General features: G+C 61.5%; 51 protein-coding genes (2 of these 51 running past the window's edge). 37 read left to right on the top strand and 14 right to left on the bottom strand.

The window, feature by feature from the left end:
- The 5 genes from fis to K0P33_RS04230 all read left to right on the top strand — a co-directional run.
- Positions 1-168 carry the 3' portion of a DNA-binding transcriptional regulator Fis gene (gene fis / locus K0P33_RS04250; RefSeq protein ID WP_002555375.1) on the top strand. The gene continues 153 nt to the left of window position 1, outside the view, so 168 of the gene's 321 nt are visible here — the last part of the coding sequence; its start codon lies off the left edge, out of view; it ends in the stop codon at positions 166-168.
- An 82-nt stretch (positions 169-250) separates the two neighbouring features.
- On the top strand, positions 251-1,858 hold the full coding sequence (gene purH / locus K0P33_RS04245; RefSeq protein WP_094949792.1) for a bifunctional phosphoribosylaminoimidazolecarboxamide formyltransferase/IMP cyclohydrolase: 1,608 nt from the start codon (positions 251-253) through the stop codon (positions 1,856-1,858).
- Between the two features lie 139 nt (positions 1,859-1,997).
- Positions 1,998-3,290 (top strand): phosphoribosylamine--glycine ligase, encoded by a 1,293-nt coding sequence (purD, locus tag K0P33_RS04240; protein ID WP_094949791.1) that lies wholly within the window; start codon positions 1,998-2,000, stop codon positions 3,288-3,290.
- 115 nt (positions 3,291-3,405) lie between these two features.
- The gene (locus K0P33_RS04235) at positions 3,406-6,177 is read left to right on the top strand and encodes a hybrid sensor histidine kinase/response regulator (protein ID WP_242154182.1); all 2,772 of its coding nucleotides are present in this window, start codon (positions 3,406-3,408) and stop codon (positions 6,175-6,177) included.
- Positions 6,178-6,308: 131 nt separating this feature from the next.
- Positions 6,309-6,905 (top strand): MarC family protein, encoded by a 597-nt coding sequence (locus K0P33_RS04230; protein WP_017253590.1) that lies wholly within the window; start codon positions 6,309-6,311, stop codon positions 6,903-6,905.
- On the opposite strand, the gene K0P33_RS04225 is transcribed toward K0P33_RS04230, so the two are convergent.
- From K0P33_RS04225 to cobG, 5 genes are all read right to left on the bottom strand, one after another.
- Positions 6,902-7,684: a hypothetical protein gene (locus tag K0P33_RS04225; protein ID WP_242154180.1), complete on the bottom strand. Its 783-nt coding sequence runs from the start codon at positions 7,682-7,684 to the stop codon at positions 6,902-6,904. The two genes, K0P33_RS04230 and K0P33_RS04225, sit on opposite strands and share 4 nt — an antisense overlap.
- A 237-nt stretch (positions 7,685-7,921) precedes the next feature.
- Entirely contained in the window at positions 7,922-9,559 is a 1,638-nt protein-coding gene (cobJ, locus tag K0P33_RS04220) for a precorrin-3B C(17)-methyltransferase (protein ID WP_242154178.1), read from the bottom strand.
- Positions 9,559-10,290 carry a precorrin-2 C(20)-methyltransferase gene (locus K0P33_RS04215; RefSeq protein ID WP_094949787.1) on the bottom strand — a complete coding sequence of 244 codons (732 nt, stop codon included), beginning with the start codon at positions 10,288-10,290 and terminating at the stop codon, positions 9,559-9,561. Before K0P33_RS04215 ends, cobJ begins: the two co-directional genes overlap by 1 nt.
- Positions 10,290-10,916, bottom strand: a complete 627-nt coding sequence (locus K0P33_RS04210) for a precorrin-8X methylmutase (protein WP_094949786.1) — start codon at positions 10,914-10,916, stop codon at positions 10,290-10,292. Before K0P33_RS04210 ends, K0P33_RS04215 begins: the two co-directional genes overlap by 1 nt.
- A complete protein-coding gene (cobG, locus tag K0P33_RS04205) occupies positions 10,909-12,255 on the bottom strand; it encodes a precorrin-3B synthase (RefSeq protein WP_242154176.1) in 1,347 nt (448 codons plus the stop codon). The genes K0P33_RS04210 and cobG overlap by 8 nt, the downstream gene beginning before the upstream one ends.
- A 38-nt stretch (positions 12,256-12,293) precedes the next feature.
- On the opposite strand from cobG, the gene cbiE reads away from it, so the two are divergent.
- The 11 genes from cbiE (at position 12,294) to K0P33_RS04150 (ending at position 24,699) form a co-directional block, all read left to right on the top strand.
- Positions 12,294-13,499: a precorrin-6y C5,15-methyltransferase (decarboxylating) subunit CbiE gene (gene cbiE, locus K0P33_RS04200; RefSeq protein WP_242154174.1), complete on the top strand. Its 1,206-nt coding sequence runs from the start codon at positions 12,294-12,296 to the stop codon at positions 13,497-13,499.
- A complete protein-coding gene (locus K0P33_RS04195; RefSeq protein WP_094949783.1) occupies positions 13,496-14,215 on the top strand; it encodes a cobalt-precorrin-6A reductase in 720 nt (239 codons plus the stop codon). Before cbiE ends, K0P33_RS04195 begins: the two co-directional genes overlap by 4 nt.
- Positions 14,216-14,489: 274 nt before the next feature.
- Entirely contained in the window at positions 14,490-14,885 is a 396-nt protein-coding gene (locus K0P33_RS04190) for a DUF2946 domain-containing protein (protein ID WP_094949782.1), read from the top strand.
- A 46-nt stretch (positions 14,886-14,931) separates the two neighbouring features.
- Positions 14,932-15,414: a copper chaperone PCu(A)C gene (locus K0P33_RS04185; protein ID WP_094949781.1), complete on the top strand. Its 483-nt coding sequence runs from the start codon at positions 14,932-14,934 to the stop codon at positions 15,412-15,414.
- Positions 15,415-15,478: 64 nt separating this feature from the next.
- On the top strand, positions 15,479-15,841 hold the full coding sequence (locus K0P33_RS04180) for a DUF2946 domain-containing protein (RefSeq protein ID WP_094949819.1): 363 nt from the start codon (positions 15,479-15,481) through the stop codon (positions 15,839-15,841).
- 93 nt (positions 15,842-15,934) lie between these two features.
- Positions 15,935-17,995 (top strand): TonB-dependent copper receptor, encoded by a 2,061-nt coding sequence (locus tag K0P33_RS04175; RefSeq protein ID WP_094949780.1) that lies wholly within the window; start codon positions 15,935-15,937, stop codon positions 17,993-17,995.
- Positions 17,996-18,132: 137 nt separating this feature from the next.
- Complete coding sequence (locus K0P33_RS04170) at positions 18,133-19,515, top strand: PepSY domain-containing protein (protein WP_242154172.1); 1,383 nt, start codon at positions 18,133-18,135, stop codon at positions 19,513-19,515.
- Between the two features lie 152 nt (positions 19,516-19,667).
- Positions 19,668-21,776: a TonB-dependent receptor gene (locus K0P33_RS04165; protein ID WP_242154170.1), complete on the top strand. Its 2,109-nt coding sequence runs from the start codon at positions 19,668-19,670 to the stop codon at positions 21,774-21,776.
- Between the two features lie 183 nt (positions 21,777-21,959).
- On the top strand, positions 21,960-22,748 hold the full coding sequence (locus K0P33_RS04160) for an ABC transporter ATP-binding protein (protein ID WP_242154168.1): 789 nt from the start codon (positions 21,960-21,962) through the stop codon (positions 22,746-22,748).
- Positions 22,745-23,692 (top strand): ABC transporter substrate-binding protein, encoded by a 948-nt coding sequence (locus tag K0P33_RS04155; RefSeq protein WP_242154165.1) that lies wholly within the window; start codon positions 22,745-22,747, stop codon positions 23,690-23,692. The genes K0P33_RS04160 and K0P33_RS04155 overlap by 4 nt, the downstream gene beginning before the upstream one ends.
- Positions 23,689-24,699 carry an iron ABC transporter permease gene (locus K0P33_RS04150; RefSeq protein WP_094949775.1) on the top strand — a complete coding sequence of 337 codons (1,011 nt, stop codon included), beginning with the start codon at positions 23,689-23,691 and terminating at the stop codon, positions 24,697-24,699. The genes K0P33_RS04155 and K0P33_RS04150 overlap by 4 nt, the downstream gene beginning before the upstream one ends.
- Before the next feature lie 2 nt (positions 24,700-24,701).
- Here K0P33_RS04150 and K0P33_RS04145 read toward each other — a convergent pair whose 3' ends face one another.
- The gene (locus K0P33_RS04145; protein ID WP_242154163.1) at positions 24,702-30,602 is read right to left on the bottom strand and encodes a DUF4329 domain-containing protein; all 5,901 of its coding nucleotides are present in this window, start codon (positions 30,600-30,602) and stop codon (positions 24,702-24,704) included.
- A 374-nt stretch (positions 30,603-30,976) separates the two neighbouring features.
- On the opposite strand from K0P33_RS04145, the gene urtA reads away from it, so the two are divergent.
- The 11 genes from urtA to ureC all read left to right on the top strand — a co-directional run bounded on the left by urtA (position 30,977) and on the right by ureC (position 41,175).
- Positions 30,977-32,242, top strand: coding sequence for an urea ABC transporter substrate-binding protein (gene urtA / locus K0P33_RS04140; protein ID WP_242154154.1), 1,266 nt, complete (start codon positions 30,977-30,979; stop codon positions 32,240-32,242).
- A 158-nt stretch (positions 32,243-32,400) separates the two neighbouring features.
- Positions 32,401-33,903 (top strand): urea ABC transporter permease subunit UrtB, encoded by a 1,503-nt coding sequence (urtB, locus tag K0P33_RS04135; RefSeq protein WP_242154152.1) that lies wholly within the window; start codon positions 32,401-32,403, stop codon positions 33,901-33,903.
- Positions 33,903-34,970: an urea ABC transporter permease subunit UrtC gene (gene urtC / locus K0P33_RS04130; protein WP_242154149.1), complete on the top strand. Its 1,068-nt coding sequence runs from the start codon at positions 33,903-33,905 to the stop codon at positions 34,968-34,970. Before urtB ends, urtC begins: the two co-directional genes overlap by 1 nt.
- The gene (urtD, locus tag K0P33_RS04125) at positions 34,967-35,800 is read left to right on the top strand and encodes an urea ABC transporter ATP-binding protein UrtD (protein ID WP_162530288.1); all 834 of its coding nucleotides are present in this window, start codon (positions 34,967-34,969) and stop codon (positions 35,798-35,800) included. The genes urtC and urtD overlap by 4 nt, the downstream gene beginning before the upstream one ends.
- Positions 35,801-35,965: 165 nt before the next feature.
- A complete protein-coding gene (urtE, locus tag K0P33_RS04120; protein ID WP_094949769.1) occupies positions 35,966-36,664 on the top strand; it encodes an urea ABC transporter ATP-binding subunit UrtE in 699 nt (232 codons plus the stop codon).
- 31 nt (positions 36,665-36,695) lie between these two features.
- Positions 36,696-37,535 carry an urease accessory protein UreD gene (locus tag K0P33_RS04115; RefSeq protein WP_242154147.1) on the top strand — a complete coding sequence of 280 codons (840 nt, stop codon included), beginning with the start codon at positions 36,696-36,698 and terminating at the stop codon, positions 37,533-37,535.
- A 147-nt stretch (positions 37,536-37,682) separates the two neighbouring features.
- Complete coding sequence (gene ureA / locus K0P33_RS04110; RefSeq protein WP_003171437.1) at positions 37,683-37,985, top strand: urease subunit gamma; 303 nt, start codon at positions 37,683-37,685, stop codon at positions 37,983-37,985.
- A gap of 9 nt (positions 37,986-37,994) precedes the next feature.
- A complete protein-coding gene (locus K0P33_RS04105) occupies positions 37,995-38,507 on the top strand; it encodes a GNAT family N-acetyltransferase (RefSeq protein WP_094949767.1) in 513 nt (170 codons plus the stop codon).
- 5 nt (positions 38,508-38,512) lie between these two features.
- Positions 38,513-39,046: a GNAT family N-acetyltransferase gene (locus K0P33_RS04100; RefSeq protein WP_094949766.1), complete on the top strand. Its 534-nt coding sequence runs from the start codon at positions 38,513-38,515 to the stop codon at positions 39,044-39,046.
- Positions 39,043-39,351 (top strand): urease subunit beta, encoded by a 309-nt coding sequence (locus tag K0P33_RS04095; protein WP_094949765.1) that lies wholly within the window; start codon positions 39,043-39,045, stop codon positions 39,349-39,351. The genes K0P33_RS04100 and K0P33_RS04095 overlap by 4 nt, the downstream gene beginning before the upstream one ends.
- Before the next feature lie 123 nt (positions 39,352-39,474).
- Positions 39,475-41,175, top strand: a complete 1,701-nt coding sequence (gene ureC / locus K0P33_RS04090; protein WP_242154144.1) for an urease subunit alpha — start codon at positions 39,475-39,477, stop codon at positions 41,173-41,175.
- 45 nt (positions 41,176-41,220) lie between these two features.
- Here the strand turns inward: ureC and K0P33_RS04085 are convergent, their stop codons facing one another.
- Complete coding sequence (locus K0P33_RS04085; protein WP_094949763.1) at positions 41,221-42,162, bottom strand: DnaJ C-terminal domain-containing protein; 942 nt, start codon at positions 42,160-42,162, stop codon at positions 41,221-41,223.
- Positions 42,163-42,400: 238 nt separating this feature from the next.
- Between K0P33_RS04085 and K0P33_RS04080 the strand changes: the two genes are divergently transcribed.
- Positions 42,401-43,669 (top strand): Hsp70 family protein, encoded by a 1,269-nt coding sequence (locus K0P33_RS04080; RefSeq protein ID WP_094949762.1) that lies wholly within the window; start codon positions 42,401-42,403, stop codon positions 43,667-43,669.
- 360 nt (positions 43,670-44,029) lie between these two features.
- Here K0P33_RS04080 and K0P33_RS04075 read toward each other — a convergent pair whose 3' ends face one another.
- The 3 genes from K0P33_RS04075 to K0P33_RS04065 form a co-directional block, all read right to left on the bottom strand.
- Positions 44,030-45,043, bottom strand: coding sequence for an AI-2E family transporter (locus tag K0P33_RS04075; protein ID WP_094949761.1), 1,014 nt, complete (start codon positions 45,041-45,043; stop codon positions 44,030-44,032).
- Positions 45,044-45,248: 205 nt separating this feature from the next.
- Entirely contained in the window at positions 45,249-45,548 is a 300-nt protein-coding gene (locus K0P33_RS04070) for a PsiF family protein (RefSeq protein ID WP_094949760.1), read from the bottom strand.
- 71 nt (positions 45,549-45,619) lie between these two features.
- Positions 45,620-46,408 (bottom strand): helix-turn-helix transcriptional regulator, encoded by a 789-nt coding sequence (locus tag K0P33_RS04065; protein ID WP_094949759.1) that lies wholly within the window; start codon positions 46,406-46,408, stop codon positions 45,620-45,622.
- 97 nt (positions 46,409-46,505) lie between these two features.
- Here K0P33_RS04065 and K0P33_RS04060 point away from each other — a divergent pair, with 97 nt between their 5' ends.
- Entirely contained in the window at positions 46,506-47,393 is an 888-nt protein-coding gene (locus tag K0P33_RS04060; protein WP_094949758.1) for a DMT family transporter, read from the top strand.
- A 113-nt stretch (positions 47,394-47,506) separates the two neighbouring features.
- Here K0P33_RS04060 and K0P33_RS04055 read toward each other — a convergent pair whose 3' ends face one another.
- Positions 47,507-48,397, bottom strand: a complete 891-nt coding sequence (locus K0P33_RS04055) for a triacylglycerol lipase (protein WP_242154143.1) — start codon at positions 48,395-48,397, stop codon at positions 47,507-47,509.
- A 77-nt stretch (positions 48,398-48,474) separates the two neighbouring features.
- Positions 48,475-49,116 (bottom strand): NAD(P)H-dependent oxidoreductase, encoded by a 642-nt coding sequence (locus K0P33_RS04050; protein ID WP_094949756.1) that lies wholly within the window; start codon positions 49,114-49,116, stop codon positions 48,475-48,477.
- 137 nt (positions 49,117-49,253) lie between these two features.
- Between K0P33_RS04050 and K0P33_RS04045 the strand changes: the two genes are divergently transcribed.
- The gene (locus K0P33_RS04045; protein WP_242154141.1) at positions 49,254-50,153 is read left to right on the top strand and encodes a LysR substrate-binding domain-containing protein; all 900 of its coding nucleotides are present in this window, start codon (positions 49,254-49,256) and stop codon (positions 50,151-50,153) included.
- Positions 50,154-50,251: 98 nt separating this feature from the next.
- Positions 50,252-50,782 carry a ferritin-like domain-containing protein gene (locus K0P33_RS04040; protein ID WP_094949754.1) on the top strand — a complete coding sequence of 177 codons (531 nt, stop codon included), beginning with the start codon at positions 50,252-50,254 and terminating at the stop codon, positions 50,780-50,782.
- A 127-nt stretch (positions 50,783-50,909) separates the two neighbouring features.
- Here the strand turns inward: K0P33_RS04040 and K0P33_RS04035 are convergent, their stop codons facing one another.
- The gene (locus tag K0P33_RS04035) at positions 50,910-52,982 is read right to left on the bottom strand and encodes an AsmA family protein (RefSeq protein WP_094949753.1); all 2,073 of its coding nucleotides are present in this window, start codon (positions 52,980-52,982) and stop codon (positions 50,910-50,912) included.
- A 368-nt stretch (positions 52,983-53,350) separates the two neighbouring features.
- Between K0P33_RS04035 and K0P33_RS04030 the strand changes: the two genes are divergently transcribed.
- On the top strand, positions 53,351-53,722 hold the full coding sequence (locus K0P33_RS04030) for a hypothetical protein (protein ID WP_094949752.1): 372 nt from the start codon (positions 53,351-53,353) through the stop codon (positions 53,720-53,722).
- A 152-nt stretch (positions 53,723-53,874) separates the two neighbouring features.
- Complete coding sequence (locus K0P33_RS04025; RefSeq protein ID WP_053254084.1) at positions 53,875-54,507, top strand: TetR family transcriptional regulator; 633 nt, start codon at positions 53,875-53,877, stop codon at positions 54,505-54,507.
- Between the two features lie 11 nt (positions 54,508-54,518).
- Here K0P33_RS04025 and K0P33_RS04020 read toward each other — a convergent pair whose 3' ends face one another.
- A complete protein-coding gene (locus K0P33_RS04020) occupies positions 54,519-55,001 on the bottom strand; it encodes a C40 family peptidase (protein ID WP_094949751.1) in 483 nt (160 codons plus the stop codon).
- A 340-nt stretch (positions 55,002-55,341) separates the two neighbouring features.
- Between K0P33_RS04020 and ureE the strand changes: the two genes are divergently transcribed.
- The 4 genes in view from ureE to K0P33_RS04000 are tightly spaced (at most 26 nt apart) and all read left to right on the top strand, a layout consistent with a single transcriptional unit that may run on beyond the window.
- Entirely contained in the window at positions 55,342-55,842 is a 501-nt protein-coding gene (gene ureE, locus K0P33_RS04015; RefSeq protein WP_242154139.1) for an urease accessory protein UreE, read from the top strand.
- Complete coding sequence (locus K0P33_RS04010; protein ID WP_094949749.1) at positions 55,839-56,513, top strand: urease accessory protein UreF; 675 nt, start codon at positions 55,839-55,841, stop codon at positions 56,511-56,513. The genes ureE and K0P33_RS04010 overlap by 4 nt, the downstream gene beginning before the upstream one ends.
- A gap of 23 nt (positions 56,514-56,536) precedes the next feature.
- Positions 56,537-57,151 (top strand): urease accessory protein UreG, encoded by a 615-nt coding sequence (ureG, locus tag K0P33_RS04005; protein WP_017849719.1) that lies wholly within the window; start codon positions 56,537-56,539, stop codon positions 57,149-57,151.
- Between the two features lie 26 nt (positions 57,152-57,177).
- Positions 57,178-57,671, top strand: partial view of a HupE/UreJ family protein gene (locus K0P33_RS04000; protein WP_094949748.1) — the 5' portion only. The gene runs 79 nt beyond the window's last position; 494 of the gene's 573 nt are visible here — the first part of the coding sequence; it begins with the start codon at positions 57,178-57,180; its stop codon lies off the right edge, out of view.

The raw sequence follows: 57,671 nt of genomic DNA, 5'->3' as shown, positions 1-57,671 counted from the left end.
GGCGCTTCCGTCACGGACGTGTACAACCTGGTGCTCTCCGAGGTCGAGGCCCCCTTGCTCGAAAGCGTGATGAACTACGTCAAGGGCAACCAGACCAAAGCCAGTGAGCTGCTGGGCCTCAACCGTGGCACCTTGCGCAAAAAGCTCAAGCAGTACGATTTGCTGTAAGCATTCAATCAAACCAGAAAGGCGCCCGCGTAAAAAACGGACGCCTTTTTTGCTGACTCCTTTGCTTTTGATGGAAATTGAAATGACCGACCAGACTACCCGCCTGCCGATCCGCCGCGCCTTGATCAGTGTTTCCGACAAGACCGGGATCCTCGAATTTGCCCGGGAGCTGGAAGCCCTGGGTGTGGAAATCCTCTCCACGGGCGGGACCTTCAAACTGCTGCAGGACAACGGCGTGGCCGCAGTAGAAGTCGCGGACTACACCGGTTTCGCAGAAATGATGGACGGTCGGGTCAAGACCCTGCACCCGAAAATCCACGGTGGCATCCTCGGTCGTCGCGGTATCGACGACGCCATCATGACCGAGCACGGCATCAAGCCGATCGACCTGGTGGCCGTTAACCTCTACCCGTTCGAAGCCACCATCAACAAGCCTGGCTGCGACCTGCCGACCGCCATCGAAAACATCGATATCGGCGGCCCGACCATGGTCCGCTCTGCCGCCAAGAACCACAAAGACGTGGCCATCGTGGTTAACGCCAGCGACTACGCCCAAGTGCTCGAAAGCCTCAAAGCCGGTGGCCTGACCTACGCCCAGCGTTTCGACCTGATGCTCAAGGCGTTCGAACACACCGCCGCCTACGACGGCATGATCGCCAACTACATGGGCACCGTGAACCAGGCGGCTGAAACCCTCAGCACAGAAGGTCGCAGCCAGTTCCCGCGCACCTTCAACAGCCAGTTCATCAAGGCCCAAGAAATGCGCTACGGCGAGAACCCGCACCAGAGCGCGGCGTTCTACGTTGAGGCCAAGCCGGCTGAAGTCGGCATCGCCACCGCAACCCAGTTGCAAGGCAAAGAGCTGTCCTACAACAACGTGGCCGACACCGACGCCGCGCTGGAATGCGTGAAGAGCTTCGTCAAGCCGGCCTGCGTGATCGTCAAGCACGCCAACCCGTGCGGCGTGGCTGTGAGCCCGGACGCTGAAGGCGGTATCCGCCAGGCGTACGAACTGGCCTATGCCACCGACACCGAATCCGCGTTCGGCGGCATCATCGCCTTCAACCGCGAGCTGGATGCCGAAACCGCCAAAGCCATCGTCGAGCGTCAGTTCGTCGAAGTGATCATCGCCCCTTCCGTCAGCATCGAGGCCCGCGCCATTGTTGCCGCCAAAGCCAACGTGCGCCTGCTGGCCTGCGGCGAGTGGTCGGCTGACCGTGCCGCTGCCTGGGACTACAAGCGCGTCAACGGCGGCTTGCTGGTACAGAGCCGCGACATCGGCATGATCGGCAGCGAAGACCTGAAGGTCGTGACCAAACGCGCGCCAACCGAGCAGGAAATCAACGACCTGATCTTCGCCTGGAAAGTCGCCAAATACGTTAAGTCCAACGCCATCGTCTACGCCAAAAACCGCCAGACCATCGGTGTCGGCGCCGGCCAGATGAGCCGCGTGAACTCGGCGCGTATCGCCGCGATCAAGGCTGAGCATGCAGGCTTGCAGGTAGTCGGTTCGGTAATGGCTTCCGATGCGTTCTTCCCGTTCCGTGATGGCCTGGACAATGCCGCGAAGGCCGGTGTTACCGCCGTGATCCAACCGGGCGGTTCAATGCGTGATGCAGAAGTCATCGCCGCTGCGGACGAAGCCGGCATTGCCATGGTCTTCACCGGCATGCGCCACTTCCGCCACTGACAGATCGACAGATCGTTCCCACGCTCTGCGTGGGAATGCCTCTACGGACGCTCTGCGTCCGAGGGACGCGGAACGTACCGGGCTGCGTTCCCACGCGGAGCGTGGGAACGATCAACTGACAGAATTTGAGGTTTATGAAATGAATGTTTTGATCATTGGCAGCGGTGGCCGTGAACACGCCCTGGCCTGGAAAGTTGCCCAGGACCCGCGTGTTCAGAAAGTTTTTGTCGCCCCCGGCAACGCCGGCACCGCCATTGAAGCCAAGTGCGAAAACGTCGCTATCGACGTATTGGCCCTGGAGCAACTGGCTGACTTTGCCGAAAAAAATGTGTCCCTGACCATCGTCGGCCCGGAAGTGCCGCTGGTTGCCGGCGTTGTGGACCTGTTCCGCAGCCGTGGCCTGGACTGCTTCGGCCCGACCGCTGGCGCTGCCCAGCTGGAAGGTTCCAAGGCGTTCACCAAAGACTTCCTGGCGCGCCACAAGATCCCGACCGCCGACTACCAGAACTTCACCGAGATCGAGCCAGCACTGGCCTACCTGCGTGAAAAAGGCGCGCCAATCGTGATCAAGGCCGATGGCCTGGCCGCCGGTAAAGGCGTAATCGTAGCGATGACCCTGCAGGAAGCCGAAGACGCCGTGCGCGACATGCTCGCCGGCAACGCTTTCGGTGACGCCGGTTCGCGCGTGGTCATCGAGGAGTTCCTTGACGGCGAAGAGGCCAGCTTTATCGTGATGGTCGACGGCAAAAACGTCTTGCCAATGGCCACCAGCCAAGACCACAAACGCGTCGGCGATGCTGACACTGGCCCGAACACCGGCGGCATGGGTGCTTACTCCCCGGCCCCAGTGGTCACCAGCGACGTACACAAGCGCGTGATGGACCTGGTGATCTGGCCGACCGTGCGTGGCATGGCCGACGAAGGCAATGTGTACACCGGTTTCCTGTATGCCGGCCTGATGATCGACAAAGCCGGTAACCCGAAAGTCATCGAGTTCAACTGCCGCTTTGGTGACCCGGAAACTCAACCAGTGATGCTGCGCCTGCAATCGAGCTTGGTGCTGCTGGTGGAAGCCGCGCTGGCCCAGGCGCTGGACAAGGTTGAAGCGCAGTGGGACCCACGTCCGAGCGTTGGCATCGTGCTGGCGGCCGGTGGTTACCCTGCCGACTACGCCAAAGGCGATGTGATTGAAGGCCTCGACGCAGCTGCTACGCTAGAAGGTAAGGTGTTCCATGCGGGCACCGCGCTCAAGGATGGCAAAGTTGTAACCGCAGGTGGCCGCGTATTGTGCGCCACCGCGATGGGTGCCAGTGTCGACGCCGCGCAACAACAGGCGTACAAGCTGGCCGCGAAAATCGACTGGAAAGGTTGCTTCTACCGCACGGACATCGGCTACCGCGCCATTGCCCGTGAACGTGGCGAGAACAACTGAGGCGCTACATTCAAGTAGCTATCCGTTCGGTTAGGCAAGGGCCTCTGGCCCTTGCCGTACCCATGTCGCCCCGCGCATAGTTAACCCGTGCATCAACCTACGAAGGGATTTCGCCGTGCGCTGGCTCAGGATCGCCATAGGTTTCACAGTCAGTCTGCTGACTCTGCTCTGCTTGTTCCCGGCCCAGGCCGCCGCGCAAGGCATTGGCTGGGCAGTATTGCTTGATGAACAGGCCGACCTGCAACTGAGCGACATCCGCTCGGCTCGCTACACCAATCAATTCAGCCCCATCGAACTGGACCGGATTACCGCCGCCGAGCCGGACGGTGCGTTGTGGGTACGCTTCAAGCTGCAACCCGGCAAGCACGAGCAAGTGCTGCGGGTGTTTGCCCCGGATCTCTCCCACCTGAGCCTCTATGTACTGGACGGCGACACCCTGGTGGAACAACAAAGCACCGGCACCCGCCAGCCCCAGGCGGAACGCCCGCTGCCCAGCAGCAATTTCATGCTGCCGATGCCACAGAGCCAGAAGCCGCTTGAGGTGTACCTGCGCCTGGTCTCGGAGCACGAACTGCGTCCCTATATCACCCTGGAACCGGCCGTGCTCGCCGCCGCCGACCAGAACCAGACGTTGATCTACGGCCTGCTGTTCGGCTGCCTGCTGATGCTGATCCTGCACAACCTCACGCGCTTCGCCTACCACCGCTCACGCAGCAGCCTGTGGCTGGCGGCCTGCGAAGTGTTGTTGATGCTGAGCCTGGCGCTGTTACTGAACCTCGTGGGGCCGTGGCTGCCAAACTGGCACGCGGTGCAGACACCAGGCGCCTACCTCGCCCTGCTGCTGACCGCGCCGTGCGGGCTGATGTTTGCCTACCGTTTTTTCATGCCGTTGGGCCCGCACCCGCTGAACAAGCTGTTGATGGCCGACATCCTGCTGATCGTGCTGTGCGGCCTGCTGCTGTTGTTCGTCAATACCTTGCCGTTGAACATCATCACCTATGCACTGGTCGCCCTGGCCGGCTTGAGCATGTTGTTTGTCTCGGCGTATCACTGGCAAAAAGGCTACCGGCCGGCGCGTCTGTTCATGGCGGCGATGGTGGTGTTCAACATCGGCACGCTGATCATTCTGCCAGCCCTGCTCGGCCTGACGTTGGTGGCCCCGCAAGGCTTGATCGTCACGCTGCTCGGCTTTATCTGCCTGAGCGGCTTGCTGATGAGCCTGGCCCTCGGCGAGCGCCAGCGCGCGATTGTCGAGGCGCGCTTCAGCCTCAGCCGCGACCTGGCGGCGAGCAATGCCGAGATCGCCGCCAAGGCCGAGTTCCTGGCAAAGATCAGCCACGAAATACGTACACCCATGAACGGCGTGCTGGGTATGACCGAGTTGTTGCTGGGCACGCCGCTGTCGGTGAAGCAGCGCGACTACGTACAGACCATCCACAGCGCCGGTAACGAACTGCTGACGCTGATCAACGAGATCCTCGACATCTCCAAGCTGGAGTCCGGGCAGATCGAGCTGGACGACGTGCAATTCGACCTCAATGCGCTGATCGAAGACTGCCTGAGTATCTTCCGCGCCAAGGCCGAGCAGCAGAACGTCGAACTGATTAGTTTTATTCAACCCCAGGTGCCCCGCGTCATCAGTGGCGACCCGACGCGCCTGCGCCAGGCACTGTTGAGCCTGCTGGAAAATGCCCTGCAAAAAACCGATGAAGGTGAAGTGTTGATCGTCGTCGCCCTCGACGAGCGCAGCACCAAACCGCGCCTGCGCATTGCCGTGCAAGACAGCGGCCTGCCGATGGAAGCCGCCGAGCGCGACGCGTTGCTGCACAGCGAACTGCACAGCAAGAACTTCCTCTCGGCCACACGCTTGAGCGGCCACCTGGGCCTGGTGATCGCCCGCCAACTGATCCTGTTGATGAACGGCGAGTTCGGCATTAAGAGCGGCAGCCACCAAGGCAGCACCCTGTGGCTGACCCTGCCGCTGGACCCGGAACGCCTGGAGCACCCGACCTCTGACCTCGACGGCCCGCTCAAAGGCGCACGGGTGCTGGTGGTGGACGACAACGACACGTGCCGCAAAGTGCTGGTGCAACAATGCACAGCCTGGGGCCTGAACGTCAGTGCCGTGCCGTCCGGCAAAGAGGCCCTGGCGTTGCTGCGCACCAAGGCGCACTTGCGCGACTACTTCGACGTGGTGCTGCTGGACCAGAACATGCCCGGCATGACTGGCATGCAACTGGCGGCGAAGATCAAGGAAGACCCAAGCCTGAACCACGACATCCTGCTAATCATGCTCACCGGCATCAGCAACGCGCCAAGCAAGATCATCGCGCGCAACTGCGGGATCAAGCGCATCCTCGCCAAGCCGGTGGCCGGCTATACGCTCAAGACCACCCTGGCCGACGAACTGACCCAGCGCAGCAAAGGCGTGGTGGTGCCACGCGTGGCCCTCAGCGCACCGGCAGCCGTGACCGTGCCTGCCGATTTCCGCATCCTGGTGGCCGAAGACAACAGCATCTCCACCAAAGTGATTCGCGGCATGCTCGGCAAGCTCAACCTCAACCCGGACACCGCCAGTAACGGCGAAGAAGCGCTCGAGGCGATGAAGGCCCAGCGTTACGACTTGGTGTTGATGGACTGTGAAATGCCGATCCTCGATGGCTTCTCTGCTACCCAGCAACTGCGGGCGTGGGAGGTTAGCCACCAACGCATTCGTACCCCGGTGGTTGCGCTTACAGCGCACATTCTCTCGGAGCATAAAGAGCGTGCGCGCCAGGCGGGGATGGATGGGCATATGGCCAAGCCGGTGGAGTTATCGCAGTTGCGCGAGTTGGTGGAATTCTGGGTGGCACAGCGTCAGCTGCGGCCGGAACACGCCCCGTCCTGACATAAAATGCGATCTCAATGTGGGAACAGGCTTTTGTGGCGAGCGGACTTGCCACAACAAGCCAGCTCCCACATTTGATCAGTGTCGCCTGTTAGACTCTCCCCACTTCCCCCGCCCGCGAGCCGCCCCCCATGCTCCACGTGTTATTCAGCGTTTACCTGAAGATGCTGGTGCTCTACAGCCCATTCTTTGTGCTGTCCTGCTTTATCAGCCTGACCCGGGGTTACTCCAGCAAGGAACGCCGGCGGCTGGCCTGGAAAGTGGCCCTGGCAACACTGGTCTCGAGCGTATTGCTCTACCTGTTCGGCCGAGTCATTTTCAGTGTGTTCGGCATCACCGTGGACGCCTTCCGCATCGGCGCCGGCAGCGTGCTGTTTATCTCCGCCCTGGGCATGGCCCAGGGCAAGTCAGCGGTGCAGACCGACAATGTGCAGCAGGACGTGACCATCGTGCCGCTGACCATCCCGCTCACCGTCGGCCCCGGCACCATCGGTGCGCTGCTGGTAATGGGCGTCAGCCAACCGCATTGGGATGACAAGATCATGGCCATCCTCAGTATCGCCCTGGCCAGCCTCACGGTGGGCGTGGTGCTGTACCTGTCCAACCGGATCGAACGCATCCTGGGTGACCAGGGCTTGCAGATAGTGAGCCGGTTGATGGGGTTGTTCGTGTGCGCCCTCGCCGCGCAGATCATCTTTACCGGGGTGCGCGGTTACCTGGTGCCCTAGATCCGGTACTTGGCGATTGCCAATTGCACCTTGTCACCTGCGCTTTCGCGCATCAGCTGCACAGTTTTTTCGTTGACCACCGAGGTATTCAGCACCAGGCAGGTCTGCCCGCTGAAGGCCTCGAACGAGGCACTGTCCCATTCCAGAAACGGCAGCCCCAGCTGTTTGCTCACGCCGTGGGAGCTGTAAGTCACCAGCACCATCGTCACTTCGCCATCGGTTTCGGCACAAGACGCCAGGCCAAAATCACCGCCTTGGTGCACCGTGCTGTTGCGTTTGAAAAGCTCGAACGAGACGGGTTGACGCTTGAGCGCCTCCAGCGCGTCGGCCGCTAATTTCGGCAGTGCGGCGAGCAATGGCCCGGCCAGCGAAGTCGATGCCAGCATTGTCGCAATGATATTCAGCGCCGCCAGTTGTACAGTCAGGCCCTTGCCGGAACTCGACACCCGCTTGAAGCGGCTGCGCACCGGCAGCCAGCCCAGGCTGACCATCACCTTAATAAATTCGTCGTACCAAACCTCGGTACCGCGCTGCACCCTCAACACATCGCTGACATAGCTGCTCGCCAGCAGGTAGCTCTTGCGCACGTACTCGCGGTTCAAGGCGGACATGCCCTCGATAAACGAGATCACCCCGTTGTTCACCACGGCCGCGTTGCAATCATCCTCCACGGTGCCCACCGGTACAGAGGGCGTCTTTCCCGGTGCGCCTGGCAGCTTGTAGGCGGCAATCAACTTGCGCCTTTTCGCACTGATGATCCTTTTGTGATGTCGCTCCATTTTCAGTTCTCCACAAGCACCCCACATGGGGTTTTCCTCCACACTAGTCCAGTGGCGGGCGGGCTTTCCAGGCGACAAACATCGCTTGGCCCACCCGTGGAAAAAGCGCCACCCAGCAATAACGAGGCGTACACGCAGGCCGTCCGGATTTCATCGATAAAAAAAGAAAAAGCTCCGAGTAGCAGCAGGTTTTCACCCAGCGTTACTCGGAGCCTTCTTGCGTGCGCCAGGCCGTTTTCAGCCGGCGGGCTTCTCGCCATACCAGCGCGGCGTATACACCCAGTCACCGCCACCAGCACGTGGGAACACGCACGTGGTGGACGAGCCGATCAGCACCATGGTGCGCATATCGACCTGTTCCGGCGTCAATTGCCCAAGCGTGGTGACACGCAGGGTCTGGCCTGGGCGACCGATGTCGCGCCCCAGCACCACCGGGGTCTGCGGCGTGCGGTGCAACGCGACGATCTCCAGCGCGCGGCCCAGCTGCCAAGGCCGCGAACGCGAGATCGGGTTGTAGAACGCCAGGGCCAGGTCGGCCTGGGACGCGAGGTCCAGGCGCTTTTCGATGATCGACCAGGGCTTGAGGTTGTCCGACAGCGACATCACGCAGAAGTCATGGCCCAGCGGTGCACCCGCCTGGGCGGCGGTGGCCAGGGAGGCCGAGACACCCGGCAGGATCTCCAGGTCGACCTGATGCCAGGCCGGATCGCTGGACTCGTGCAAGGCCTCGATCACCGCAGCGGCCATGGCGAACACGCCGGGGTCGCCGGACGACACCACGACCACGGAACGGCCCTGCGCGGCCAGCTCAAACGCGTGACGCGCGCGCTGCATTTCCTCGCGGTTGTCCGTGCAGTGCTGCACTTGATCGTCGCGAAACGGCCCGGCCATGCGCACATAGGTTTCATAACCCAGCACATCGGTGCAGCGCGCCAGTTCAGCCTTGACCGCCGGCACCATCAACTCGGCGGCGCCCGGGCCCAAGCCGATCACCGCCAAACGACCACGCCGGCGCCCGACATGCGCCAGGTCCAGCGGTTGCTCGGCAACGCTGATGACGATGTCGGCCTCTTGAGTCACGCCAGCAAAACGCAGCGGCACACCCAGTTCCAATGCAGCCTCATGCAGTGAAGCGTCGGCCATCTGCAGCTCGCTGGCCAACAGGCAGGCCAGGGCTTGCAGCGCAATGCCTGCGTCATGTAATGCCGCACGCACTCGCTCAGCCAACTGCACGCCGGGCTTGCAGGTGACGCATACGTTCTTTGGATAAATCAGCAACTCGTTAGCCGAAGGCACACGTTCGGTGCTGCCCACATGAATCGCCAGGCGCGCGTGCTGATCCTGCGGCAAATTGGCCTGGTCCAGCCAAGGCGCCGCGCCTTCGATGCGCACGCTTTCGCCGGCGAGCAGGTCCGAGACGAAACGCTTGCCCAACTCCAGGTCCGCCAGCTGATAACCGGCCGGCGGGTTCAGCAGGCAGGTGCCGAAACGCAACTCGCCACTGGTGGTGATCGCGGCAGACACGCCCAACGCGGCGGCAATGTCGCGCGCCATCAGGTTCACACCGCCGAGGCCGCCGAGCAAGGGCACCACGGCGCTGCCGTCTTCGGCCACAGCCAGCACGGCGGGTTCCTCACCCTTTTCCAGCAGCAGCGGCGCCAGGGTGCGGATCACGATGCCGGCGGCGCACAGGGCAATCAGCGGTGTGCCTTGTTGATACAGCTGGCGCAGGGTCGCGCCGAACTCACTGTAGGTCTGGTCGGCACCTTCAACCCGCCCGGCCAAACCATGAATCAGCGCGCCGGGGTAAACCTGCGCAATCTTGCGCGCCGTGGCCAGGCTGCCCTGACCCAGAATGACGATCGCCGGGCGCATCAACCTTGCCACCTTTCACCCGGCACGATGATCAGCGAGAAATACGGCGAAGACGCCGGGTCGACCTGACCCAGCGGCACGATTTTCTGGTTGGCCATGGTCGCGCGCTCCACATACAGCGCACGCTCGGCCAAACCGAGTTCTTCCAGCACCTGGCGCACCTTGGGGAAGTTGCGGCCCAGTTTCATGATCACCGCCGCATCGGCATCCGCCAGGCGACGCTTGAGGTCGTCATGGGGCAGCACACCCGACAGCACCGACAGGCTCTGATTGCGATACACCAACGGCGCGCCGAGTACCGAGGCGCCGCCGAGCATTGAGCAAACGCCGGGGATGACTTGGGCTTCATAGCGCTCGGCGAGGCGGTCGTGCAGGTACATGTAGGAGCCGTAGAAGAACGGGTCGCCTTCGCAGATCACCGCCACATCGCGGCCGGCGTCCAGGTGCGCGGCGACGTCGAGGCTGGCCGTGTCGTAGAAGTCGCTAATGACTTGCTCGTAAGACAGCGGCGCCGGCAGCACTTCGGTGGTCACCGGGTACACCAGCGGCATCAAGGTCTGCTGCGCGACCAAGTGGTCTTCGATGATGCCGAAAGCGTTGCCCTTCTTGCCCTTGGCCACGAAGTACGCCACCACCGGCGACTCGCGCAGCAGGCGCAGGGCCTTGAGCGTGATCAGTTCCGGGTCGCCGGGGCCCACGCCCAAGCCGATCAAACGTCCGCGTGCCGGCATTATTCGACCTCCGTGGCCAAGGCGTTAACCGCTGCGGCGGCCATCGCACTGCCGCCCAGGCGGCCCTGCATGATCACGAACGGCACGCCACGGCTGTCTGCCGCCAGCATCGCCTTGGATTCGGCGGCGCCGACGAAGCCGACCGGGAAGCCGAGAATTAACGCCGGTTTCGGCGCGCCGGCATCGAGCATTTCCAGCAGGTAGAACAACGCGGTCGGCGCGTTGCCGATGACCACCACGCTGCCTTCCAGGTGCGGGCGCCACAGTTCCAGCGCGGCAGCGGAGCGGGTGTTGCCCAGCTCCCGCGCCAGCTCCGGCACGCTGTCGTCACGCAGGGTGCAGATCACTTCGTTGTTGGCCGGCAGGCGCGTGCGGGTCACGCCTTCGGAGACCATTCGCGCATCACACAAAATCGGTGCGCCAGCGGCCAGCGCATCGCGCCCGGCCTTGCCTGCACCTTCGGAGAACTGCAGGCCGTCGATGGCCTCGACCATGCCGCAGGCATGAATCACCCGCACCGCGAGTTTTTCCAGGTCGGCCGGGATGCGGTCCAACTTGGCTTCCGCGCGAATAATGGCGAAGGAGTTGCGATAGATCTCCTGACCGTCGCGGATGTAATCAATCATCGGTGTTGCTCCGTGAGCGTGCGCGTAACAGGGCGCCCGCCGCTTCAATGGAAAGAGTGCGCGCGTGCAGCCGGCCGAAACCGGGTTGGGCTGCGTCGCGAAAATAGACGTCGTAGTGGCCGGGGCTCACCGCCAGCAAGGTGACCGGCGCGGTGTGTGCGGCGGCGCAGGAGCGTGGGCAGCCGGACAGGTGCACCTCAACGCCGGGTTGCAGCGCGGCCAATTGCAGGGCGTCGGCCTTGGTGTCGGCCAGGCCTTTGCCGCAGCCACTTGAGCCCGTGCAGGCGATCATGCGCGCCAGGGGTTGGTCGACTGAGCAGAGAAAGCCCAACCGCTCCAACCGCGCAGTAACGGCGTCATGATTTTGAACATTGGGCAGCAGCACGCCCTGCCAAGGCGTAAAGCGCAACGTGCCGTCGCCACACTCACTGGCCAGCTGCGCGACGCCTTTAAGCATGGTTGAATCCAAACGACCCAATGGCGCAACGGCGGCGACGTAGAACTGATTTTTTTGACCCTGTGGATAAGTCCCTAAATGCAATAAAGCCTCACTGGCCGGGCGTTTGAAGCCATCCACCGGCAGCAGCGGCAGGTTTAGACGGGCCAGTAAGTTATCCACAGCCAGATGACGCATGCGAGTTTGCGTCGGGGTCGCCAAGTCGAGAAACAGCTCCAGCACGGCAACGACCAAAGCATGACCTTGCTCTAGGGGCACAGCCGCCAATGGCGCATCCAACCCCGGGCAACCGGCTAAGCCAAAGGCCAACAATGTTTCACCATCACGCTCAAACGCCGACAGCCACAGGTCGTGGTGATGCTCGAGCATCGCCAGGGCCTCAAAGCCATCCAGCTGCACGGCGAACTTAGCCGACAACTCATGGAACCGTGGATGGTTTTGCAAGGTGGCGAGGATCTGGTCGGCCAGCGGGCGGGTGTCGAACAGCATCTGCGGGTCGATACCGGCGCTGGGGCTGAGCATCAGGTTGCGCACATCGTCGCCAGCGGCGTTGTTCGGGCCAAGGCCTGCGGCCAGCAGCGCGGCAATCAAGGCGCCCTGCTCGGCGCCAATCCCGCGAATCTGCAGATTGGCGCGGTTGGTGGCCTCGATCACCCCGCCCGCATAGGCTTGGGCTGCATCCGCCACGGCAATCGCCTGGGCGGCAGTGATCGACCCACCGGCCAATTTGATTCGACAAATGCCACCATCCAACGCCTGGACGATACGCAGCAACCCCGGACAAGCCGAGGGGCGCAAGGTGTTCAGAGCAGGCGTTGGGTTCACGGGGCTACCGGTTGACGGGTAAAGGCGCGGTATTATGCCTGCTTTGTCCGGTGGCATGAAAAGCCTGCCCGTCGGATGTCGTTCAAGGAATTGATATGTCGCCCTGGCTGACGGTAGTAGGCATCGGTGAAGACGGCTTCAAGGGGCTGGGCAGAAACGCCCGGCACGCCTTGTTGCGCGCCTCCCGGATTATAGGCGGCCAGCGTCAGTTGGACCTGTTGCCGGTGTGTATTCGTGGCGAGCGTCAGTTGTGGCCTAGCCCGTTTTCCCTGGCGCCGGTGTTGGCGCGGCGCGGCGAGCCTGTGTGCGTGCTGGCCAGCGGCGACCCAATGTTCTATGGCGTGGGCGCCAGTTTGGCGCGGCAGGTGGCGGCTGAAGAGTTGCTGATTTTGCCGGCGCCGTCGTCGGTGTCGTTGGCAGCGGCGCGGTTGGGCTGGCCGTTGCAGGAAGTGGTGACATTGTCAGTGGTCGCGCGGCCGCTGGCGGCGCTGAATGCACATTTGGCCAGTGGCGTGCGGTTGCTGGTGTTGAGCAATGACGGGCGCAGCCCTGCGGCGATTGCCTCGCTTTTGGTTGAGTCCGGGTTTGGGTCCAGCCGGTTGACCGTATTTGAACACTTAGGCGGCGTGGATGAGCAGCGTATCGACGGACTGGCCCAGTCATGGGAGCACACCCAGGTCGCCGATTTGAACGTGGTCGCCATCGACTGCCTCGCCGACGCCAATACGCCGCGCCTGTCGCGCCTCGCCGGTCTACCGGATTCGGCGTTCAAACACGACGGCCAACTAACCAAGCGCGATGTGCGCGCCATGACCCTCGCCCGCCTCGCGCCGATGCCCGGCGAGTTACTCTGGGATGTGGGCGCGGGCAGCGGCTCTATCGGCATCGAATGGATGCGTGCCCACCCGAGCTGTCGTGCACTGGCGATTGAAGCCGATGCCGGCCGCCAAGGCCTGATCGAACATAACCGCGACGCCCTCGGCGTGCCCGGCCTGCACCTGATTCGCGGCAAGGCCCCGGACGTATTACACGGACTGGAAGCACCGGATGCGATCTTCATCGGCGGCGGCGTCACCCGCGAAGGCGTACTCGACACCTGCTGGCAGCACCTGCGCCCCGGTGGCCGCTTGGTGGCGAATGCCGTGACTCTGCAAAGCGAAATGACCCTGATGGCCTGGCGCGCGGAGCACGGCGGCGAGCTGACTCGCATTCATGTGGCGCAGGCCCAGCCGTTGGGTGAGTTCGACACCTGGCGCCAGGCGCTGCCGATCACCTTGCTGGAAGTGGTCAAACCACTATGAAACGCATCCTGCTGTTGGGCGGCGTGACTGAAGCCCTGGCCATTGCCCGAACTCTGGGCCCGGAGCACATCTACAGCCTGGCGGGCGTGGGCCGCGTACCGACGGACCTCACATGCCACGTGCGTGTCGGCGGTTATGGTGGCGTTGAGGGCCTCGTGCAGTTTGTTCGTGAGGAACACATCAGCCTGATTCTCGACGCCACCCATCCCTATGCAGCTCAGATCAGCCGGAATGCTGCCGAGGCTGCAACGCTGTCCGGCATCCCTTGCTGGGCGTTACGCCGCCCGGCGTGGCAACCGCAGGCGGGCGATGACTGGCGTGAGGTCAGTGATTGGGCCGAGCTGATTGAAGCGTTGAAACCCTTCAAGCGGCCGTTGTTCACTCTTGGGCGCGAGCCGTTGCAGCATCTCGAGGAAATTCCGCCGGAGCAGTTCTGGACGCTGCGCGCGCTGGATGTGTATCCGGGGAATGCGCGCTGTGAAGTCATCGGTGCGCGTGGGCCGTTTCTGATCGAGGATGAGCGCGCGTTGTTTGAGCGGCGTGGGATTGATGTGCTGATCAGCAAGAACAGCGGCAGCACGGCCACTGAACCGAAGCTGGAAGTGGCTCGCGAGCTGGGAATGCCGGTGCTTGTATTGAAGCGTCCAGTGTTGGCTGCGGTAGATCGAGAGTTCACCGACGTGGCTGCGGTGCTACAGGCAGTCAACACTCTCTAAAAACCACCTTTCCAATGTGGGAGCGGGCTTGCCTGCGATGCAGACGGCTCGGCCTTCCAGTTAGGCCAAGGTGATGCCATCGCAGGCAAGCCAGCTCCCACAGGGTTCAACGTCACGCCGGATGTCGCGACCCGTCTGAAAAATTGGCAATCCGTGGTTCCCGACTATCATGAAGGCAACCACTGCGACACCAAACCACACCTGCGCTTTTTACTTATCCCCACCGATCAGGCTAAATACCCACCTGATCGTTTAACCCTACGGATTGTCCGCCATGGCCCGTCAACGCTTTGCAATTGTGTGGATCGCCTGCTTTGCAGTGCTGTTCAACGCCTTTGCCATGCCGATGGCCAGTGCGATGCAGCAGTCCAGTGACCCCGTGCAGCAATTGCTGTGGGGCAGTTTCTGTTCGTCTAATGGCGCCAGCCTGAAGACCATTGCCCTGGGCAAGCTGGACATTCCGGCGCCGCAGCAGGACGACCACTCCACCATGCAGCATTGCTGGTGTTGCTCGGGCTCGCCGCCGCTGGTGGCGTTGCCGGGGCATGTGCCGCAGTTGTACGTCACACGGTTTGCGGCGGTGCAGAGCCTGCCGCCACCTTCACTGCAAGCGCCTACACCGCGCCAGCAATGGCCGAGCCTCAACCCGCGCGCCTCTCCAACGGCCTGATTTCTTCGCAAGTGAACTGCGTTTAGAACCGTTCTGGAGAACTGCCATGCTCAAATCTTCCCTGCTTCTGGCTGCGTTGTTGCTGCCGGTGTGCGTTGCTGCCAATGCCGATGACTACAAGGCCGGCGACTTGCTGGTCAGCGGTCCCTGGTCTCAGGAATTGCCGCCCAATGCGCCGACCGTCGCGGCGTATTTTGTGATTCATAACACCGGGGAAACGCCGGACCGCTTACTTAGCGTCGAGACGCCTGTGGCGGACAAAGCCGAACTGCATGAGCATGTGATGCAAGGCGACTTGATGAAGATGCAACAAGTGCCCAGCGTTGCCGTGCCGGCCAAGGGTGATTTGACCTTCGCGCCGATGGCCTATCACGTGATGCTGCTGGGTCTCAAAGACCGTAGCCTGTTGGCCGATGGCAAGCAATTCCCACTGACCCTGACGTTCGAAAAAGCCGGCAAGGTTGAAGTGGAAGTCTCGGTTCAGAAAACGCCACCGATGGCGGGCCACGAGCATATGCACGCTCAATAGGCCAACCTCGATGGGCGCCCCTCGCGCCAGGTTATCCGCGCAGCGCCGCAAGCCCATGGGCTTGATGCGCGGCAGTTGGATCAGCCTGTTCGCCATGCTGATGATCTTTATCGGTCCGCTGATTTCCCAAGCGATGCCGATGGATCATCACGCCGGTATGTCGATGGAAATGTCCATGGACATGCCCAACTGCCATGGCGCCCCACCGCAACACAGTAAAACGCCTGACGAACACCACGTGCTCTGGGAAAAGTGCGGCTATTGCAGCCTGCTCTTCAGCTGCCCGGCCCTGCCCGGCAGCGTGTCCTACGTCACCCTTGGCACCCCGCCGCCGGCCAACGCCCTCACCCCCGCCCCACGCCTGGGCCATGCCCGGCAGAGCATCTTCCCCGGCGCCCGCAGCCGCGCGCCACCCATCACCGCGTAAGCACTTCACCGCGTTACTTCACCCCGGCCGACTTTAGACAGACAGCCGCAGGCTGCTGGCCGTGTTGTTTACGAATGATTGATGGAATTTTTCATGTCCAGGTTTTCTGCTGACACCCGTTTGGGACGTACCCCTGTTTTCGCTGTTCTGTGTGGCGCACTGTTGGTGCCACAGGTTCACGCGGAAGATCATGATCTGAGCCCCACGGTGATCACTGCGATTGCCCCCAGCTCGCCGCTGACCGTGATCACCAACCCGAAAGACCCGCGCCAACCGGTGCCCGCCAGCGATGGCGGCGACTACCTCAAGACCATCCCCGGCTTCGCCCTGGTGCGCAACGGCGGCACCAATGGCGACCCGGTGCTGCGCGGCATGTTCGGCTCGCGCCTGAATATCCTCACCAACGGCGGCATGATGCTCGGCGCCTGCCCCGGCCGGATGGATGCGCCCACCTCGTATATCTCGCCGGAGACCTACGACAAGCTGACCGTGATCAAAGGCCCGCAAACCGTGCTCTGGGGCCCGGGCGCCTCGGCCGGTACCATCCTGTTCGAGCGTGAGCCGGAGCAGTTCGGCGAACTGGGCACACGGGTCAACGCCAGCGTGCTGGCCGGTTCCAACGGGCGCTTCGACAAAGTCATCGATGCCGCCGCCGGCGGGCCGCTGGGCTATGTGCGGGTGATCGGCAACCAAGCGCATGCCGATGACTACAAGGATGGCAACAACGATACGGTTGCCTCGCGCTACGACAAATGGAACGGCGACGTCGCGGTCGGCTTCACCCCCGACGCTGACACCCTGCTGGAACTCACCGCCGGCCGTGGCGATGGTGAAGCCCGCTACGCCGGGCGCGGCATGGACGGTTCGCAGTTCTTGCGCGAAAGCCTGGGCCTGCGTTTCGAGAAGTCCAATATCGGCGAGGTGCTGGATAAGGTCGAGGCCCAGGTCTACTACAACTACGCCGACCATGTGATGGACAACTACAGCCTGCGCACGCCGTCGGGCACCGGGATGATGGCCGGGCCCATGGCCTCCAACGTCGACCGCCGCACCCTCGGCGCGCGGATCAAGGCCACTTGGCGCTGGGCCGATGTGCAGTTGATCAGCGGCCTGGATGCGCAGACCAACGAGCACCGCCAACGCAGCAGCATGGGCATCGACACCTACAAGAATCTGCCGCGCAACAAAGACGCCAACTTCCACAACTACGGGGTGTTCGGCGAACTGACCTGGTACGCCGCCGACCGCGATCGTCTGATCACCGGTGCGCGCCTGGACCGGGCCTCGGCCAAGGATTTCCGCCAGCGCACGGGCTCAGGAATGATGTCGCGCCCCAACCCGACCGCCGACAACACCCGCGCCGATACCCTGCCGTCAGGCTTTATGCGTTATGAGCATGACTTGGCCGACAGCCCGACCACCGTCTACGCCGGGCTGGGCCACGCCGAACGCTTCCCGGATTACTGGGAGCTGTTTTCGCCCAAAACCGGCGCGGCCGGTTCGGTGAATGCCTTCGATGGCGTGAAGCCGGAAAAGACCACCCAACTCGACTTCGGCGCGCAATACAAAACCGCGGATGTGGAAGCCTGGGCCTCGGCTTATATCGGCCAGGTACGCGACTTTATCCTGTTCGATTACAAGCCCGGCATGATGGGCACCACCTCCCAGGCGCGTAACGTCGATGCACGGATCATGGGCGGCGAACTGGGTGCAGCCTACAAGCTGACGCGCAACTGGAAGGCCGACGCCAGCCTCGCCTACGCCTGGGGCAAGAACAGCAGCGACGGCAAAGCGCTGCCGCAAATGCCACCGCTGGACGCCCGTTTCGGCCTGACCTACAGCGAAGACGACTGGAGCGCCGGTGCCTTGTGGCGCGTAGTCGCGGCGCAAAACCGCATCGACCAAAACAAGGGCAACGTGGTCGGTAAAGACTTCGACAAGAGCGGCGGCTTTGGCGTGTTCTCGCTGAACGCGGCGTACCGCATCAACAAAAACTTCAAGGTCAGCACCGGCGTCGACAACCTCTTCGGCAAGGCCTACGCCGAGCACCTGAACCTGGCCGGTAACGCAGGCTTCGGCTACCCGGCCAACGACCCGCAAGCCATCAAGGAACCGGGGCGCACGCTCTGGACCAAGGTGGACATGAGCTTCTAACAGCATCGCGGGCAAGTCGAATCGTCGCACCGCCGCTCCCACAGTTGAAATACATTCCCCTGTGGGAGCGGCGGTGCGACTTGCCCGCGATGGCTGCATAACTGACAAAAATTTTTAAAGCCTTTGCGGAGCACCTGATGACCACTCAAAAGATTTCCTTCTACAACCTGGCCTGGCGTTGGCACTTCTACGCCGGGCTATTCGTCGCCCCTTTCATGGTGCTGCTGGCCCTCACCGGCATCATCTACCTGTTCAAACCCCAGCTCGACCCGCTGATGTATGGCGACCTGCTCAAGGTGCAAAGCGCCGAACACGCATTGAGCGCCGACGAACAATTGCAACGCGCCCAGGCGGCCTTTCCCCAAGGCAAGATCAGCAAATATTTGCCGCCTGCCGACGCCACCAGCAGCGCGCAATTCGTGATGCGTCACGATGGGCGCGAAGTGACCGTGTTCGTCGACCCGTATCGCGGCACCGTGCTTGGCGAACAGGATGCCAAATACAACCTGCAAGCCATCGCCCGCGCGTTGCACGGTGAGCTGATGATCGGCACCGTCGGCGATCGCCTGGTGGAACTCGCCGCCGGTTGGGGCGTGATGCTCGTGGTGTCCGGCGTGTACCTGTGGTGGCCGCGCGGCAAGTCGTCGGCCGGGGTCTTGTGGCCGCGATTTAACACACGTGGCCGGGTGTTCTGGCGCGATATGCACGCGGTCGCCGGCTTCTGGGGCGCGGCCTTTTTACTGGTGATGCTGCTCAGCGGCATGACCTGGACCGGCTTCTGGGGCAAGCAATACGCCGAGCTGTGGAACACCTTCCCGGCGGCGATGTGGAACAACATGCCGCAGTCCGATCAGCAGGCCCGCGTGCTCAATACCGCCAGCCAGCAAACCGTGCCCTGGGCCATGGAAAACACGCCGATGCCCATGTCCGGCGACCACGCCGAACACATGAACCACGGCGCCATGCACTCTGGCCCGGCCGCCCCCACCGTGCGCCTGCAACACGTGGTCGACCTGGCCAACGCACGTCAGGTCAAGCCCGGCTACAGCATCACCTTCCCCACCACCGCCGAAGGCGTGTTCACCATCGCGGTATTCGCCAACGACCCGCGCAACGACGCCACCCTGCACGTGGACCAATACACCGGCAAAGTCCTCGCCGATGTGCGCTGGGAACACTACAACACCGTCGCCCGTGCTACTGAGACCGGTGTGATGCTGCATGAAGGCAAGATGTTCGGCTGGGTCAATCAACTGATCGTGTTGATGATTTGCTTGATGATTCTGCTCAGCGCCGTCAGTGGCGTGGTGATCTGGTGGAAGCGCAGACCTGCCGGTGGCCTGGGTGTTCCGCCGTTGCGCCATGACCTGCCGAAGTGGAAAACCGCGATGGTGATCATGCTCGGGCTGGCGATTATCTTCCCGTTGGTGGGCGCGTCGTTGATCGTGGTGTGGGTATTGGATCGTCTGGTGTTGGCGCGTTTTTTCAACCCACGTGAATCTGCCTCAGGTTCTGCATGAAGCAGGCGAGATGCCCACGGCAGAGCCCTTCTGTAGCCTTGCGCGACTTTCGTCGCGCAGCCAATAAGTGTTAACTTATAACACTTTCTGCGTTATCGTTGCTCGCCGCGCCCTGCGGTGAGCACACCCTTCAAGAAGTGATTGATCGTCCGATGAACAAGTACCTCGCGTGCGGCCTGTGCCTGCTCGCCCTGCACAACAGCGCCCAGGCCCTGACTCTGCCCGCCAGCCCCGTGACTGCGCCCGCCGTGGATGACGAGCGCGTCGACCTGAACACCCCGACCACCGCCGGCTCGCGCTTGAACCTCACGGCCTTGCAGACGCCCGGCAGTGTCGAGAGCCAGACCGGCGAGAAAATCCGCGAACGCGGCGACGCCAGCGTGCAGGACGCCATCTCGCGTGCCTCCGGCATTAGCCGCACCGGCACGCCGGGCGACGGTGGCACCTCGTTGCAGGCACGCGGTTTTACCGGGCAGAGTTCGGTCATGCAACTGTACGACGGCAACCGCATGTACACCGGCATGGGCACATCGACCTTCCCGGTGGACACCTGGGCGGTGGAGCGCGTGGACGTGCTGCGCGGCCCGGCTTCGGTGCTGTACGGCGAAGGCGCCACCGGTGCGGTGGTCAATACACGCTCGAAAAAGCCCTTCACCGGCGACATCGAAAACCATGTCCGCCTGGGCTACGGCTCTTATGATCGCCAGCAGCAAGCCCTGGACAGTGGCGGCTCGCTGACCGACACCCTGAGCTATCGCCTGAACCTCAACCGCCTGCGCAGCAACGGTTTCATCGACCGTGGCGACTCCGGCAGCGACTTCGTCAGCGCCGCTCTGCGCTGGCAACCAGCCGACAACTTGAGCTTCACCCTGGCCAGCGACTACGGCGACCAGCGCCCACAGAATTATTTCGGCACACCGCTGCTCAACGGCCAATTGCACAAGAGCCTGCGCGACAAGAACTACAACGTCAGCAACGACACCCTGCACTACAACGATCAGTGGACGCGCCTGACCAGCGAGTGGCAACTCAACGACAATGTCAGCGCCACCAACGAGCTGTACTACCTGAAAAACCAGCGCCGCTGGCAGAACGCCGAGAACTACAACTTCACCAACGGTCAGCTGACCCGCAGCGGTAACTTCGGCATCAAGCACAACCAGGAACAGGTGGGCGACCGCCAGACCTTCACCTTCAAGCACACGCTGTTTGGCCTCGACAGCCAGACCGTGGCCGGTGTGGAATACAACCGTATTCGCTTCCGCCTCGCCAGCAACTCGCCCTTTGACGACGTGCTTAAAAACGGCCAGCCGATCGACCTGTACCATCCGGCGCCCGCTGCGTTTCAAAGCAAAGACCCGTTCAAACCGCTGTTCGCCACCACCACTAAAACGGTCGCCGGTTTTGCCGAAAACCGCTTGCAGCTCACCGACCAACTGTCGCTGATCACCGGTATTCGACGCGACTATGCGCACATCGACCGCGATGATTTGCGCGATGGCAACCAGTCCGACAAGACCCTCACCGGCAACAACTGGAAGGCCGGTTTGGTCTATGCGATCACCGCAGACACCTCGGTCTACGGCCAGTACGCCACCAGCACCGATGGCGTCGGCGGCCTGATCTCCTTGAGCCCGGGCCAGCAGCAGTTCGACCTGTCCACGGCCAAGCAGGGCGAAATTGGCATCAAGCAGGCGTTCTGGGACCAGCGCGGCGAATGGACGTTGGCGGCCTACCACATCGTTAAAAAGAAACTGCTCACCGACGTCCCGGGCAACCCGAACCTCAAGCAGCAAGTCGGCCAGCAATCCTCCAACGGCCTGGAAGCCAGCCTCGACCTACAACTGCCCAACGCCTGGCAATTGCAAGCCAACGCCGCCATCGTGCGTGCGCAGTACGACGCGTTCAAACAGGATGTCGGCGGCGTGCAGGTATCGCGCGACGGCAACCGCCCGGTGGACGTACCGCGCCGCACCGCCAACCTGTGGCTGAGCAAGGCCGTGACCGACAGCATCCGCGCCGGTGCCGGCGTGCGCTATGTCGATGCGCGTTACGCCGACATGGCCAACCAGAACGAACTGCCAAGCTACACCGTGGTTGACGCCACCGTGTCATGGAAGGCGCTGCGCAATACCACCCTGGGCCTGCAACTGAACAACCTGTTTGACCGCACCTACGCCGTCAGCCAATACAACGATGGCCAACAGTGGATCCTGGGTGAACCGCGCTCGTTTTTCGTCACGGCGGACTACACCTTTTAACCGAACAACACAGGCTCCAGTGTGGCAGCTGGCTTGCCACAACAAGCCCGCTCGCCACGGAGGATTGTGGCTGGCGTTGAAAGTTGTGTAGATACCGATGCTGCGATAACGGTGTGCCTGATCCACCGCTATAGCAGGCAAGCCAGCTCCCACCTTTGAATTGTGTTGAACAAGAGAACATTGATGACCTCACTCACCCTCACCGACCTTGCCTGGACACCACCGGGCCACGACCACTGCCTGCACCAGTTCCAGCTGCGTGACGCCAGCCTGCAGGTCGGTGCGGGGGAGTTTGTCGGGCTGATCGGCCCCAATGGCAGTGGCAAGACAAGCCTGCTGCGCTGCGCCTATCGCTTCAGCAAACCGGAACACGGCGACGTGTTGCTTGAGCATCAGAATGTGTGGAAGCACAGCGCAAAGTGGTGCGCGCAACGCGTCGCCGTGGTGCTTCAGGAATTCCCCGACGCCTTCGGTTTGCGCGTGGACGAAGTGGTCGCCATGGGCCGCACGCCCCACAAGGGTTTGTTCGACAGCGACACGCTGCACGACCAACAGCTTGTTCGCAGCGTGTTGGCGTCGGTCGGCATGCAGGACTTCGAAGACCATGCCTTCGCCACCCTTTCGGGCGGTGAAAAACAGCGAGTGATCCTGGCCCGCGCCCTGGCCCAGCAACCCCAACTGCTGATCCTCGACGAGCCGACCAACCACCTCGACCCACGCTATCAGCTGGAGTTGTTGCGGCTGGTAAAACGTTTGAACATCGGCACGTTGGCCAGCATCCACGACCTGAACCTGGCCGCCGCCTTCTGTGATCGCCTGTACGTGATCAACCACGGGCGCATTGTCGCCAGCGGCCCTCCCCACGAAGTGCTTACCGTCGAATTGCTGCGCGAGGTATTTGCCGTCGACGCCCTGATCGACACCCATCCTTTGTCCGGCTACCCCCGAATCACCTGGATAACCCAACCATGACCCTGCGCGCCCTGCTGTCTCTCGCCTTGCTGTTCGGCACTGCCCAAGCGTTCGCCGACGCGACCCATTACCCGGTGACCCTCAAAAGCTGCAACCGCGATGTGACCTTTCAGCAGGCGCCCAAACACGCGGTCAGCCACGACATCAACATGACCCAGATGATGCTCGCCCTGGGCCTCAAGCCAAACATGGCTGGCTACAGCGGCGTCACTGGCTGGAAGTCGGTGACGCCCGAAATGGCCGAGCACCTCGAAGGCCTGCCGGAGCTGGCGAGCAAGTACCCGTCGGTGGAAACCCTGCTCAATGCCAACGTAGACTTCTTCTTCGCCGGCTGGGACTACGGCATGCGCGTGGGCGGCGACCTCACGCCGCAAACCCTGCAACCCTTGGGCATCAACGTGTATGAGCTGACCGAGTCGTGCGCGTTCGTGATGAAGCGCCCGGCTGCCACGCTGGAAGACACCTATAACGACGTGCGCAACCTAGGCAAGATCTTCGATGTGCAAGACCGCGCCAACGCACTGATCGCACAGATGCAGGCGCAAGTGGCCGAGGTGCAAAAAGACCTGCCCGCCGACAAGCCACGGGTGTTCCTCTACGACAGCGGTGAAGACCGCGCCATGACCTCAGGCCGCCTGGGCATGCCGCAGGCGCTGATCGATGCAGCCGGCGGGCGCAATATTCTCGATGACATCGACGCCAGCTGGACCCGCGTCAACTGGGAAACCGTGGTGGAACGCAACCCGCAGGTGATCGTGATCGTCGACTACAGCGAAATCACTGCTGATCAAAAAGAGAAATTCCTGCTCAACAACCCGGCCCTGCAATCAGTGGACGCGATCAAGAACCAACGTTTTATCGTGATCCCCTACGTGCAGGCCACGCCGGGTATCGACAATGTGCTGGCGGTTGAAACCCTGGCCAAGGGGTTCCACGGCGAATGATCACGCGTCGCTACGCCCTGCTATTGAGTGCCCTTGGCGCGTTGTTGCTGGTCTCCTGCGTGATCTCGCTGGGGTTCGGCTCGGCGCGGGTGCCGGTGGACGTGGTGTGGCGGATTTTACTCAACAAGGCGTTCGGCATTGGCGCGGTGAACTGGAGCACGGGGCAGGAGCACATCGTGTGGCTGATCCGCGTGCCGCGCATGCTGCTGGGCGCGCTGGTGGGCGCCGGGCTGGCCTTGATCGGCGCGGTGCTGCAGGCGGTGACACGCAACCCGCTGGCCGACCCGCACCTGCTCGGCGTGACCTCCGGCGCCACCCTCGGCGCGGTGATCGTGGTGCTGCATGTGGGGGAAGTCATCGGCCTGCTGACCCTGCCCATCGCCGCCTTTGTCGGTGCCCTGCTGAGCATGCTGGTGGTGTTGGCCGTGGCCAGTCGTAACGGCCGCCTGGAGAGTGATCGCCTGCTGCTGTGCGGTGTGGCCGTGTCGTTCGTGATGATGGCGGTGGCCAACCTGCTGCTGTTTATGGGCGACCACCGCGCCGCGTCGGCAGTCATGTTCTGGATGCTCGGCGGCTTGGGCCTCGCGCGCTGGGAGCTGCTGGCGATCCCCGCCGCTACCGTGCTGCTGGGCTTGGTATTGCTGCTGGGCATGGCGCGGCCGTTGAATGCGTTGATGGCCGGCGAACAGACCGCCGTGACCCTGGGCCTGAACGCGCGCAACGTACGGCTCAAGGTGTTTCTGGTCGCGTCCCTGATGACCGGCGTGCTGGTGTCCATCAGCGGCTCCATCGGCTTCGTCGGGCTGATGGTGCCGCACATCGCCCGACGCCTGGTGGGCGCCGAGCACCGGCGATTGCTGCCGGTGTGCGTGCTGCTGGGCAGCGTGTTCCTGGTGTGGGTCGACGTCGCAGCACGCACCCTCATCGCCCCCGAAGACCTGCCCATTGGCGTGGCGACGGCGGCGATTGGCGGGTTGTTTTTTATCGGTTTGATGCGCAAGCGCTGAGGTCAGAGTTCGTCCCTGGTTCGTGAGTACCAGAACTCCTCGGCCTCCAGTTCTGCCTGCACCTCGCTGATATTCCACTCTTCACCCAGCACCCCCAGACGTGTCCAGAAGGCGTCGGTGACCAGCACCGACAAACTGCCCTGGCCGCGCAACTGATTGACCAGCACCCTGGGATCTGGCGCGGCCCCTGGTGCAAGAACCCGGGTTTCTGCCTCTGTAAATGCCGGCACGTACTTGAGCAGGGCACCGCCCCGGCAGGACAGGTAACAACTCTTGGCGTCGGGAAAGTTGCTCTTGATCACCGACACATAGTCGCGCAGGTCGTCCTTGGAGACGAAGTTGGCCAACAGGCTTGTGTCGATCGGTTCCAGGCTGGACGTCGAAGCAATGGTTTTGTAGAACGCCTGCACAGCGGAGATTTTGTAGGTCTTGAGCTCATGGGTGTCAGGCACGTCGAACCCGGCATGGTCGATCCAGAACAACAGTTGCAAGGTACTTGTGTCTCCCGTGCCCTGATCCTCCACCGGATCGAGGGCGACGTAGCCCTGCGTGAGCCCAGGCACCAGGACCGCGCCCAAATACTGCTGAGTACTGAACGGCGCCACCAAGCCTTCGGCATAGCGGGCCGCATCATCGGGGTAAAGAAACAGCGGCCCGCAAAACGAATGCAAACGCGGGTCGTCGGCAAACGCATGGGGCGCTTTTTTTGGCACCCACTCGGCAGTGACTCGCTCCTTTCTGCCCCAGACGTCACTGGTCACCCGAATGGACAACTCACCCGCACCTGCCAGGCGGCGCACATAGTCACGCACCGTGAGGGTGCCTTCGAGCAAGTGCGTGCGGTCCAGGTGCGCGGTGCGGGTCCAGTCGGACAGCGACGCGGTCTTGGGAAACACATACGTGAGCAGCGCACCATCGCTGCACGCCACATACAGTGGCAGGACATTGACATTGCGCGCAGAGGTCATGAAGTTGAGTGCTTTGGCGAGGTACTGGGGCGGCAGGAAGCTGCGCGCCATTTCATCCTCGGCCGAGGCGATGGCAACCGTGGAAGCGCACAGATACAGGCCATCGAGCACATAGCCTTGGGGCAACTGGCCGTCGACAAACACTTGCTCGAAGTCGGCCAGGTTATCTCTGACAAGCGCCAAGGTCGTCATGTACAGCGGCTTGTTGACTGACTTGAGCACGTAACCGAAGGCCACGTCGGTGTGCGGTTTCCACGCGCGCTGGGCGTAACGAACAGCATCCAACGCGCGGGTAAAAATCGGCCCGCAGGGCGAGTCGAAGAACACCTGGCGAATATCCCCGGCGTTGGGGCGAAATTGATTCGGCACAAAATTCGCTGTTATCTGCCTGGGCTGCCCCCATGTCTGATCGCCCTCAACCACATACAATTTACCCGCCTTCGCCACCTCAGTGATAAACGCCTGCGGCGAGAGTGCACCGCTGCGCAGTTGCTGTTCGACGCCGTTGTCGCCGTAATCACCCTTGGCCAGGTTCAGAGGGCCAAGCCGACTCTTGAGCTGCCTCTCCTCCTCGGTGCCCGACAGCTCGTAACTGAGGATCGAGCCATTTGCGCCGAACACATATTCACGCTTGATGTGGGCTTCACGGTGCAACAGGTTCGACAGCACTGCGCTCGGGATCATGCTCTTGTAGATGGATTTCTGAGTGGAGGACAGCAGCAGCGGTACTTCTTGGTCCACCTCGGACCGGTAACGGGCAACAATAGTACTGCCCCCCGGATAAAGCCCCACCTCAGCCGCGTGTTCAGGGTAGATCCAGTGCAATGCCAAGCCCTGGGGCGGAATCGCCAAAGGGTTCGTCGAAGCGAACAACCGATTGCCCAGCCTGAGGATCACCCCGCCATAACGCCGACGATGCCCGTTGCCCACCAAGGCTGCCGCGTGACGGGCCGCATCATCGGGGCTGGAAAAAGCCGGGCTTAATCGGCGAGGCGCCAAGGTTTCGTAACCGGTCCAGGTAGTGGCGACTACGCCTTTTTTATCCCAGCACTGGCTGGTACGTATCACATGAAGCCTGCCCCTCAGCGCCCACTCCCTGACGAAAGCCGAGGGCGTCTTTTTACCGGAGTTCAACTCTTCCTGCGCCTGAGTCAATAAGGTTTCCGCCGGGCCGCCCGCCTTAACGTCAACCGGTGAGGGCACATACCGCAACAGCGCGCCATCCAGGGTTGAGCAGTAAATCGGCAGGTTGGTCACGCCACTTCGATTCGCTTCATAGAGCGCGACGTACAACACCTGCGGCGTGATAAAAAACAGCGTCAGCCAAGCGTACGACGTGTTTAGCCCTGCAGGGGACCATTGCTGCGAGCGAAACAGCCCGTGCAATACAAACCCATCGGGCAAGCGGTAGCCGCCCTCAGCCTTGGGCTCAAACAGGCTGTTGAGATTGAACAGTTTGTTCTGCTGGCTGACGCCCACCACCTCACTCGCAATGTACTGTTCCTGATCCCGGCGCTTGAGGATGAAGGCAAAGCAGGCCGGCTCTGCGAAGTTACGCGCATGGACCCGCCCATGCAGGTTGCGGGCAGCCTCATCGGCACTGGCGAATACGGCGCCGTAGGTAGCGTAGGTGGGAGCGCCGGACCTCGGGGCGTAATCGAAGTTGGGCGTCCAGTCGCTGTAGACCACCGAGCGTGGGCCCCACAACGGGTTGCCCAGAATAATCTTGAAATCCCCGGCTTGAGCCAGGCGCCGGACCCAATCGATAGGGCGGATCTGCCCACTGTCGAGGCGCTTGCCGAGGCTGTTATCACCGGCGTGCGGGCCAATATTGGCCAGCAGTATCCGTTCCTCAGGCAAATTGTTCGGGGTGTACTCCAGCAAGCAGTCCCGCGCCCCCGACAAGTACGCCACCCGCCCGGCCGGGATGATCGAGTACATTTCATCGTCAGAGAATACCTGCAGGTTGGTCTGTGCCTCATCCCGCGTCCAACGGCGCCGCGCGACCCAGCCCGGGTCAATCATCGACAGGGCGGTGTGGGAGCCATAGCGCCCCTGCAATACGTAAGGTTCTGGCGGGATAAGCGGGCCTTGGTTGTCGCGTGGAAAAAACAGCGTGAAGGCAAATGGATTCGCCGCGCTTTCCATGGGCTCAGTGATCACAAAACGGCCGTCTTCGCCCTTGAGTACGTAACCGCCGTAGTAGCGGTCCCGCCGAGTGCCAATGCGCTCATGGGCATACACCGCCGCATCGCGCGCCGAAAGAAACGAACGACTCAAGGTCGCCGTGTAAAACGAGGTCAGCAGGTCGGAGCGGTTATCCACCCCGCCCACCCTGCGCCACAGGCCTCCGGCCTGCACCACCGACAGATCGGTCGCCGCAATGACCCTGCGCACATACGTTCGCGGGCTGAGCGTACCGGCGGCCAGAGCTGCTTGTGCGCCATTATCGTCAAGCTCACCGTCATTTTTTTGCCCGACCAGCTCCAACATGGCCGTGACCTCGGGCACCTTGAATGTCAGCAGGGCGCCATCGGAGGCGTGCATGTACAGCGACAACCCGCGAGCCGAGTCCTGGACGTCCAAGGTAGCCCGCGCCTGGCGGGCCGCTGCGACAACCTGCGCAGGCGTAAAGAAGGTACTGGCCAGCCATTTTTCCCTGGCCGCGACTTCGTCGTTCTCGTACCAGCTTCGGAAATAAATGGCCGCCAGGCGGAAATTGGACGGCAATCGAAGCTTGCCGCCGGGGCGTTCAAGAAACACTTTGTTGGGCGAAAACAGCGGCTGAGTCTTGGGCACTGCCAACGTCGCGACATAGACGTCCTCGCGAGTGTGCTTGAGGACGAACCCCATGGCGCCCGCGTCGAGTGGGCCGGAAGTCAAAAGCGCACTCAGCACGGCCGTTTCCGAGGTGGGGAACACTGAGGTGAAAAAGGGTTGTTGCAGTACGGCACTGCCAAGGGTCACTGGCGTGTTGATTCGCCAGCCTTTTTTAACCTGGCCGCGAACACCGCCCCAAACCCCATGGCCAATCAGTACCGACAATTCGCCGGCCTCGGCCAGTTTCCAAATCATGTTCTCAAAATCGCTGCTGGCCTCAACCGTTCCGGTGCGCAGTTGTTGTTCCCAGGTTTTTTCCAGCGCCGAACCACTGCTGACGTATTTGAGCAACACATTGTCCGGCCCGGAAAAATAGTGGGTCTTGGCGAACGCTCGCTGCTTGAAGCTGAAGAGTTGGTCCGCCACCGAATAGAAGTTGTTGAACAGCTGCACCTGGTCAGGCGTGAAACTTCGAAACTGTTCGCGGATTTTTGTCGCGTTGGCGGGATGGGAGTGATAGAACGCCTCGGTGCTGTAATCATCAGGCGCGATGAAGTTGCCCTCACTGTCCTTGGCCAACAACAACCCATGGTCAAAGCTTTCGTGCTGGTCCGGTAGGGGCTCGGTCGCGTAGTAGCGGTTACCACGTTTGAGAATGACACCGCCATATTCGACGTCGCGCCTCGCGCCGATAGCCTCATGGGCCCAACGGGCGGCGTCGGCGGCGCTGATAAAGGCCGGGCTGAGAACGGGCACGGGAATCTTTGAGAAGGGCCGCCAAGCAGGCGTCACGGCGCCGACCTTGTCCCACACATTACTGGCTTCCAGCACCGTCAACTCACCTGCAGCCGCCACTTGCTGGATAAACGCTTTGGGGCTGAGTTGGGCGTTCATGATCGTGCCCTGAATGCCGTTGTCCGTCACTTGCCCCTCTGGCGTGACGCTATAGAGCAACTCCTCCTGCGCAGAAAACGAAAAACGGTAACGCAGCAGCGCACCGTCGCGGGTTCTACGATAAACGCTCAACGGTTTGCCTGGCTCGATCGACGCTTTAAGCCGTCTCGATTGGGCAATACCTTCGGCGAGTTCCTGAGGAGAAAAGAAGTTTCCGTATAGCCACGGCTGCAACGGCACTGGCGTCGCCTTCGTCAGCGGCGCAGCGCAGTACCATCCCTCGACAAAATGCTGCGCCGGTAACAACGGCCACAGGCTCGCGGCCAGGGGAAAAAGTCGGGAGGCCGTCGGGTTCAGCGAAGTCAGCAGCATCGCCTCGGTGGCTACATATTCCTCCACGTCCGCACGTTTCAACACAAAACCGCCGCGCTGGTCTGTGCTGCCTTGCTGACTCAGCGCATGCTCAACCGCCTGCCGGGCCTGGCTGAAAATCGGCCCGCACAACGGTAGCTCAGTCACTTCACTTGAATCAACGGGCTCAAACGGCTGCCAATCTTCAGTGATCCGCCCACGCAACCCCTGGAAAACGGCGCCTGGGATCAGTACGCGCACATCCCAAAGCGAGGCGAGCTTTCTGACAATCCCCTCAGGCGTCCGGTCATCGCCATGACCACTGATTGCCGGTGTTTGCTGCTTAATGGCCAACAACCAGTGCGCATAATTTTTGCTCTGCTCAGTCAGGCGCACTTCATTTTTGATCAAGGAGCCGTAAGGGCCGGAAAGGTAATTGATGCTGGCGAAGTCCCCCCTGCGATAGGCCTGCATGATGTCCGAGCCAGAAAAGAAACTGATGAACAACTTGATCTGGTCGACGGAAAAGCTGGGGTTGGCTTTTTCAAACTCCTGGCGCAACGCCGGGTGAGAGTGAAAAAGCCCGTGGCAGGTATAACCACGGGGATGCATGAAAAAGTTATCGGCATCGGCCTCCAACAGCGCTTTATAGTCAAAACCCAACTTCTGGCCAAGGATCGGCATCGTCGCCACAAACTTGCCGTCCGGGCGTTTGAGGATGAGCGCACCATACTCCATGCCCGTGTTCGGCCGGGGTTGCTGGTGGGCCCAGTTGGCGGCGTCATCCGCCGAGATAAATAAGGGGCTCAGTGCCGGAAGTTCCGGCACATGCCCCGGGATTTGTTGCGGTAAATCTTCAACGTCATTCATAGGTAGTCTCATCCAAAAAAATGCCAACACGCCAGGAGCGGTGTCAGCACTCAAGATGAACTGAGGACGGACTTAAAGACGGTAGATAGTTGTTCGCGCAAGGCGGTACGGGACTGCCTCAGCGCTGACTGGTTTTGCGCCATTCAAGCAACAACCGCGTGAATACCCGCTCGCCCGCGCTCGGGTCTGCCCACACGCCCTTTTTGAGGGCTTGCCGTGCACGGGCCCGCCATTACAGCGCCAAGTTGGTGCGCCACGCCCGCGCCTTCACCCGCTAACCCCCATCAATGCTCACGTTAAGCGCCGCAGGCACAGCCTTTGCAAAGTCCGGTGTATCTGCCCCACAAAAAATATCGGTTTACGGAGATCGCACCATGCAGCGTCGTAGCTTGATCAAGGCTTTTACTTTGTCGGCATCCATTGCCGCCATGGGTTTGACCTGGACCGTGCAGGCCGCCGAGACCATCAAGGTCGGCATCCTGCACTCGTTATCGGGGACCATGGCGATCTCCGAAACTTCGCTTAAAGACATGGCGTTGATGACCATCGACGAGATCAACGCCAAGGGCGGCGTCAACGGCAAAATGCTTGAGCCGGTGGTCGTCGACCCGGCCTCGAACTGGCCGCTGTTCGCCGAGAAAGGCCGCCAGTTGCTGACCCAGGACAAGGTCGCCGTGGTGTTCGGCTGCTGGACCTCGGTGTCGCGTAAATCGGTATTGCCGGTGTTTGAAGAACTCAACGGCTTGCTGTTCTACCCGGTGCAATACGAAGGCGAAGAGATGTCGCCCAACGTGTTCTATACCGGTGCAGCACCCAACCAGCAGGCGATCCCAGCGGTGGAGTACCTGATGAGCGAAGAAGGCGGCGGCGCCAAGCGCTTCTTCCTGCTCGGCACCGACTACGTGTACCCGCGCACCACCAACAAGATTTTGCGCTCGTTCCTGCATTCCAAAGGCGTCGCCGATAAAGACATCGAAGAGGTCTACACCCCGTTCGGCCACGCCGATTACCAGACCATCGTGGCCAACATCAAAAAGTTCTCTGCAGGCGGCAAAACTGCCGTGATCTCCACCGTGAACGGCGACTCCAACGTGCCGTTCTACAAAGAACTGGCCAACCAGGGCCTGAAGGCGACCGACGTACCGGTGGTGGCCTTCTCCGTGGGTGAAGAAGAGCTGCGCGGCATCGACACCAAGCCGCTGGTGGGCAACCTCGCCGCCTGGAACTACTTCCAGTCAGTGGAGAACCCGGTGAACAAAAAGTTCGTCGCCGACTGGAAGGCTTACGCCAAGGCCCACAACCTGCCAGGCGCGGATAAAGCCGTGACCAATGACCCGATGGAAGCCACTTACGTGGGCATCCACATGTGGGCGCAAGCGGCGCAGAAAGCCAAGTCCACCGACGTCGACAAAGTGCGTGAAGCGCTGGCCGGGCAGACCTTTGCCGCGCCGTCGGGCTTCACCCTGACCATGGACAAAACCAACCACCACCTGCACAAGCCGGTGATGATCGGCGAGATCCAGGCCGATGGGCAGTTCTCGGTGGTGTGGCAGACCCAGGAGCCGATTCGGGCGCAGCCGTGGAGCCCGTACATCCCGGGGAATGACAAAAAACCCGACTACACCGTCAAGAGCAACTAAAGCCTAAAGGTCGGGCACGGTCAGTGTGGGAGCTGGCTTGCCTGCGATGCAAACAACTCGGTGTGGCAGACACACCGCAGTGATGCCATCGCAGGCAAGCCAGCTCCCACACACGAGCCAGTGCCCACACCGTCCGCGCATGATCAGGACATTTTGTTATGCCCACTGCCCTCTACCGCTTGATCCTGGCCTTGCTGCTCATGCTGCCTTTCGCCGCACACGCCAGCGACGCCGAAGATTTCCTCAACGCCAACCCGATGCAACAAGCCAAGCTGCTCCAGGACTGGGCCGCCCAGCCCGACCCGGCGCGCATCGAGCTGGTGGACGCGCTGCAACAAGGCCAGCTCACGGTCAATGGTGAAACCAAAACCGTTCGCTTGAACAACCGCCTGCGCGGCCTGATCGACAACGTACAGGCCAGCCAGCAATTGCTCGCGGCCGACCCCAAGGTGCGCCTGGTCGCCGCGCAAACCCTGCAAAAAACCGCTGTACCTGCGCAGCTCAAATTCCTCGACCAGCAGGTCGCCGCCGAAACCAACGAGGGCGTGCACACCGCCCTCAGCCTGGCCCTGGCCAACCTGCAACTGGTCGACACCGACCCGGTCGTGCGCCTCGCTGCCGTGCGTTTGCTCGGCAGCACTGGCGACCCCCTGGCCCGCACGCGCCTTGAAGCGTTGCTCGCGCCCGGTGTCGAAACCGACGCCGCCGTGCACACCGCTGCCGAGACCAGCCTGGCCCAGGTCAAACGCAAATTGATGGTCGGCGAGATCCTCGGCCAGGCCTTCAGCGGCATGTCCTTGGGCTCGATCCTGCTGCTCGCGGCCTTGGGTTTGGCGATCACCTTCGGCCTGCTCGGCGTGATCAACATGGCCCACGGCGAGATGCTGATGCTTGGCGCGTATTCCACTTACATGGTGCAGCTGATGATGCAGCGCTATGTGCCCGCCGCGATTGAGTTCTACCCGCTGATCGCGCTGCCGGTGGCATTCTTCGTCACCGCCGCCATCGGCATGGCCCTGGAACGCACGGTGATTCGTCACCTCTACGGCCGCCCATTGGAAACCCTGCTCGCCACCTGGGGCATCAGCTTGATGCTGATCCAGCTGGTGCGCCTGGTGTTCGGTGCGCAGAACGTCGAAGTGTCCAACCCCGCCTGGCTGTCCGGTGGCATTCAAGTGCTGCCCAACTTGGTGCTGCCGTACAACCGCATCGTGATCATCGCGTTTGCACTGTGCGTGGTGGTGCTGACCTGGCTGCTGCTGAACAAGACCCGCCTGGGCCTCAACGTGCGTGCGGTCACCCAGAACCGCAACATGGCCGCCTGCTGCGGCGTACCCACCGGGCGGGTGGACATGCTCGCCTTTGGCCTGGGCTCCGGTATCGCAGGTTTAGGTGGTGTGGCCCTGAGCCAAATTGGCAACGTCGGCCCGGACCTGGGCCAGAGCTACATCATCGACTCGTTCCTGGTGGTGGTGCTCGGCGGTGTCGGCCAGTTGGCCGGTAGCGTGATGGCCGCCTTCGGCTTGGGCATCGCCAACAAAATTCTCGAACCGCAGATCGGTGCCGTGCTCGGCAAGATCCTGATCCTCGCGCTGATCATTCTGTTTATCCAGAAACGCCCGCAAGGACTCTTCGCACTGAAAGGACGGGTGATCGACTGATGAACCAGCCATTGATGCTTACGGCCACGCAAAAGGCCGGTCCCAAAGTCACGATTGCAGTGGGCGTGGTGATCCTGATCCTGCTGCTGGCGTTGCCGTTGTGCTCGCTGCTGCCTGCGGACAACCCGCTGCAGGTGTCGGCCTACACCCTGACGCTGGTGGGCAAGATCCTTTGCTACGCCATCGTCGCCCTCGCGCTGGATTTGGTGTGGGGTTACGCGGGCATGTTGTCCCTCGGCCACGGTTTGTTCTTTGCCCTTGGCGGCTATGCGATGGGCATGTACCTGATGCGCCAGGCCTCCGGTGATGAGCTGCCGGCGTTCATGACCTTTTTGTCGTGGACCGAGCTGCCTTGGTACTGGACCGGCACCGAGCACTTCCTCTGGGCCATGTGCCTGGTGGTGTTGGCCCCGGGTTTGCTGGCGCTGGTGTTCGGGTTTTTCGCCTTCCGCTCGCGGATCAAGGGCGTGTATTTCTCGATCATGACCCAGGCGCTGACCTTTGCCGGGATGCTGCTGTTTTTCCGCAACGAGACCGGGTTTGGCGGCAATAACGGTTTCACCAATTTCCGCAGCATCCTGGGCTTTGGCATTACCGAGCCAGGCACGCGGGCGGTGTTGTTTTTTGCCACGGTGGTGTTACTGGTCGCGAGCCTGTACACCGGCTGGCGCCTGGCGCAGAGCAAGTTCGGCCGGGTGCTGACCGCGTTGCGCGACGCCGAGAACCGCTTGATGTTCTGCGGCTACGACCCGCGTGGTTTCAAGCTGTTTGTGTGGGTGCTGAGCGCAGTGTTGTGTGGCCTGGCCGGGGCGTTGTATGTGCCGCAAGTGGGCATCATCAACCCCAGCGAGATGTCGCCGACCAACTCCATCGAAGCCGCCGTGTGGGTGGCCTTGGGCGGGCGTGGAACCTTGATCGGGCCATTGCTCGGCGCTGGCGTGGTGAACGGCATGAAGAGCTGGTTCACCGTGGCTTTTCCGGAGTACTGGCTGTTCTTCCTGGGGGCGCTGTTCATCATCGTCACCCTGTACCTGCCCAAGGGCGTTATCGGCTTGCTGAAGAAATGAGGAATGTCATGCTCGAACCTATTTTCGATGCGGGCAGCAGCCGCGATGCGATCGGCCTCGGCCAGGCCGCAGGCAAGGGCCTCAACACCCGCCACGGCACCATCCTGACCCTGGAGGACATCAGCGTCAGCTTCGACGGTTTCAAGGCGCTCAACGACTTGAACCTCTACATCGGCGTCGGCGAATTGCGCTGCATCATCGGCCCCAACGGCGCGGGCAAGACCACGTTGATGGACGTGATCACCGGCAAGACCCGCCCCAGCCACGGCAAGGCCTGGTTCGGCGAAACCCTCGATTTGACCAGCATGAGCGAAGTGCAGATCGCCCAGGCGGGTATCGGGCGCAAGTTCCAGAAACCCACGGTATTCGAAGCGCTCAGCGTGTTCGAAAACCTGGAGCTGGCGCAGAAAACCGACAAATCTGTGTGGGCCAGCCTGCGTGCACGCCTGAGTGGCGAGCAGAAAGACCGCATCGATGAAGTGCTCGACACCATCCGCCTGACCGCCTCGGTACAGCGCCCGGCGGGGCTTTTGTCCCACGGGCAAAAGCAGTTCCTGGAAATCGGCATGCTGCTGATGCAAGACCCGCAGTTGCTGCTGTTGGACGAGCCGGTGGCGGGCATGACCGACGCCGAAACCGAGTTCACCGCCGAACTGTTCAAGCGCCTGGCGGGCAAACACTCGCTGATGGTGGTGGAGCACGACATGGGCTTTGTCGGCTCGATTGCCGACCACGTGACCGTGTTGCACCAGGGCAGCGTGCTGGCCGAAGGGTCGCTGGAACAGGTGCAGGAAAATGAGCGGGTGATCGAGGTGTACCTCGGCCGTTGAGCCAGACACAGACCGCTTACTGTGGGAACCGAATCAATGTGGGAGCTGGCTTGCCTGCGATGGCATCACCTCGGTCCATCAGACATACCGAGTTGTCTGCATCGCAGGCAAGCCAGCTCCCACATTTGATCCGGTTCCTACCAGGGAATTAAGGAGATTTTGAACATGCTGCAAGTCGACAAGTTGCACCAATACTACGGCGGTAGCCACATCCTGCGCGGGCTGTCCTTTGACGTGAAGATCGGCGAAGTCACCTGCCTGCTTGGCCGCAACGGTGTGGGCAAGACCACCTTGCTCAAGTGCCTGATGGGTCTGCTGCCAGCCAAAGAAGGCGCGGTGAACTGGGAAGGCAAGGCCATCACTGGCTTCAAGCCGCACCAACGCGTGCACGCCGGCATCGCTTACGTGCCCCAGGGCCGGGAGATTTTTGCGCGGCTGACGGTGGAAGAGAACCTGTTGATGGGCCTCTCGCGTTTTCCCGGCTCCGAAGCCAAGGAAGTACCGGCGTTTATCTACGAACTGTTCCCAGTATTGCTGCAGATGAAGCACCGCCGTGGCGGCGACTTGTCCGGCGGCCAGCAGCAACAGCTGGCAATTGGCCGCGCCCTGGCGAGCCGACCGCGCCTGTTGATTCTGGATGAACCTACGGAGGGCATTCAGCCGTCGGTGATCAAGGAAATCGGTATGGTCATCAAGAAGCTCGCCGCGCGCGGTGACATGGCGATTCTGTTGGTAGAGCAGTTCTACGACTTTGCTGCCGAACTGGCGGATCAATACTTGGTGATGTCTCGCGGAGAGATCGTCCAGCAAGGCCGAGGTGAAAATATGGAAAGTGAGGGTGTGCGCGGCTTGGTTACCATCTAATCTGTAGCGTCCTAACGATAAGCACTAGAACATGAACCTGCCCGTTTCCCCTGCCCTGTTCACCCCCAGCTGGCACGCCGAGCTGGAACTCGGCTACGCGCGTTTCGGCGACACCACGCGCCCGGTGATGCGCCGCCACCTCGGCCCGCTGCGCGTGCAAAAGCACCTGTACGCCGAAGGCCCCGAGGTGTGCCAGCACATCATCGTGCACCCGCCCGGCGGGATTGCCGGCGGTGATCGCCTGGACATCCGCGCCCATGTCGGCGCAGGCGCCTGGGCGCAATTGACCAGCCCCGGCGCCGCCAAGTGGTACCGCGCCAGCGGCCCGGCGTTTCAGCAGCTCGACTTGACCGTGGAAGCTGGCGCCACGCTGGAATGGCTGCCCCAGGAAACCATCGTGTTCAGCGCTGCCCAGGCCGAACTCACCACGCGCATTGACCTGCAAGGCGATGCGCGGCTGTTTTACTGGGATGTGGTCGCCCTCGGCCGCCCGGCCAGTGGCGAGCGTTTCGACCTCGGCCACTTCCAATCGCACCTGGATATTCGCCGCGACGGCCAGTTGCTCTGGCATGAGCGCCAGCGCATTGTGGGCGCCGACGGGTTGCTCGACTCGCCCATCGGGCTGGACGGGCAACCGGTGTTTGCCACGTTGCTGGTGACGGGCGACATCGAACCTGAACTGCTGGAAACCTGCCGCGCCCTGCCCCACGCGGTGCGTGGTGACCTGACCCAATTGCCCGGGCTGCTGGTCGCCCGTTGCCTGGCCAGTGAAGCGCTGCTGGCGCGGGGTTGGTTGATTGATTTATGGAAACTATTACGTCCGGTGGTGCTGGGGCGGGAAGCCGTGGCCCCACGAATTTGGAGCACATGAAGATCAAAATGTGGGAGCGGGCTTGCTCGCGAATGCGGTGTGTCAGTCGACACCTCTTTAACTGATCGACCGCATTCGCGAGCAAGCCCGCTCACACAGTTGATCTCTGTTGTAGTTAAAAATGCATTCTTTGAAGGACCTTGAACCATGGATTTGACCCCACGGGAAAAAGACAAACTGCTGATCTTCACCGCTGGCCTTGTCGCCGAACGCCGCCTGGCGCGGGGCGTGAAGCTCAACTACCCGGAAACCATCGCCTACATTTCCGCCGCCTTGATGGAAGGCGCCCGCGATGGCCGTACCGTCGCCGACCTGATGCACTACGGCACCACCCTGCTCAGCCGCGAACAGGTGATGGAAGGCATCCCGGAAATGATCCCGGATATTCAGGTGGAAGCCACCTTCCCCGACGGCACTAAGCTGGTCACCGTCCACCAGCCCATCGCGTGAGGCACGGCCATGATTCGTGATGCAACCTGGCAAGACCTGCCGGCCATTCGAGACATCTACAACGACGCGGTGCTTAACACCACGGCAATCTGGAACGAACAACCGGTCGACCTGGCCAATCGTCAGGCCTGGTTCAGTGCGCGCCAGGCCCAGGCCTATCCGATCCTGGTGGCGGTGGAAAACGATGAAGTCACCGGCTACGCCTCGTTCGGCGACTGGCGCCCCTTCGAAGGCTTCCGTTACAGCGTTGAACACTCGGTGTACGTGCGCAATGACCAGCGCGGCAAAGGCCTCGGCCCGCGCCTGATGCAAGCGCTGGTCGAGCGTGCCCGCACCTGCGGCAAGCATGTGATGGTCGCGGCCATCGAAAGCGGTAACCAGGCATCTATTCGCCTGCATGAGCGCCTGGGGTTCATCACCACCGGGCAAATGCCGCAAGTGGGCATCAAGTTCGGCCGCTGGCTGGACCTGACCTTTATGCAACTGACATTGAACCCGGGCGCAGAACCGCCCAAGGAGTGAGATCGATGAGCGCTGCACAACTGCGTCGAGTGAATGCTGAAAGTTTTGCCCATTACCGCCTGGGTTTGATTGAGCTGTTGCTGGACGCGGTGCAGCACGGCGCGTCGGTCGGCTTCATGGCTGACTTCGATGACGCCCAGGCACGCGACTATCTAAAGGGCGTACAAGCCAGTATTGAAGACGCCAGCCTGTTGCTCTGGGTGGTGGTGCGCGACGAACAGGTGATCGCCAGCGTGCAATTGGCGCTGTGCCAGAAAGCCAACGGCCTGAACCGCGCCGAAGTGCAAAAGCTGTTGGTACACAGCAGTGCGCGCCGCCATGGCCTGGGCCAGCAACTGATGGGCGCGTTGGAACTCGCCGCGCGCCAGCACAAGCGCGGCCTGCTGTACCTGGACACCGAGGCCGGCTCCGGTGCCGAAGCCTTCTACCAGTCGCTGCACTACACCAAGATCGGTGAGCTGCCCGACTACTGCCAAAGCCCGGACGGGCGCTACAGCCCGACCGCTATCTACTTCAAGACCCTGGGGCAACCTGCATGATTCCTGGTGAATATCAGATCCAGCCTGGCGACATCGAACTGAACGTGGGCCGGCGCACCGTCACGCTGAGCGTGGCCAACAGCGGCGACCGGCCGATCCAGGTGGGCTCGCATTACCATTTTTTCGAGACCAATGACGCGCTGACCTTTGACCGCGCCGCGAGCCGTGGCATGCGCCTGAATATTGCGGCGGGCACGGCGGTGCGGTTTGAGCCGGGGCAAAGTCGTGAAATCGAGTTGGTGGATTTGAGCGGTGGGCGCCGGGTGTTTGGGTTTGCCGGGCGGATCATGGGTGACCTCGACTGATCATTCCCACGCTACGCGTGGGAATGCCGCCATGGACGCTCCGCGTCCGCTCTTAACGTCGTGACGCAGAGCGTCACAGGATGTATTCCCACGCAGAGCGTGGGAACGATCGAGGACACACACATGAAGATTTCCAGACAAGCCTACGCCGACATGTACGGCCCCACCGTCGGTGACAAGGTCCGCCTGGCCGACACCGAGCTGTTCGTCGAAGTCGAGAAAGACTTCACCGTCTACGGCGAAGAAGTGAAATTCGGCGGCGGTAAGGTGATCCGCGATGGCCAGGGCCAGAGCCAGTTGCTCGCCCATGAGGTCGTGGACACCTTGATCACCAACGCGCTGATCATCGACCACTGGGGCATCGTCAAAGCCGACGTCGGCCTCAAAAACGGCCGCATTCACGCGATCGGCAAAGCCGGTAACCCGGACATCCAGCCCGGCGTGACCATGGCCATCGGCGCCAGCACTGAAGTGATCGCCGGTGAAGGCATGATCCTCACTGCCGGCGGCATCGACTCCCACGTGCATTTCATCTGCCCGCAGCAGATCGAAGAAGCGTTGACCAGCGGCGTCACCACCATGATCGGCGGCGGCACCGGACCGGCCACCGGCACCAACGCCACCACCTGCACCTCCGGCCCGTGGCATTTGGCGCGCATGCTGCAGGCCAGCGACTCGTTCCCGATGAACATCGGCTTTACCGGCAAGGGCAACGCCAGTTTACCGGGGCCGTTGGTCGAGCAGGTCAAGGCCGGCGCCATCGGTTTGAAGCTGCATGAAGACTGGGGCACCACGCCCGCCAGCATCGACAACTGCCTGAGCGTCGCCGACGAATACGACGTGCAGGTAGCGATCCACAGCGACACGCTCAACGAGTCCGGCTTCGTCGAAACCACCCTCGCCGCGCTCAAGGGCCGCACTATTCACACCTACCACACCGAAGGTGCCGGTGGCGGCCACGCGCCGGACATCATCAAAGCCTGCGGCTTCCCGAACGTGCTGCCCAGCTCCACCAACCCGACCCGGCCGTTCACTCGTAACACCATCGACGAGCACCTGGACATGTTGATGGTCTGCCACCACCTGGACCCGAGCATTGCCGAAGACGTGGCCTTCGCCGAAAGCCGCATCCGCCGCGAGACCATCGCCGCCGAAGACATCCTGCACGACCTCGGCGCGTTCTCGATGATCAGCTCCGACAGCCAGGCCATGGGCCGCGTCGGTGAAGTGATCACGCGCACCTGGCAGACCGCCGACAAGATGAAAAAACAGCGTGGCGCCCTGCCCGGTGACGGCCCAGGCAATGACAACTTTCGCGCCAAGCGCTACATCGCCAAGTACACCATCAACCCGGCGATCACTCACGGTATCAGCCATATCGTCGGCTCAATCGAGGTGGGCAAATGGGCCGACCTGGTGCTGTGGCGCCCGGCGTTTTTTGGCATCAAGCCGACCTTGATTCTCAAGGGCGGCGCGATTGCTTCAAGCTTGATGGGCGACGCCAATGCCTCGATCCCCACCCCGCAACCGGTGCACTACCGCCCCATGTTCGCCAGCTTCGGCAGTTCGCTGCACGCCACCAGCCTGACCTTTATCAGCCAGGCAGCACAGGACGCCGGGTTGCCCGAAGCCCTGGGGTTGAAGAAGCAGATTGCGGTGGTTAAAGGTTGCCGCGACGTGCAGAAAACCGACCTGATCCACAACGACTACCTGCCGGACATCGAAGTGGACCCGCAGACCTATCAGGTCAAGGCCGATGGCGTGTTGCTGTGGTGTGAGCCGGCCGAAGTACTGCCGATGGCCCAGCGGTATTTCCTGTTCTGACTATCCATGTGGGAGCTGGCTTGCCAGCCCCCACTGGGTGTCGATTTAGAAGTTCTCGCGCGGGTTAAAGGCCGCTTTCCGCGCCAGCTCCTGCCACAACGCTTTCACCTCGTCATCACCTGCCGGTGGCATCACGGCCTTGAGCTGCACGAACAAATAGCCACGCTGCCCGGCCTTGTTCAGCAAACCATGGCCCTTGGCGCGCATGCGCTGGCCGTTCTGGCTACCGGCCGGCACCTTGAGGTTGATCTTGCCGGTCAGGGTCGGCACGGCGATCTCAGCGCCCAGCGCTAACTCCCACGGCGCCAGGGGCAAGTTGATGATCAGGTTTTCGCCATCCACTTCGAACTTGGCGTGCGGCGCGAACTTGATGATCAGGTACAGGTCGCCATTCGCCCCACCGCCAATACCCGGCGCGCCCTGGCCCTTGAGGCGGATGCGCTCGCCGTCGGCCACGCCGGCGGGGATCTTCACGTTCAGGCTCTTGGTGGTGTTGCTCACGTGGCGACCCGAGGCGTCGTATTGCGGCACCTGGAAGCTGATCTGCTTGGACTCGGTGGACAACGTCTCTTCGAGGAGCACCGACAGTTGCATCTCCACATCCTGGCCCTTGCGCCCGGTTGAGCGGCGCTGGCCGCCACCGCCGAAGCCGTCGCCTCGGTTGCCGAAGATCGAGCTGAAGAAGTCGGAGAAGTCTTCAGTGCCCGCGCCACCGCCATAACCGCCACGGCTCTGCCAGCCCGGAGGCCCTTGGAACGGCTGGCCGTGCTGGCCGTATTTGCGCAGTTCGTCGTATTCCGCGCGCTTGTCCGCGCTTTTAAGCGCTTCATAGGCTTCGGACGCGTCCTTGAATTTTTCTTCGGCGTCTTTTTCCTTGCTCACGTCAGGGTGATATTTGCGCGCGAGCTTGCGATAGGCGGCCTTGATTTCCTTGTCATCAGCCGTCGGCTCGACACCCAGAATCTTGTAGTAGTCTTTGAAATCCATCGGCGGTTCACCATCCTTAATCGAGATCGCACAGCCTGGGCCACAACGTGCGTTGCTTTGCACCTGTTGAGTGTTGTGGCCTGAGGGTACGTAAAAGTGTTATCGGCGCTAACCGTATGCAACAGATGTGGGGGCAAATCCCGCACTTTCAAGCACGATTTAACGGATGGTCGGCCTACGCATCCGCCTTCGACTGGCATACACTGCGCGGCCGTTTTTCAACCGGAACCAGATAGACATGAAAAACCCATCCCCAGCCCGTGCCTGCGGTATCGACTTCGGCACGTCCAACTCCACCGTCGGCTGGATCCGCCCCGGCGAGGAGACGCTTATTGCGCTGGAGGACGACAAGATCACGTTGCCGTCGGTGGTGTTCTTCAACTTCGAGGAGCGCCGCCCGGTCTACGGGCGCCTGGCCCTGCACGAATACCTGGAAAACTACGAAGGCCGGCTGATGCGCTCGCTCAAGAGCCTGCTGGGTTCCAAGCTGATCAAGCACGACACCAGCGTACTCGGCACGGCGATGCCGTTCACCGACCTGCTGGCGCTGTTTATCGGCCAGCTCAAGAGCCGCGCCGAGACCACCGCCGGCCGTGAGTTCGAGGAAGTAGTGCTGGGCCGCCCGGTGTTTTTTGTCGATGACGACCCGATGGCCGACCAAGAGGCCGAGAACACCCTGGTCGATGTGGCACGCAAGATCGGTTTCAAGGACATTTCGTTCCAGTACGAACCGATTGCGGCAGCCTTCGACTACGAGTCCACCATCGAGAAAGAAGAGCTGGTGCTGATTGTCGACATCGGCGGTGGTACGTCCGACTTCTCGCTGGTGCGCCTGTCGCCGGACCGCCGTCACAACGACAACCGCCACGATGACATCCTCGCCACCGGCGGCGTGCACATCGGCGGTACCGACTTCGACAAACAACTGTCGCTGGCCGGCATGATGCCGCTGTTCGGCTACGGCAGCCGCATGAAAAGCGGCGCCTACATGCCCACCAGCCACCACATGAACCTGGCCACTTGGCACACCATCAACTCGGTGTACTCGCAAAAATCCCAGTTGGCCCTGGGCAGCATGCGCTACGACATCGAAGACACCGGCGGCATCGACCGCCTGTTCAAGCTGATCGAACAGCGCGCTGGGCACTGGCTGGCGATGGAAGTGGAAGAAACCAAGATCCAACTGACCCACGAAGACAACCGCCATGTGCTGCTGGACCGGGTTGAGCCAGGGTTGAGCGTGGACCTGAGCCGCAGCCTGTTCGAATCGGCGATTGATGGTTTGCTGGAGCGCGTGCGTAACAGCGTTACCAAATTGCTAACCGATGCGTCGGTGGAAGTGGCGCAGGTGGACACGGTGTTCTTTACCGGCGGTTCCAGCGGGATACCGGCACTGCGCCACAGCATTTCGGCGATGCTGCCGAATGCGCGGCATGTGGAAGGCAATATCTTTGGCAGTATCGGCAGTGGTTTGGCGATTGAAGCAAGCAAGCGTTACGGCAGCTGACCTTCACTAACACAGCAAATCCATAGGTGGGAGCGGGATTGCCCGCGATAGTAAAGTGTCAGTCGATGTATTTATCAACTGACCCGACGCCATCGCGGGCAAGCCCGCTCCCACATTTTGACCTGTGCACACCTGAAACCCCAGTTGCCACAGCCCCCTCTGTGGCGAGCGGGCTTGCCCTAATGCCGTTCAGTTAAGCGAACGCAATGCCCAAAGCAGCGAAAATTAAATGTGGGAGCGGCGCTTAACTGAACGGCATTAGGGCTTGCCCCGCGCTGGGCTGCGCAGCAGCCCCAAAACCAGCCACTCGGGAGTACCTGAAACTGGAGCCGCTTCGCAGCCCAACGTCGCCGATGTCAGTCAAACCATGCCGGCGAGTTTCAGTTCACTCTTCAAATACGCGTAATAAATCGGCCCCGCCACCACGCCCGGCAAGCCGAATGCGGCTTCAAACACCAGCATCGCCAGCAGCAATTCCCACGACTTGGCACTGATCTGCCCGCCGACGATGCGCGCGTTGAGAAAGTATTCGACCTTGTGGATCACGATCAAATACCCCAGCGCCGCCACCGCCACCCAGATTGAAATCGACAGCGCGACGATGGTGATCAGGGTGTTGGACATCAAGTTGCCGATGACCGGCAGCAGGCCAAGCAAGAAGGTCAGCACGATCAGGGTTTTGGTCAGCGGCAGGTGGATCCCGCACAGCGGCAGCACCACCGCGAGGAAGATCGCGGTGAACATAGTGTTGAGCGCGGCAATCTTGATCTGGGCGAAGACGATGTTGCGAAACGCCTGGACCAGCAGGTGCAGGCGGTCGAACAGCGCGGCAGCCAGGGGTTTGCGCTTGGTCACGTCGGGCACGCGTTGCAGCGCGATGATCGCACCGAGGACCATGCCGATCAGCAAGGTGACGAACATGTGGGCGGCGTCTTTGCCGACCAGTTGCAACTCGCTTAGGTGTTTGCTCAGCCAATCGCCGATAGCCACGCGAAATTCTGCGGCGCTGGCGGGCAGGTAGGCGTCGAGAAACGGCGGTAATTGGCCGCGCGCGCGGTCGACCACGCCCATGAATTTGTCGAGGGAAGCCCCGGGGTTTTCCGCTTCGTGGAGCAGGAAGCTGATGGCGCCGGCGAAGATCAACGTCAGCACGCTGACGATCAACGTGCCGAGCAAGGCCACGGCGAGCCAGCGCGCACGGCGGCCTTCGATCAGCCGCTGCAACTGCGGGGTGAGCATGTTGACCAGCTCATAGACCAGCAGGCCGGCCAACAGGCTGGGCAGCAGCTTGAGCGGCAGGACCAGCAGTAATCCACCGAAAATGATGATGCAACTGACCAACAACAACACGTGACGCTGAGAAAACGTTGGCATACAGCCTCAAAACGAACGGCGTTAAAGGATGGGCAGTCTGCCAGCCTTGAGGGAATCAAGCGAGAGGCCAGGGTGTGAATGCGATCAAGTGTGGTAGCCGGGCTTGCCCGCGATGCAGGCGCCTCGGCCTATCAGGCCTACCGAGGTGATGCTATCGCAGGCAAGCCAGCTTCCACATTGAGCTCCAACGTTGGCGAAATCGTGATCAGCCTTTGAGGCAAGTGCTCATAAAGGTCTTACGCGCATCGCCGGTCAACGCCTTGGTTTTCGCTGTGGCGTTGCAGTCTTTCATCTTCTGCTGCTGTGGGGTCAGGGTCTTGGCGTCGTTGGCGGCTGGCGCCGACAAACAGGTCTTCATAAAGGCCTTGCGATCATCGCCTTTAAGCGTCTTGGTGGTGGCGTCAGCATTGCAGGTGGTCATTTTATTTTGCTGGGCGGTAGCGGCAAAGCCTTGGGAACACAGCAGCAGGCCCATCATCAACAACGGAATACGCAGCATCTTCATGGAGTTTTCTCCCTGTTACCGTGCCGGGGGGCACGGCCTACGCAGCAGTGTAGTCAAAGCCTGTTACATCTTCACCGGCTACGTATATTTGTTCGACGATACTGCTCCGGGGTGCAGCCGGCGTGGCGCTGGAACATGGCGATGAAGGCCGAGGCGGTGCTGTAGCCCAGGTCAAACGCCACGTGTTGCACGCTGTGGTCGCTGTCGAGGGCTTCGATGGCCGCCAGGTAACGCAGACGCTGGCGCCATTCGCCGAAGCTCATGCCCAGCTCTCGCACAAACTGGCGCGCCAATGTCCGCTCACTCACATGCACCTGCTGCGCCCATTGCGCCAGCGGGCGGTTGTCGCCGGGCTCGGCCTGCATGCCTTCGAGCACACCCAGCAAGCCGGGGTGGCGCGCGTAAGGCAGGAAGCAATCGTGAATCGGCGCTTGCTTGAGTTGATCCACCAACACTTGGGCCAGGCGGATGTCGGCCTCGGTCTGCGGGATGTTGACGTCACGCTGGGCAAAATCACTGAGAATGGCCTTGAGGATTTCACTGATCGCCAAGGTGCAGGGCGCCTTGGGCAATTGCTCGCAGAGTGCCGGGGCCAGGCCCACCGAGCGGTAGACAATCGCCTGGGCATTGTAGGAGCTGTGCTCGGTATTGGGCGGGATCCATACCGCGTACTGCGGCGGCGACATAAAGCGGCTGCCGGCCACTTCCATGCGCATCACGCCGTTGGCTGAGTAGTCCAGCGAACCCCACAAATGCCGGTGCGGTGTGCACTCGGTGTCCGGGGCAAATTCGGAGTAACGGAAGTAGACCGGGCTCGGCAGGCTGTGGAAATCCGCGAGGCGTACGGTATGTCTGGCCATATTGTCTGGATACAAAGGTCATTTGTCTGGATCGCAGTATAGGCTTCGATCCAGACAGGGGATAATCCTGCCTCATCAACACACCTGGTTTCTTTCGATGCAATACGCGTACCCCCTGCTGGCTATCTTTATCTGGGCCGGTAACACCGTGGTCAACAAACTGGCCGTGGGCACTATCTTCCCCGCAGAAATCGGCTTTTACCGCTGGTTGCTGGCGGCGCTGCTGTTCACTCCGTTCATGCTCAAGCCGGTGATCGCCAACTGGGCGCTGATCCGCCCGAACCTGGGCAAGATCTTCATCCTCGGCGTGCTCGGCATGGCGGTGTATCAGAGCCTGGCCTACTACGCCGCGACCCTGACCAGCGCCACCAATATGGGCATCATCCTCTCGCTGATGCCGTTGATGTCATTGACCGCCGCCATCATCAGCCTCGGCCAACGCCTGACCTTTGGCGCACTAACCGGCGCGGTGCTGTCGTTCGCAGGCGTGGTGGTGGTGGTCTCGGCCGGCAGCCTGGGCGCGTTGCTGCAACACGGGCTCAACCTGGGCGACGCCATGATGCTGATTGCCACCCTGGCCTACGCGGTCTACAGCACCTTGCTGAAAAAATGGCAGCTGCGCCTGCCGCCGTTGGTGCTGCTGTACCTGCAAGTGCTGGTGGCGGTGGTGGTGCTGTTTCCGCTGTTCCTGTTCTCGACCAAGGCGGGCCTGGGCTGGGCGAACATTCCGCTGGTGTTGTACGCGTGCTTGCTGGCGTCGATGGTCGCGCCACTGGCGTGGATGCACTCGGTGAAAACCCTGGGGCCAAGCCGAACCACGCTGTTTTTCAACCTGCTGCCGTTGATTACCGCGTTGATTGCGGCGGTGGTGTTGAAGGAGGAGTTGGCGATGTACCACTTGGTGGGTGGTTTGCTGACGTTGGGCGGGGTGATTTTGTCGGAGCGTTGGACGACGCCGGTTCGTCGTCAGGTCAGTGTTGCCTGATAAATAGCCTTCGCGAGCAAGCCCGCTCCCACATTCGATCACATTCCAAATGTGAAACTCGGTCGAATGTGGGAGCGGGCTTGCTCGCGAAGAACGATAACGCGGTGAACCTGCTAACCCCCCGCAACCTTCAGCCTTTGCGCATGCTCAACAAACAACCGAATCGGCTCCGCGCCCTTGCCCACCAGCCCGAAGGATTGGTTGACGATATCGAAGTGATCCAAAGCGTAGTCATCGCCAATCACCAACCCCAGGTGTGAGCTATAGCGCCCGACCATGCCGTCACACTGGCCCTTCTCCCGCACAAAACTGCGCGCGAACAACCGGCAGCTGCGGTTCGTGCCGTCCAGCAGGTTGCGCCCACGATCAGTCTTGCCCGGCTGCAAGGTGCCGGACCACGAGTAATAACGCACGCCGTTGACGACCTCAGCACCCTGCCCGCCCCAGGTTTGCGGCAAACCCTGCGGATACTGGCGGTTGAACAGGGCCACGCCTGCAGTGGTCAAGGACTGATGCGAGGCGTGCAAATCTGTCTTGAAGCGCGGCCCGCGATAGCCGGTTTCCAGCAGGCCCATCACCCAGGCGACCAGATGAAACAGCGTGCTCACGAGCCGGCCTTTCCAACTGTCCGGAGGGTAATGGGCATGGAAATAATCCGCCAATTCCGAACCATGATTAGGCCCGGCCACCGACGTTACCGATGCCACCCATTCCGGGCGCTTGGCCGCGGCATACCGCGCCGTCAGCGAGCCCTGGCTATGGCCGATCAGGTTGACCTTGTCGGCGCCGGTCTCGCGGCGAATCCGCTCGATCTGCACCAACAACTGCTCACCGCGCACCTCACTGGAATCCAGCGGCGCCACTTGCACGGGAAACACCTGCGCCCCACCCTTGCGCAGCGCCGGGACGATGCCGTACCAGTAGGGAAACAACCCCAGACGCACGAAGCCGAGCATGCCGGGCACCAGCACCAGGGGATAACGCGTGGCGAGAGACTCGGGCATGCAGCGGGCATCCTGATCAGGCAAGCGATAACGCCATCCTAGACCACTGGACGTGACCGCCCCATGACCGAGGCGGGTTAAAAATGCACGGCCAGGTCGCGCAACTGGCGCTCAGCCTCTTCACAGGCGCGCAGGAATACGCTTTTGTCCGACTCCTCACCTTCGGCGGCGATCACCCGAATGTCATCGATACCGATGTAACCCAGCGCCGTGCGCAGGTGCGGGTCGGCATGGTTCATCCCTTCGTTTTCACCACCGGGGCCGAACCCGTTGCCGCCACGGCTGGTGATGATCAGTGCGCGCTTACCCTTGAGCAACGCCTGGTACTGCGCGATGCCCTGGCTGTCTTGGGTGATATCGAAGGTGAGGCCCAAGCGCACGATCTGGTCGATCCAGGCCTTGAGGCCGCTGGGCACGCCAAAGTTGTACAGCGGCATGGAGATCACCAGCAGCTCATGTTCGATCAGCTCGCCGACCAGTTCGTCGCTCAATTGCAGGTCGGCCTTCATCACTTTCGGCAGCGATTGCGGCTCGGGGTAGAAATTCGCCGCGACAAACGCCTCGGTGACATGCGGGATAAAAGCCCGGCCGACTTCGCGTCGGGTGATCTGTGCATCAGGGTTAGCCGCCTGCCAGGCATCGAGAAACGACTCGGCCAGGCGCCGGGAGTGAGAACGCTCGCCACGTGGACTGGCGTGAACCACTAGCATTTTTTTCATCTGTTTTAGCCTTCACCGGATACACTCAGGCAACCTGGATGGCCGCCGCTGTTGCTAGTAAATCTAGAGCTGAGCGCCCTGACCGACAAATGAGCAATAGTTAATCCGGATGAATCCATTTCATCCATGGAGACAGAATGTTTACTTCGCTACCCCTGACCGCCCTGCGTACCTTTGAGTCTGCTTCGCGCCTGTTGAGCTTCAAGGCGGCGGCCCAGGAACTGTCGGTGACGCCCACGGCGGTATCGCATCAAATTCGCGCCCTGGAAACCTGGCTGGGCGTGCAATTGTTCGAACGCCTGCCACGCCAGGTGCGCCTGACCGAAGGCGGCGAGCGGCTGTTTCACAGCGTGCATGGCGCCCTGCTGGATGTGGCACAAAGCCTCGACACCCTGCGCCCGCAACGCAGCGCCGGGCACCTCACGGTGTCCACCACGCCAGCCTTTGCGGCGCTGTGGCTGGTGCCACGGCTGGGGCGTTTCTACGCAGCCCACCCGGACATCAACCTGCGCCTGGACACCCAGTGCGAGGTCGTCGACTTGCAGCAGGATGCCAGCGTTGATCTGGTGATTCGCTACAGCATGGGCGACTACCCCAACCTGTACGGCCAGTGCCTGTTCGATGAATGTTTTGCAGTGTATGGCTCGCCCGAACAGGTCGCGCGGGCCAGCACCCAGGTGCCAACGCTGATCAGCGTGCGCTGGCACAACTCCGAGCTTTACGCCCTGGGCTGGCAGGCGTGGTGCGACAAAGCCTCGGAGAGGTGGCTGGATCATCGGCTGCCTTCGCGTGAATACGATGAGGAACACTACGCATTGCAAGCGGCGATTGCCGGCCAGGGGTTGGTGCTGGCGAGCAACATTCTGGTGTCGGCAAGCGTGGCCAGCGGTTTACTGGTGCCCTATCGGCCGCAGGTCAGCGTCGGCGGCGCCGGCTACAGCGCGCTGTGTGTGCCGGGGCGGGAGCGGCATCCACCGGTGCGCGCGTTTTTCCAGTGGGTGCAGGAGGAGGCGAGGCTGTCCGGCCATGCGTTGTGAAATCCGATAAAACTTTTTGCGTCGCGCGGGACTCACAACTTATAGCGATCACGCCGGCAGAGCGTGGCGTAAAACCGGATTAGCACCAGGAGATTGAGATGACTGAAGCACATTTGACTGACGTTGCGACCTTACGCAGCCGCGCCCGCCAGAACGTCGAAAACGGCGCCGTAACCGAAGGCTACAACGCCGACCGCGAAGAAATCATCCGACTGCTCAACGCGTCCCTGGCCACTGAGTTGGTCTGCGTGTTGCGCTACAAACGTCACTACTTCATGGCCACCGGCCTGAAAGCCAGCGTCGCCGCCGATGAATTCCTCGAGCACGCGACCCAAGAAGCTGAGCACGCCGACAAACTGGCCGAGCGCATCGTGCAACTGGGCGGCGAGCCGGAGTTCAACCCTGACCTGCTGTCGAAGAACTCCCACGCCCAATACGTGGCCGGCAACTCGCTGAAGGAAATGGTCTACGAAGACCTGGTGGCCGAACGGATTGCGGTGGACAGCTACCGCGAGATCATCCAGTACATCGGCGACAAAGACCCGACTACCCGTCGCATCTTCGAAGACATCCTGGCCCAGGAAGAAGAACACGCCGATGACATGGCGGATATTCTGCAGGACCTGTAACCGCCACACCGCTGAACCCCTGTGGGAGCGGGCTTGCCCGCGATAGCTATCGAACAGTCAGTGCATCTGTCGACTGTTACACCGCTATCGCAGGCAAGCCAGTTCCCACATTTGGCTTGCGGTTTCGTCAGTTACTTTTCACGGTCTTTGGCGCTTTGCCTTCCCTCATCTGCTGCAACAACGGTGCACATTGGTTCGGCTCATCACCGCTAGGTGCTACCAAGGCCAGCAGCCCCGCCGCCGGGCCGGCGATGACACCCAGCGCAACCATCCCGGCGCCACGCAGCATCAGCGGCACCGCCTTCACACCCGCATTCGGCTTGATAAACGGCCCATTCACGTACAGCGGCGAACGCAGAGAGAACAGGCGGAAGCCCTTCGACTCCGGCGTGATGGTGAGGTCCAACTGTTCGGTCGCCATGTTCGCGGTGCCATCGATATAGATGATCGCGTTCTCGGTATCGAACACAAACAGGCGAGTGGTCGCAAGGCCAGTCTTGATGCCGAAGTCCGCCGCCGCGCAGTTGATCTTCACTTCCTTGTCGCCGAACAGGCGGCCTACTACGTAGTTGCCCACGTTAAGCCCGGCAATTTCCATCAGGCCTCGGCTGATGGCGCCGTCGTTGATGAGCATCTTCAGATCGCCGTTAGAGCTGCCCAGCAGCGCCGCCACGGAGTTACCGCGCCCGGAAATATCCGCGTCACCGTTGAGTTCACCAAAGCTGGTTTTCATCGGTTCGAAGGTCGGGAACAGCTGCTTGAGCTTGAAGTTGCGCGCAGTGAGTTTGGCGCGACCTTCCATGGGTACAGTGCGGCCATTCAGGCGAATTTGCGCATCCAGCTTGCCGCCGGCCACGCCGAAACGCAGGGGCTCCAGGCTCAGTTCGCCATCATTGAGCACCAAGTGGGTATAGAGGTCGGTGAAAGGCAGATCGGCACTGTGCACGATGCGTTTGCCGGTGAATTCCACATCGGCGTCCATCTCGCGCCAGCGCGCGGTGCGGAATTCTTCCACTGGCAGCACTTTGGTCGCTGGTTGCTTGCTTTCACCGCCACGGGCTTTTTGCTTGGCGTTGGAATCGGCACCGATCAACGGTGCCAGGTCGGTCATCAGCAGTTGGTTGGACACCAGCGCGCCGCTGAGTTTGGGCCGTGGCTGGCTGGCGACATAGGCCAGGTTGCCGTGGATGTCGCTGTCGCCGATCTTGCCGTTGAAGTTCTCGTAGCGGAATGAGGCGCCGCTGGCTTCATGCAGTTTGGCGATCAGGTGGCCGTCAGTGGAATAGGCCGGCGAGTCCGGCAAGGTGACGCCGGTCAGCGGGTACAGGTTGCCCAGGCTGCTGCCGGCGAGTTTCAAGCGCAGGTCCAGGGCGCCGAGGTTCAGCGGGTCGGTCAGAGTGCCGGCCAGCGCGATGCGGGTGTCAGCGATTTTCACCTGGGCTTGCAGCGGGAACGGCTTGGCCGCGTCCTGCAAGGCGAGCAGCCCGCCGATCTTGCCGGTGCCGTCGAGTTTCTGGCCGTGGTATTGGCCTTTGACCTTGAGGCCGAACGCGTAGTCCTGGGGCGCTGAGCCTTTTTCCAAGGCCTTTTTGGCATCGGCGTCACCGACGATTTCGCCGAAGGGAATCGGCTTGCCCAGCGGGTCGATGATCACGTCGAGCTGGGTCTTGAGGGTCTGGTCGTCGAGGGTCACGTGGCCTTTGTCGAAGCCGATGGCGCCGATGTCCACCACCCAGCTGGAAGGCTCGGCGTTGGGGTCCTTGGGGTCGAACTTGAAGGTCCAGTTGGCGCGGCCGTCGGCCAGGCGCTGCAGGTCGGCGCTGGGTTCGGTGAGGTCGATACGCGGAATCACCACGCGCTGCACCAGCAACGCCAGGGGCGAGATGCGCAACTCCACGCGCTTGAGGGTGACCATTTGCGGCTTTTTCGACCAGTCGGGGTTGCCCAGCGTCAGGTCTTCGGCAATCACATGCGGCCACGGCACCCAGGCACGCCAGCCACCTTCATCCGGCTCACGCGCCCACACCACCGCCAGGTTGCCATTGATGGCAAAGGGGCGATGCAGCTCCTCGGAGACCTTGGCATTAAGCGGCGGTTTGATGCGGTTCCAGTCAAAGAACACCAGCACCAAGACCACCACGGCGATTAACAGAACGAAGCTGGCGCAGCTCCAAACGACAATTTTACGAGTGCGCGTCATTGCACAGGACTCCTGGTTACGACTGAGGGCGCGCGTTGCCGCGCGCCTTTTGACTACAGCTTATAGAGCTACGACTGACAAATGGTCTGGGGGTTTAGCCCGAGTACGAATTCCCAGCAAAAAAAGCGACTTCTCCTACAGCTCAAGTCGACCAAACCATCAACAATGCACCAGTGTTACCCATGAACGGGTCGAAAATACCCACCATGGTGCAAAACCGCGGGCTTGAGAGGCTCGGTCTAGAGCCTCCGCAGGGAACAATCAATTCTGTTGATTATTACCATTGTGTTTATGAACTTTTATATCGACTTATCGAGAGTAGCATTAGCCCTGTACCCACTTTATCGCCCTCCCAAGGAGCAACCCTCATGAAACGCCAAATACTCGCTACCGTTCTGCTGTCTGTCCTGGCTTCCAGTGCTTTTGCCCTGCCAGCCGCTGAACAAGCTACCCCACAGAACAAAGCTCAAGCCGTGCAATCCAGCCAAACCGTGGCTCGCAGCGGTTCGCAAGAAGATGAAAACCGTGACTACGCCAAAGGCGCTGTTGCAGAAAACGGTTCGGAACACGCCAACAAACGTGCCTACACCGAAGGCGTTGCTGAAGGTGGCCGTGATCGCCTGGAACAGAAAGGTCTGGTAGAAGGCGGCGCTGAACAAGCCAACGACCGCGCATACACCCAAGGTATTGCCGAAGGTGGTGCTGATCGCCTGCAAGAACTACATCAAGCTCAGAGCTAAGCCCGTGGTGGCCCAGAAAAAAGCCCGATCGACCGATCGGGCTTTTGCTTTTTTATAGAAACCACGTCACACCCCACACCACCAAGTTCGACGCCAGCGAAGCGGTTTTGCTAGAGTGCGTCGCTGTACTTGCCGACTAAGCCCGCCCGCCGATGCTGCCCCGCGCCGAACAGAAGCAACAGACCCGCCTCGCCTTGATGGACGCAGCCCGCCATCTGATGGAGTGTGGCCGTGGGTTCGGCAGCCTGAGCCTGCGCGAAGTGGCCAAGACCGCCGGGATCGTGCCGACCGGGTTCTATCGTCATTTTGACGACATGGACCAGTTGGGGTTGGTATTGGTCAGTGAAGTCGGCCAGACCTTCCGCGCCACGATTCGCCTGGTGCGCCACAACGAGTTCGTGATGGGCGGCATCATCGATGCGTCCGTACGGATCTTTCTGGATGTGGTCTCGGCCAACCGCTCGCAGTTCCTGTTCCTGGCCCGCGAACAATACGGTGGCTGCCTGGCTGTGCGCCAGGCCATCGGTGCCTTGCGCGAAGACATCACCAGCGACTTGGCGGCCGACCTCACACTGATGCCCAAGCTCCAGCACCTGGATGCCGAAGGCTTGCACGTAATGGCAGACCTGATCGTCAAGAGCGTGTTCGCCACCCTGCCCGACATCATTGACCCGCCGGCCCAGGCCCTGCCTGCCCATCTCACGCCTCAGGCGAAAATCACCCAGCAACTGCGCTTTATCTTTATCGGCCTCAAGCACTGGCAAGGCCTGGGCAGCACCGAGTAAGCCGATCAGCCCTACGGGTGGAAGCGTTTGGCGCTGGTGTAGTTTTTTTTCCAGTAAGTGCTATTCAGCGAATCGATACGAACGCGCTTGCCGGTACTGGGCGAGTGAATGAATTTGCCTTCGCCCACATAAAGGCCGACATGGCTGACCTGGCCGCTCCCATTGCCTTTGAAAAACACCGCATCGCCCGGCATGAGAGCCTCTTTCGGGACGGTCGCGGCGCTTGAGCGATGCATCTGCGTGGTCGTGCGCGGCAGGCGAATATTGGCTTCGGTCTTGAACAGATAGACCAGGAAGCCGCTGCAATCAAACCCTTGATCAACCGTGGCTCCACGCCCGTTGTAAGGCGTGCCGAGCAACTCATGGGCACGATCAATCACATTATCGATGGAGGCAGCAGAACTGAAGACCACAGACGGCTTTAAATTGGCCGACGCCGGTATGACGGCGTAGGAGAGACTGACAATGACTGCATATAAAAATACTTGGAACATGGTCGACGTCGCTAAGAATTAAAGACGGCGCACATCGTAATGAAACAGCCCGTAACTTTTTGAGAGCCAAGTCTTGGTTATGCGTAAGACGCTTCCGAGAAAAAATCCAGTGCGAATCAGATGAAAGAAATTTCATGCTGCACTCAGTAGAACTCAACTCAAAACGCCCACATCCGGTGCTATAAATTCAATCACGCACCATTTGGATGCGCCGTAGGAATCAACTGACGCCCTATTCGGTGGCATGCCCATGCTTGCCTACAGGGTTTTCCCATTCGCACGTGCGGTTGGCAAGCCCCTTGCTCTAGCTCTTTTATCGCTCATAGCTGGAAGCCTCCTGATGCTGGTGATCCACCGCCGAATCGCCCCCCAAGCCCTCTGGGCCGCTGAACTGCTGCTGAACTTCGAAGCACGCAGCAAAAGCCGCCTGCGCTGTTTCAGTGCCGACGGTGAAGACGTCGGCCTGTTTCTGGAGCGCGGCCAACCGCCATTGCACGATGGCGAATACCTACAGGCTGAAGACGGACGTGTCGTACGCGTCGTTGCCCGCCCTGAACACCTGCTACACGTCACCTGCAGCAACGCGTTTGAACTGACCCGCGCGGCTTATCACCTCGGCAACCGCCATGTCGCCCTGCAAGTCGGCGACGGCTGGCTGCGCCTGCTTGATGACTATGTGCTCAAGGCCATGCTCGAACAGCTAGGGGCTCACACAGAAACCCTCGAAGCGCCGTTCCAGCCGGAACACGGCGCCTATGGCGGTGGTCATCACCATTCGCGCCACGGCGATGAAGACTTCAACTACCCGCCCAAGCTGCACCAGTTCGGCGTACGTCTATGAACCCAGCCTGGGCGCTGTTGCGCCTGGCCAGTCCGCAATTGCCGATTGGCGGCTACAGCTATTCCCAAGGCCTGGAAATGGCCGTGGACAATGGCCGCGTCAAGGATGCCGCCAGTGCGCGACGCTGGGTCAGCGACCAGTTGCTGCTCAACCTTGCGCGCTTCGAAGCGCCATTGCTGCTCGCCCATTGCCGCGCGGCGGCGGATGAAGACTGGCCGCATCTGGCGCAATTGTGCGAAGAACATCGCGCCAGCCGCGAGACCCGCGAGCTGTATCAGGAGAGCCGGCAAATGGGCTACTCCCTGCAACAACTGCTCAATGGCTTGCCGGAACTGGACGACGCCGCGCGCACATTTGTGCAGCAATGCGCCGAACCGCACCTGGCCCTGGGCTGGGCCCTGGCGGCGCGCGCCTGGCACATCAGCCCGGATGACGCCCTCGCCGCCTGGCTGTGGAGCTGGCTGGAAAACCAACTCGCCGTATTGATGAAGACGTTGCCGTTGGGCCAGCAGGCCGCCCAGCGCCTGACCAGCGAACTGCTGCCGCTGTTGCAACAAGCCCAGCAAGACGCCGGCCGCATCGACCCCAACCATTTCGGCAGCGCCGCGTTCGGCCTGTCCCTGGCGTGCATGGCCCATGAGCGCCAGTACAGCCGCTTGTTTCGTAGCTAGGGCCTTTAATTTTGGAGAAGCACATGAACACACAACCTTTGCGTGTCGGCATCGGCGGCCCGGTGGGCTCCGGCAAGACGGCCCTGACCTTGGCGCTGTGCCTGGCCTTGCGCGATCGCTACAACTTGGCCGTGGTGACCAACGACATCTACACCCGCGAAGACGCCGACTTTCTGGTGCGCAACCAAGCCTTGGCGCCCGAACGCATCATCGGCGTGGAAACCGGCGGCTGCCCGCACACGGCGATCCGCGAAGATGCCTCGATTAACCTCGAGGCGGTGGACCAACTCAACCGCCGCTTCCCCGGCCTGGACCTGATCCTGGTGGAGTCCGGCGGCGACAACCTGTCGGCGACGTTCAGCCCGGAGCTGTCAGACCTGACCATCTATGTGATCGATGTATCGGCCGGCGACAAGCTGCCACGCAAAGGCGGGCCCGGTATTTGCAAATCCGATTTGCTGGTGATCAACAAGATCGACCTCGCGCCGTTGGTAGGCGCCTCGCTTGAGCTGATGAACAGCGACACCCAGCGCATGCGCAACGGCAAACCCTTTGTGTTCAGCAACCAGAAAACCGGCGTCGGCCTGGATGAAATCGTCGCCTTTATCGAACGTCAGGGCCTGCTGACTGCTGCCTGATCCCACCCTAAAAAAGGAGCCTGTTCATGAGTCTCAACAAATTTCTCGCAACCGCTGCGCTGCTGCTCGCCCCAGCCCTCGCCTTCGCTCACCCCGGGCATGGTGATAATGGTTTGGTTGCCGGCATCAGCCACCCGTTGGGCGGTATTGATCACTTACTGGCTATGGTCGCGGTCGGCCTGTGGGCGGCGCAGCAAAAAGGCAACGCGCGCTGGGCCCTGCCTTGCACCTTTGTCGGCACCATGCTGATTGGCGGCCTGCTGGGCTTTGAAGGCCTGCAATTGCCGGCGCTGGAGAGCGGGATTGCTGCCTCGGTGCTGGCGCTGGGCCTGGCAGTGGCGCTGGCGGTGCGGCCGCCGCTGTTTGTGGCGGTGGGTGCTACAGCGCTGTTTGCGTTGTTCCATGGCGTGGCGCATGGCCTGGAACTGCCGGACATGTCCAGCCCGTGGGCGTATGCGGCTGGGTTTGTGGGCGCGACGGCGGTTCTGCATGCGGCGGGTTATGCCGTAGTGCGCTTCCT

It is taken from the genome of Pseudomonas sp. ArH3a (assembly GCF_022648765.1).
Lineage (GTDB): Bacteria > Pseudomonadota > Gammaproteobacteria > Pseudomonadales > Pseudomonadaceae > Aquipseudomonas.
The sequence above is the reverse complement of the archived record's forward strand: the minus strand, read 5'-3'. Positions and strand labels throughout refer to the sequence as shown.

Excerpts from the sequence above, each read along its gene's own strand:
- K0P33_RS04020 (WP_094949751.1), bottom strand. The coding sequence starts at position 55,001 with ATGTTCCAAGTATTTTTATATGCAGTCATTGTCAGTCTCTCCTACGCC.
- urtC (WP_242154149.1), top strand. The coding sequence starts at position 33,903 with ATGAACCAGCCATTGATGCTTACGGCCACGCAAAAGGCCGGTCCCAAA.
- urtB (WP_242154152.1), top strand. The coding sequence starts at position 32,401 with ATGCCCACTGCCCTCTACCGCTTGATCCTGGCCTTGCTGCTCATGCTG.
- K0P33_RS04060 (WP_094949758.1), top strand. The coding sequence starts at position 46,506 with ATGCAATACGCGTACCCCCTGCTGGCTATCTTTATCTGGGCCGGTAAC.
- urtE (WP_094949769.1), top strand. The coding sequence starts at position 35,966 with ATGCTGCAAGTCGACAAGTTGCACCAATACTACGGCGGTAGCCACATC.
- K0P33_RS04115 (WP_242154147.1), top strand. The coding sequence starts at position 36,696 with ATGAACCTGCCCGTTTCCCCTGCCCTGTTCACCCCCAGCTGGCACGCC.
- K0P33_RS04050 (WP_094949756.1), bottom strand. The coding sequence starts at position 49,116 with ATGAAAAAAATGCTAGTGGTTCACGCCAGTCCACGTGGCGAGCGTTCT.
- cobG (WP_242154176.1), bottom strand. The coding sequence starts at position 12,255 with ATGCCACCGGACAAAGCAGGCATAATACCGCGCCTTTACCCGTCAACC.
- K0P33_RS04145 (WP_242154163.1), bottom strand. The coding sequence starts at position 30,602 with ATGAATGACGTTGAAGATTTACCGCAACAAATCCCGGGGCATGTGCCG.
- K0P33_RS04180 (WP_094949819.1), top strand. The coding sequence starts at position 15,479 with ATGCGCGGCAGTTGGATCAGCCTGTTCGCCATGCTGATGATCTTTATC.
- ureE (WP_242154139.1), top strand. The coding sequence starts at position 55,342 with ATGCTGGTGATCCACCGCCGAATCGCCCCCCAAGCCCTCTGGGCCGCT.
- ureC (WP_242154144.1), top strand. The coding sequence starts at position 39,475 with ATGAAGATTTCCAGACAAGCCTACGCCGACATGTACGGCCCCACCGTC.
- purH (WP_094949792.1), top strand. The coding sequence starts at position 251 with ATGACCGACCAGACTACCCGCCTGCCGATCCGCCGCGCCTTGATCAGT.
- K0P33_RS04070 (WP_094949760.1), bottom strand. The coding sequence starts at position 45,548 with ATGAAGATGCTGCGTATTCCGTTGTTGATGATGGGCCTGCTGCTGTGT.
- K0P33_RS04025 (WP_053254084.1), top strand. The coding sequence starts at position 53,875 with ATGCTGCCCCGCGCCGAACAGAAGCAACAGACCCGCCTCGCCTTGATG.
- purD (WP_094949791.1), top strand. The coding sequence starts at position 1,998 with ATGAATGTTTTGATCATTGGCAGCGGTGGCCGTGAACACGCCCTGGCC.
- K0P33_RS04195 (WP_094949783.1), top strand. The coding sequence starts at position 13,496 with ATGAAACGCATCCTGCTGTTGGGCGGCGTGACTGAAGCCCTGGCCATT.
- K0P33_RS04155 (WP_242154165.1), top strand. The coding sequence starts at position 22,745 with ATGACCCTGCGCGCCCTGCTGTCTCTCGCCTTGCTGTTCGGCACTGCC.
- K0P33_RS04055 (WP_242154143.1), bottom strand. The coding sequence starts at position 48,397 with ATGCCCGAGTCTCTCGCCACGCGTTATCCCCTGGTGCTGGTGCCCGGC.
- urtD (WP_162530288.1), top strand. The coding sequence starts at position 34,967 with ATGAGGAATGTCATGCTCGAACCTATTTTCGATGCGGGCAGCAGCCGC.
- K0P33_RS04105 (WP_094949767.1), top strand. The coding sequence starts at position 37,995 with ATGATTCGTGATGCAACCTGGCAAGACCTGCCGGCCATTCGAGACATC.
- K0P33_RS04175 (WP_094949780.1), top strand. The coding sequence starts at position 15,935 with ATGTCCAGGTTTTCTGCTGACACCCGTTTGGGACGTACCCCTGTTTTC.
- K0P33_RS04065 (WP_094949759.1), bottom strand. The coding sequence starts at position 46,408 with ATGGCCAGACATACCGTACGCCTCGCGGATTTCCACAGCCTGCCGAGC.
- K0P33_RS04100 (WP_094949766.1), top strand. The coding sequence starts at position 38,513 with ATGAGCGCTGCACAACTGCGTCGAGTGAATGCTGAAAGTTTTGCCCAT.
- K0P33_RS04160 (WP_242154168.1), top strand. The coding sequence starts at position 21,960 with ATGACCTCACTCACCCTCACCGACCTTGCCTGGACACCACCGGGCCAC.
- K0P33_RS04095 (WP_094949765.1), top strand. The coding sequence starts at position 39,043 with ATGATTCCTGGTGAATATCAGATCCAGCCTGGCGACATCGAACTGAAC.
- urtA (WP_242154154.1), top strand. The coding sequence starts at position 30,977 with ATGCAGCGTCGTAGCTTGATCAAGGCTTTTACTTTGTCGGCATCCATT.
- K0P33_RS04150 (WP_094949775.1), top strand. The coding sequence starts at position 23,689 with ATGATCACGCGTCGCTACGCCCTGCTATTGAGTGCCCTTGGCGCGTTG.
- K0P33_RS04045 (WP_242154141.1), top strand. The coding sequence starts at position 49,254 with ATGTTTACTTCGCTACCCCTGACCGCCCTGCGTACCTTTGAGTCTGCT.
- K0P33_RS04085 (WP_094949763.1), bottom strand. The coding sequence starts at position 42,162 with ATGGATTTCAAAGACTACTACAAGATTCTGGGTGTCGAGCCGACGGCT.
- K0P33_RS04080 (WP_094949762.1), top strand. The coding sequence starts at position 42,401 with ATGAAAAACCCATCCCCAGCCCGTGCCTGCGGTATCGACTTCGGCACG.
- K0P33_RS04010 (WP_094949749.1), top strand. The coding sequence starts at position 55,839 with ATGAACCCAGCCTGGGCGCTGTTGCGCCTGGCCAGTCCGCAATTGCCG.
- K0P33_RS04035 (WP_094949753.1), bottom strand. The coding sequence starts at position 52,982 with ATGACGCGCACTCGTAAAATTGTCGTTTGGAGCTGCGCCAGCTTCGTT.
- K0P33_RS04210 (WP_094949786.1), bottom strand. The coding sequence starts at position 10,916 with ATGATTGATTACATCCGCGACGGTCAGGAGATCTATCGCAACTCCTTC.
- K0P33_RS04165 (WP_242154170.1), top strand. The coding sequence starts at position 19,668 with ATGAACAAGTACCTCGCGTGCGGCCTGTGCCTGCTCGCCCTGCACAAC.
- K0P33_RS04230 (WP_017253590.1), top strand. The coding sequence starts at position 6,309 with ATGCTCCACGTGTTATTCAGCGTTTACCTGAAGATGCTGGTGCTCTAC.
- K0P33_RS04215 (WP_094949787.1), bottom strand. The coding sequence starts at position 10,290 with ATGCCGGCACGCGGACGTTTGATCGGCTTGGGCGTGGGCCCCGGCGAC.
- K0P33_RS04170 (WP_242154172.1), top strand. The coding sequence starts at position 18,133 with ATGACCACTCAAAAGATTTCCTTCTACAACCTGGCCTGGCGTTGGCAC.
- K0P33_RS04225 (WP_242154180.1), bottom strand. The coding sequence starts at position 7,684 with ATGGAGCGACATCACAAAAGGATCATCAGTGCGAAAAGGCGCAAGTTG.
- cobJ (WP_242154178.1), bottom strand. The coding sequence starts at position 9,559 with ATGCGCCCGGCGATCGTCATTCTGGGTCAGGGCAGCCTGGCCACGGCG.
- ureA (WP_003171437.1), top strand. The coding sequence starts at position 37,683 with ATGGATTTGACCCCACGGGAAAAAGACAAACTGCTGATCTTCACCGCT.
- K0P33_RS04190 (WP_094949782.1), top strand. The coding sequence starts at position 14,490 with ATGGCCCGTCAACGCTTTGCAATTGTGTGGATCGCCTGCTTTGCAGTG.
- K0P33_RS04075 (WP_094949761.1), bottom strand. The coding sequence starts at position 45,043 with ATGCCAACGTTTTCTCAGCGTCACGTGTTGTTGTTGGTCAGTTGCATC.
- K0P33_RS04185 (WP_094949781.1), top strand. The coding sequence starts at position 14,932 with ATGCTCAAATCTTCCCTGCTTCTGGCTGCGTTGTTGCTGCCGGTGTGC.
- K0P33_RS04030 (WP_094949752.1), top strand. The coding sequence starts at position 53,351 with ATGAAACGCCAAATACTCGCTACCGTTCTGCTGTCTGTCCTGGCTTCC.
- K0P33_RS04040 (WP_094949754.1), top strand. The coding sequence starts at position 50,252 with ATGACTGAAGCACATTTGACTGACGTTGCGACCTTACGCAGCCGCGCC.
- cbiE (WP_242154174.1), top strand. The coding sequence starts at position 12,294 with ATGTCGCCCTGGCTGACGGTAGTAGGCATCGGTGAAGACGGCTTCAAG.
- ureG (WP_017849719.1), top strand. The coding sequence starts at position 56,537 with ATGAACACACAACCTTTGCGTGTCGGCATCGGCGGCCCGGTGGGCTCC.